A 57671-nucleotide genomic window follows, 5' to 3' on the forward strand; every position below is an offset into this window, starting at 1 on the left:
ACCGGAATGCCGCGTAATTCCTTTGTCTGTTTTATCTCCTTAAGCACTTCCAAGCCATCGACCTTCGGAAGCCGGAGATCCAACAGTATCAAGTTTGGTCGGGGGCTTTTCTCCGGATTGGTGTAATTGCCTCGTCGAAGTAGGTAATCCAGCGCTGTTTCCCCATCTGTCACATGGTGAATGTGATGAGCCGCATGATGGACCTTAAAACTGCGCATCACTATTTCCGCATGATCTTCGTTGTCTTCTACCAGTAAAATCATTGGAGTTTCACCATCTGCAATTCAGTCTCGTTTCATTTCTCGTCATCAGGCGCAGGGCAGGGGAGAGTGAGATAAAAGGTGGAACCACTTCCGATGCCTTCTGATTCTACCCAAATACGGCCACCATGCACTTCGACGATTCGCTTGGCCAAGGCTAATCCTATGCCGGTTCCTTCGGTTTTTTGATCCAATTTGTTAAAAAGTCCGAACACCTTTTCATGGTAAAGGGGATTAATGCCTATGCCATTGTCTCGAACAAAGAGCAAAGTCTCATCGCCATTCTCTTTTATGCCAATCTCGATTCGCGGATGTGGCTGATCTCCCATAAATTTCATTGAATTCTCGATAAGGTTTTGGAAGACTTCCAGTAACCGCGGACGATCGACGAGCAGGATAGGCAGATCCGGAGCCACCTGTACCTCCACGCCATGTTGCGCAATTCTTCCGGACAACAGTTCCAGGGTCTCATCTACCAGTTCTCGCATAGGCACTTTTGTCGGCGGATTGAACAGCCTGCCGACCCGGGAAAGCTCCAGAATCTCTCCCAGAAGTTGTCCCATCTTCTCTGCTGCCTTGTCAATTCGATCCAAGTCAGATTTCAGGTTTTCAGTATTTCCATTGGTTACGTTCTCTGCGACAAATCCTAAGAAGGTCCTGATGGTGATCAAGGGACTCCTCAGGTCATGGGAGACCGAATATGTAAATCTCTCCAGTTCGGCGTTCTTGGCTTCCAGTTCCGTGATCAGTCTTTCACGCTCGATCTCTGCTTGTTTCGCTTCTGTGATATCCCTGTCAAATCCTGCGACTCCACCAACATTTCCGTTGGCATCAAGAACAGGATAGAAACTGGTGTAATAGAATCTGCCATCCTTCTCGTCTTCGAAGCGCACTGCATAACCGGTTTGCAATACCTCGTTAAACTTGGCTCTGCTTTTGGCTTCAATATCCGGTGGCAGAATACTGGAAAGTGACTCCCCGAGCACTTCGTTGCTTTTCCATCCAAACCTTAATGCAGTGGCTTCGTTCAGTGCAACAATGGACCAATCAGCCGATAAGAGGAAGACGGAGTCCGCACTGGCATTCAATATTGCTTCAATGTCTCTGTTTCTTTTCGCGAGGGCTTCTTCTGCCTTTTTGCGAGCACTAATATCGCGAGCCGCTGCAAACAGGCCGATAATCTTTCCTGATTCGTCGCTATATACAGAGGCATTATATGTGACCTGAGTCAGATTTCCGCTCTTATGCCGGATCTCCAGTTCATAATCCCTGACCGATCCATCTCTGAATGCCTGTTGATATCCGGCTCGGGCATTTTCGGGACTGGTGAAATAATCGGCAAAATCCGTCCCGACGAGCTCATTTCGTGAATAACCGGTAACCCGCTCTGTAGCTGTGTTGACGTCATTAATCTTGCCTTCGGCACTAATAGTTACCAGAGGATCCAAACTGGCCTCAATGAGACTTCTGTTATATGCGCTGGCTGTCTGCAATGCCTCTTCTGCCCGCTTACGGTCACTGATGTCACGGGCCGCTGCGAACACACCGACAATATCCCCGGATTCATCCCGGTAAACCGACGCGTTATACATAACCGGTGTCAACATCCCATTCTTGTGCCGAATCTCCAGTTCGTAATCTTTCACCAAACCATCTCTAAAGACCTGCTGGTATCCGGCTCTCGCTCTTGAAGGATCGGTGAAGTAGTCGGCAAAGTCCGTCCCAATGAGTTCATTTCGTGAGAAGCCGGTGACTCGCTCGGTTCCGGTGTTCACATCCGTGATTTTTCCTTCCGCGCTGATGGTCACCAGAGGATCCAAGCTGGCCTCGACAAGGCTTCTGTTATATGCGCTGGCTGTCTGCAACGCCTTTTCTGCCCGCTTACGGTCACTGATGTCACGGGCCGCTGCAAATAGGCCGATAATCTTCCCGGACTCGTCACTATATACTGAAGCATTGTAGGTAACCTGAGTGAGGTCGCCGTTCTTGTGCCTGATCTCCAATTCATAGTCTCTCACCGATCCATCCTTGAATGCCTGTTGGTATCCAGCTCTGGCCTTCGCAGGATCTGTGAAATAATCGGCGAAATCCGTTCCGATCAGTTCGTTTCGTGAATAACCGGTAACCCGCTCTGTAGCCGTGTTGACGTCATTGATCTTTCCTTCCGCGCTGATAGTCACCAGAGGGTCCAGACTGGCTTCGATGAGGCTTCTGTTATATGCACTGGCTGTCTGCAACGCCTTTTCTGCGCGCTTGCGGTCGCTGATGTCGCGGGCTGCTGCAAACAGGCCGATAATCTTCCCGGACTCGTCACTATATACTGAAGCATTATAGGTAACCTGAGTGAGATCGCCGTTTTTGTGCCTGATCTCCAATTCATAGTCTCTCACCGATCCATCTCTGAATGCCTGTTGATATCCAGCCCTCGCATTCTCAGGATCGGTGAAATAGTCGGCAAAATCCTTCCCGATCAACTCGTTTCGTGAAAAGCCGGTGACACGCTCGGTTCCGGTATTGACGTCAGTGATCTTTCCTTCTGCGCTAATAGTGACCAGCGGGTCCAAGCTGGCCTCGATGAGGCTTCTGTTATATGCACTGGCTGTCTTCAATGCCTCTTCAGCGCGCTTTCGGTCACTGATGTCGCGGGCTGCTGCAAAGACGCCCGTGATTCTCCCTGACTCATCCCGATAGACGGAAGCGTTGTACATGACCGGAGTCAATTCTCCGTTTTTGTGCCTGATCTCCAGTTCATAGTCTTTCACTAAACCATCTCTGAAGACCTGCTGGTAACCAGCCCTTGCTCTTGAAGGATCTGTGAAATAATCGGCAAAATCCGTTCCAATCAGTTCATTTCGTGAATAACCTGTAACCCGCTCGGTTCCAGTATTGACGTCAGTGATTTTTCCTTCTGCGCTAATAGTGACCAGGGGGTCCAAACTGGCCTCGATCAGACTGCGGTTATATGCACTGGCTGCCTGCAATGCCTTTTCAGCACGCTTACTTTCGGTGATATCGCGAGCTGCTGCAAAAAGACCGATAATAGTCCCGGATTCATCCCGATAGACGGAAGCGTTGTACATGACCGGAGTCAACTCTCCGTTTTTGTGCCTGATCTCCAGTTCATAGTCCCTCACCGAACCATCTTTGAAAGCCTGTTGATAACCGGCTCTGGCCTTTTCAGGATCTGTGAAATAATCGGCAAAATCCGTTCCAATCAGTTCATTTCGTGAATAACCTGTAACCCGCTCGGTTCCAGTATTGACGTCAGTGATCTTTCCTTCGCCACTGATTGTCACCAATGGATCCAGGCTGGCTTCAATGAGACTTCTGTTATATGCGCTGGCTGTCTGCAACGCTTTTTCAGCACGCTTTCGGTCACTGATGTCGCGAGCCGCTGCAAATAGGCCGATAATCGTTCCGGAATCGTCAGAATACACAGAGGCATTGTACGTCACCTGAGTAAGGCTTCCGCTTCTATGCCTGATCTCCAGTTCATAATCCCTCACCGAACCATCCCTGAAAGCCTGCTGATATCCTTCCCTTGCTCGAGAAGGATCGGTGAAGTAGTCTGCAAAGTCCGTCCCGATGAGTTCATTTCGCGAATAACCGGTGACGCGTTCAGTCGCGGTATTAACGTCGGTAATCTTACCTTCGGCACTGATCGTGACCAGCGGGTCCAAACTCGCTTCGATCAGACTTCGGCTATATGCACTGGCTCTCTGCAATGCTTCTTCCGCTCGCTTCCGGTCACTGATATCGCGTGCAACGGTCGAGGCTCCTACAATTTCCCCGGATGCATTCTTAATTGGCGAGACGGTCACAGAGACGTAGATTTCGTCGCCATATTTGTCCATTCGTTTTGTTTCGTAATGCTCAACGGTCTCGCCCCTTTTAATTCGCTCGAGAATTTTAGGTATTTCGTCCTGACGGTCCGGCGGCACCACGACGAGAATGGACTGGCCGATGGCTTGTTCGGCGGAGAAGCCGTACATTTTCTCTGCAGCGGCATTCCAACTCAGGATTGTGCCATTCAACGTTTTTCCGATAATCGCGTCATCCGAGTATTCGACTATGGATGCTAAAAGGGCCCTCTCCGCGCTCGCCTGGAGAAGGCCCTGGCTATACTCTTTAGCCCTCTGTGATGCCTCTTCAGCTCGTTTTCGGTCGCTGATGTCGCGGGCGATCGTGCAGGCCCCTACGATTTCCCCGGATGGATTCTTAATTGGAGATACAGAGACTGAGACGTGGAATTGCCGGCCAGTGTGACTCATTCGCTTTGTTTCGTAATGGTCGACTGTCTCGCCTTTTTTCACCTTTTCAAGAATTCTGGGCATCTCGTCCTGACGGTCCGGCGGAACTACGATGAGAATGGACCGGCCGATGGCTTCTTGCGCGGAGTAGCCGTACATCTTTTCAGCAGCAGCATTCCAACTGAGAATAGTGCCATCTAACTTCTTTCCGATGATCGCATCGTCTGAGTATTCCACTATCGACGCCAAGAGGGCTCGTTCAGCCAGGTTAATTTCCTCCGGACCTACGCAGTCTTCCGTCCCATTGATCATTAATCGCACCTCCAGAGCCGAAAATTGTAATTTCTTCTGGGCTCCGGGTCCTAAGAGTTGAGGATACCCCGGAGAGTTGATCTTTTTCGCAACAACGATTCCTTGCTGGAGCATATGCAAGGCAAATTATTCATGTCAGATCACAACAAGTACGGCATGTAACATAAGTACGGATAATTTGAGGTATTCTACAAAATGCTGATAATCTCTGTCAAGATTATAGGTTTGCTGTTCCAGACTCCGACTGCCTGATTTTGCTTTTTCATAATCCGCTGCAAGATCGCGGTGGGGGGCATAATTGTCTGTGACTTTGTCAAAAGGCATTCTCGCAATCCGGTCGGAACGCTGCAGGCCTTTTGATTGAGGTCTCTGCGGCCGACGATCCGGTTGAGTGCGACTATCGGCGGGCGCTTATTCAAGTTCGTCGACCATTTTTTTGACCTGATCTATCACTTCAGTGACCTGACTCTGTGTCACGCAGAGACGTTGGGCCAATTCCAAAGGACTTACAAATCCCCCGATAATGAGCTTTCGAAAGAGTCGTTGAAGTTGCCGGTACGTAAGAGAATATTTTTCCATGAGCATCTGGTCGTCGAAACCGGATCTCAGGTCTTCCAGGACTTCTTTCGCACTCAAGGTCCGTTTCTCTTTCGTCATATGCGAATTCCGGAACTCCTAAAACGAAGTGTATGGGTAAAACCGACGAAACATTCTTGCGTGTATTGCTCGGATACTCAACAAAAACTTTGATGTTCGCAGTAAAATAGTGCGATAGATGAGGCCACGAATAAAGTGACATTATGGTATCCAGTGATGCATTATTCATACGGCAATGTCAGTTCTAGGATGCATGGAGCAGCTTTGATGCAGCAGAGACATGGGCTTTAAAGATGGCACGCGAATTGCTCAATTCGCAGTGTGCCATGTGGCTACCTCCTTGAAAGTCACGAGATACTGAAAGCCCTGGAAAAGCCAACTCTCCAGGGCTTTCGTTTTTGATTGCTCTGATGGATAAAATGGGTAGACTATCGGGAATGGAATAAAGGAGCAATCGAATGGAAGTGTGCAAGCTCTACTCTCTCAGTACCTGCAGCCATTGCAAAGCCTGCAAGAGATTCCTGGGTGACTGCGGGATCGAATATGAATTTACGGATGTGGATCTACTGCCGGATGACATGCGTACAGAGGCTCTGGACGAGATCAAACGACTGACCTCCCGATGCGCATTCCCCACTATAATTATCGGACAAAAGGTGATTGTCGGATTCAAGGAAGCCGAGATTAGAGAGGCTCTCGGGCTTTGAAGATGCGTGTTCGAGTGCAAAGCAGATTCTTGCATTGTGGGAGGAGTCTCCGGGCAAGAAGACGCATGCCTTGCGACGTCGTGTTTTCTAAACAAATACAGGACCGTAGACTCTCGATGCCATGCTTATACCATTTGGCAGTTGTGCACATAAGATAGCGAAGGCTGGGGTATCTTGAGCGGAGTGATTAGACGGCTCTGCGTCGTCCGGAGCGAGGGATACCTCCAGCCTCCCAGATTATGAGAAGAAAAGCGAATCCGTGTTACAAGATCGGGACTTCATTTTATGGAGAACCAAACATCTCTCTGCCAGTATGCTGCGCTGGTTTCAATAAGGAATATTGCGAATTTGTCTCCTCGGGGACAATTCCAGTACTTCAAGAATCCGTTTTGGAACTTGCCCTGCCAAGTTGTCCACATGTTCTGTGGATAACTTGGGTGTAACCCTGTGGATAATTTGATGCAACATCCTCTCTGACCACCTGATCGGCAAAACGCTCCAATCCGGAGCAGTTCAGTTCTATCGTAATAACGGGATCATAGTTGGAAGTGCCTGTTTATTTAAGGTGGTATGGAAAGAACAATGAGTTATTCACACCTGTTGATAAGTGGAACGTACGGAGGAAAAGCTTCAGAGCGCATTCGAGTATTCCTATACCCAAAAGCCTACCCGTTTGTACTGAGTAATACGAATGTGCGTTCAAAGAAGTAACGTCTAGCAAATCCGGTCCCGGCATGTCTCCGAAGCGAAGTCAGGCGGTGCCGTTCGTAGCGAGGGAGATTTGCCGGGACCGGCAAATAACAGGTTTCTCAATATTCCTTCTATGAAAGCATTTTGGTATAAGTCATGGTTAGGCTTCAACGGTAATAACCTGCCAGAATAGCGAGTAACACGTGCAGTTCAGAATGTTCTTTCGGCTACCCGAAACTGTTTTTAGAACCTTGTTGGTCATGGAGTTCTTTTATGACGAGGATATGGACTGGTATGAAGTAAAGGTCTTCCGAGGATCCGATTTGATTGGGTATGTGCATGGATATGCGAACCGAGGCTGGTCTCCTCAAGTGAACAACATCTGGGTAATGGATAAATATCGACGGGAGGGGATAGCGTCCGCAATGATGTCCAAGATTGAATCATATTTCGGGCAAATCCCTGTCCCGGGAACCCCGATTGAAGAAAACGAGGGGGCGGCGGCATTTTGGAGAAAGTACTTGTCCGGGAGATCTCCTCAAGGACGCGATCCAACCGACGAGAATGATTCTTTCATAGAGAGATGATATACATTCAGGGGGGATGAATTACATGTTCAAGAGTTCGAGTCCGACTTACTATGCGAAAACTTAAAGTCAAAGTAGACAGAAAAAGTGCAGTGGCCGCATTCAGGGCAGGGGCAACCGATGCAGACATGATGGAGAAGTTTTATCTTTCCGCACAAGGTTTGCACAAATTGTACGAGAAGTTGATTGCACTCGGGGAATTGGACCAGCGAGAAGTCAATCGGAGAATGTTCGCATCTCAGCAGTCCCATGTAGTGGAGTTAATTATGCCCAAACCTGTTCCCCATAAGAAAGCCGTAGTAGATGCGGAACAGGCGGTAAAGGACATCCGGGCGGGTTATAGCGATATTCTTCTGATGCAAAAGTACAATTTGTCCGCGAAAGGGCTCTCGTCGCTCCTGGAGCAACTCGTAGCATCGTCTCTGATAGAACCGTACGAGCTTGAAAAAAGGGAGAATCGCGTGAGGAAGTCCGACGTGGTTTCCGATCGCAACGAGGATACCACTGGGGGAGGGGATTGGAACCCGGAAGAATTTGTCCCTGCGAAAAAATCATGGTTATCGCGTCTCTTTGCGGATCACCAGATTTTCGTTGCCGCGCTTGCGGGTGGGATCGCCGGAATTCTTCTTGTAGGGATCTTTATCATGATTTTAGAAGGCACAGAGCGATTTTCCGCAAACCGTATTTCGCGAGAAAAGGAACGGGCGTTACAAGCAGCGAATAAGGCTTTGTTGACAGAGGCGCAGGACATGATAAAAATTCTGGATGCCATCGCACGGAACGAAGTTTCCGCTACGAACGGTTCAAGAAATCTTGCGTACCAGGAGTGTCTGCGTAATTGCGAAAAGAATCACGAATCTGAAGACGAGATGGATAAAGTCTTTGTCATAAACTGCAAGAAAGAATGCCTGGCTGTTCACAGTGAACGATTCAAGCGGATCCGTGAATTCTATCATTAGTCTGATCTTTCCTCGAGGGGTCCGCATGTCCGCTTCCACAAAAGGTTATCTCTGTGTGCTGATTGCTGCGGTTCTCTGGGCCTCTTCGGGAACTTCAGGAAAGGCCCTATTTGAGTCAGGCGTTGAACCGCTGGATCTCGTTCAGGTCCGTGTAACATTTGCATCCTTATTCCTTGCTTTCTTCCTGAGCATATTTTCCAAATCTTCGCTGAAAATCAGATGGAAAGATCTCGCCTATTTCCTGCTTCTCGGCGGTGTCGTAATGACACTGGTGCAGTTTTCGTATTTCTTTACTATCAGCAAGATTCAGGTTGTCGCTGCCATATTGTTGCAGTACCTTTCGCCGGTTGTTGTTGCTCTGTTCTCCATATTGTTCTGGAGCGAGCGTCTCACTGCTCTAAAATTGATTGCGTTGGTCGGTTCTTTGATCGGATGTTATCTCGTGGTAGGCGGATACAATCTCGAACTATTGCACATGAACCGGGTAGGAATTGCCTCGGGATTAGCTGCGGCCGTCTTTTATGCTTGTTATGCCCTCTTGGGAGAACGAGCGATGCATCGGTACAGTCCCTGGACGACTGTGTTCTATTCTCTCTTTTTTGCGGCTTTTTCCCTGAACCTTTGCTGTGGACCTCTCAAATTCCTTTGGCTCGGGTACACGTACGAGCAGTGGGCTCTCATGACGTATATTGTGTTATTCGGGACAATATTGCCGTTCGGCTTTTACTTTACCGGAATAAACTTCATCAGGTCGACTCGTGCCATGATAACTGCCACCTTCGAACCAATTTCCGCAGGCGTTATGGCCTATTTCTTCTTAGGCGAAAAGCTGGAGTATCTTCAAATCCTGGGAGCGATCCTGGTGCTGGCTGCTATTTTACTGCTGCAATTTCAGCAAGCGTCGGATCCCATGACTCCTGACCGAATCCGACGTGAGCGGAGCCTAATTCAGGATTGAGATTGCAGGAAGTTAACGTCTGTTTCGGGAGCATTCACATAATATCTGTTCGGTCGGACGAGCCAATCTGCAACATTGCATTCAATATAGCCCAAAAGTCTCTTGCCCTCGTTACATTTCTGTGACAGGCTCACAGCAGGGCGCACGGAAAATCACATTTATTTCATAACCTTGGATGCCTCAAGGGAGACGCGGCTTTTTTGCCTTTCCAAAGATCATCATCCGTTTGATGATCGGGTTCGCACGGAGTCCTGGAGTTTTATGAAAACACACGCGAGCTTTGAAGCAAAGACGTATTCCAAGGTTGACAGGCGTCTTATTCCATTCCTCTTCTTGTGCTACATCCTTGCATACCTGGACAGAGTAAACGTAGGGTTTGCAAAGCTGGAAATGCTCAATGAGTTGTCACTGAGCGATGCGGCTTTTGCTATGGGGGCAGGTATTTTCTTCATCGGCTACTTCTTCTTTGAAGTTCCCAGCAACATCCTTTTGAAAAAGTTCGGGGCTCGGATGTGGATTGCTAGGATCATGGTATCCTGGGGTATCATATCGTCGGCGATGATGTTCGTCCAAGGTGAATGGTCCTTTTATGCCATGCGCTTTCTTCTCGGAATAGCAGAGGCGGGCTTCTTCCCGGGAATCATCTACTATTTGACATTGTGGTACCCTTCCAAGATTAGAGCGACCAGAACCGCATGGTTTGTGTCAGCCATTGCCGTTTCCGGAGTAATAGGTAATCCCGTATCTGGTTGGATCATGGATACGACCTCGGGTCATATGGGAATGTCGGGATGGCAATGGTTATTTCTTATTGAAGGGATACCTTCTATTATAGTCGGAATATGGGTTTTCTTCTATCTGGACAGTAGCATTCAGGAAGCAAGATGGTTGAATGACAGAGAGAAGAGACTGTTGATAAAGAATCTGGATGTGGAGGATCTTCATAAGCATGAAGTAAGGGTTATCGACGCTTTCAAGAGTGGCAAAGTCTATGTTTTATCCACAGTCTATTTCACTTTGGTCATTGGTCTCTATGGCGTTACTTTTTGGCTGCCCACGATCATAAAAGCCTTCGGTATTAAGGATTATTCCGAAATTGGCTTGATTACTGCCATACCTTATGGCGTATCGGTAATTGGAATGATTCTTCTCAGTCGTAGTTCCGATCGAACAGGAGAGAGACGCTTTCACTACATATTCAACATCACTGCAGGCGCTGTCGGTCTGATCCTCAGCGGAGTTTTTTCTACCAGTCCCATTCTGTCCGTAATTTTCCTCTCAATGGCAACCGTCGGAATCATAGGGTCAATACCATTGTTTTGGCCCATACCTTCGGCATTCCTGACAGGCACGGCTGCTGCCGCGGGAATAGGAATCGTGAATTCAATTGGTAATCTGGGAGGTTATATAGGACCGAATGTCCCGATATGGGTGAAAACCTTTTCAAGCAATCCTTCCGCCGCTCTGTATGCCATTGCAGGCATACTGCTCATTGGCGCTCTTCTCGTAATGGTGTTCATACCGGAAAGTGTCAATACAAGACCGTCCGTATCTTTCGATGAGGAACAAATAAGTAGAGCCAAAAGCGCATAGTAGCGGTAGATTTCTCAGCACTGCAAAGAATACATTTTACTGGCTCTGTTGGGCAGGGCACATTCCCATGTTTTCGCGCCACTGCCTGTGCCCTTTTCCCATGCCCATCCCCATTCTGGGCATGAGGCACGCTCGATTTTTCAACACCGTGAGGAACACCTGTCGTTTTTCTTCGGGCAAAACAGCCATTGTTCTACTTATTCGGGAAAGAGCCTGACGCTCCATTTGCTCTTTCAGAGCGACGAGTTCTTTGATTTTGGGTTCTGCACTATTCAGGTCCTGAGGATTCTTTGCAATAAGCTCCAGAACCTCCAGGTTCTTCTCCGCGAGCTTGGAACGAATCTCGAGAAGACCGGTTCTGTCCTGCTGAGCCATGATCCGTCTGATTCCGCGTATGTCTTCAGGATTCACTGGGGCTTCGGGCTTATCCGATAATGCGATCATGGTGGCGCCGGTGACAGAACGTTCCTTCCAGATATGCCAACCGAGGGTGGCTGCAACTGCCAGATTGAGGGCAAGTGAAAAGACAAAAATGCCGATGAAGAGAGTCTTTTTCATTGGGAATTGTCCTCTGACCCGAACTCCACCAGCACATCGGAAAGCGAGTTACCCTGATCCGGAACAATAAGGTCCAGCGCTGAAGTATAAGGGTTCTGCATATACAGTTCCGAAATGGATCGACCCGCCAGATTGCCCAGTCCGATGGCCAGCAGCACAACCATTGCAAATACCGGAAGCTTTCTCCAGATGAGTTCCCGCTGCCGGGAGTCCCCTCGGACTAAACGGTCTTTGACTCTGACAGCCAGATCGGGACTCGGATTGGGATGCGGCAGATTCTCCAACGTATTGTTTAACAAAATCAATTGCTCATGAAACTTGCGACAATCAGGACACGAGGCTTCATGAGCAGTTAGCGCGTCATTTGAAGCCAACTCTCCATCGAGCAAAGCAGAGAGTCGTTCCTTGAAGTCTTCGCAGTTCATCTTCCTGTTCCTCCGTACCTACGTACCTATAATACAGTTTCTACAAAAATATCCCGCGGTTATTTTTCCAAATTCTTTAATATTTCCAGGAGTCGTTTCCTCGCACGAAATATGAGGGATTCCACAGAGGAGGCCGATGCGCCCATAACGGCCGCAATTTCTTCATAACTCATGCTTTCTTGAGCTTTCAGGAGAAGTGCTGTTCGTTGACGTTCCGATAATTGTGCCAAAGCTTGTTCGACTCTTTTGTGTTCTTGTTTTACGGTAAGCACCTTTTCAGGATTTCCGCACGCAGAGTGAGGATTTCCGGCAGAATCGAAATCGCGCTCATCATCATCTGTTGACGTGACGAACCGCAGAGTCTTCCGTTTCAGAGCGCTAAATACGTTTATGCTCTGGTTTCTGGTAATAGTAAGCAACCATGTTCTGAAATTGGCTTTCTCAGGGGAGAAACCGTCTAGGTGCTTGAAAGCTTTAAGAAACGTCTCCTGAACGATGTCTTCGGCTTCCTGCGTGCTGCGAGTGATGCCGTACGCCAGACGAAAGACCGCGTTCGTGTGGCGGTCTACCAGTATACTAAAGTCGAGGTCTGACCCTTTCTGAGCTTCTGCAACAAGCTCTTCATCGGTTTTTCGGCTATCCGGAATCATGTTCGTTTTGGAACTCTCACTTGCGTACGCTGAGATACCTGTATGTATACTCAAATTCTACCATCGAGGCTACGTACTCGATATAGTGTATCCATGAATTCGTCAACTATATGAAATGTCTGGATACGCCAGCCGGGAGCTAACCAGGGCTTCCTTTTATTTGACGAACCGGTATCCCTTGTCGTACACTGATCAATCCTATTCCATTACAGATGTGGTGAACAGCGATTGAGAGGAAATCGCAAAAGAGAATTGGGAGTATTTTCGCGTTTATGCGCATGGATTGTGATCGGAGGGCCCATCCTGATCCTTCTCGGTGGTCTGTCGGGAATCCTCGGAGGAGTAATCGGCTCGTTCCTGGCGTTTTCCGCTCATCTTCCCAGCATACCCGATCTCAAAGCATACAGGCCCAAGACCGTTTCCACGTTTTTCGCTGAAGACGGGTCTGTTATCGGCCTTTTCTACAGGGAAAGGCGTTTCCCTGTCCCCCTGAGTGAATTGCCCCCCCAAGTGATCCATGCGTTCCTAGCGGCTGAAGACGCCCGGTTCTTCTCCCATACCGGTATAGACGTATTCGGAATAATGAGGGCTTTTGCCAAGAACCTCTCTACAGGGAATTACACCCAGGGAGGAAGCACCATAACACAGCAGGTCACTCGGAATTTCTTGCTTTCCAAGGAGAAGAAGATTTCCCGTAAGATTCGGGAAGCTATTTTGGCATTCAGGCTGGAAAAGAACCTGAGCAAGAACGAAATACTCGAATTGTATCTGAACGAGATTTACCTCGGTCGAAGTTCGTACGGCATAGAGGCAGCCGCAGGCACCTATTTCGGAAAATCGGCCAAGGAATTGACTGTTCCTGAAGCTGCATTCATTGCCGGGCTCGTATCGAATCCGTCCAAGCATTCCTCCAATGTGGATTCCGCGATGAAGCGCCGCGAATTCGTGTTGGGCCAGATGCTGAAACATGGGTTCATTACTGCGGAGGAACATAGACAAGCATCCGCTGAAGAGCCCAAATTCCGAGAGAATCTGCCCAATCCGTTCGAGAGAGTGCCGTACTTTACCGAGGCCGTACGCAAATACATCATTGAAAAATATGGTGAAAACCGGCTCTACAACGAAGGGCTTCAGGTGTGGACCACCTGTGATCTCAATTTCCAGGACAAAGCCCAGGACGCGTTGATTGCAGGAGTAAAGGCCTGGGAGAAGAGAAGAGGCAGACCCGCAGGACTTGTGCGAAGACTCAAGCCCGCGGAAGCTCGCGCATTCTTGCAGGCTGAAGGTCCTTCGGTCTACAAAATGGGTGACATTGTGCAGGCCGTTGTCATTACAAACCATGCCACAGCGAAGAATCAGAGTAAACGGACAGCGGATAAGATTCAGAGATGTACCATGGGACTGCCCGGGGGCGCTCAATTCAGTGTCGACCTGGAGAGCGATCTCAAATACCGCGTGAACGATGTGTTGGAGTTTCGCGTTGATGAGACGCAAGGTTCGGTCTTGAGTCTCAAACAGGAAATGTTGCCGCCCGTTCAAGGGGCAATGGTTTGCATTGAAAACCACACCGGATATGTGCGTTCACTGGTCGGTGGACTGCAATTTGAGCGTTCGAGCTTCAATCGAGCCCTGCAAGCGGTTCGCCAGCCGGGAAGCGCTTTCAAGCCTTTCATTTACGCTGCGGCCCTGGAATGGGCCGGGTACAGTCCACAGACTCTGATTGTAGACGAACCGATTGCAGTCAATCTGAATCAGAACGGCCCCCCGTGGATGCCAATGAACTCGGATGGTCGTTTCCACGGGCCTATGACGTTCAGGCAAGCCTTGGCTCATTCTCGAAACATTATTGCCGTCAAACTGCTGATGGACGTGGGAATGGATCAGACAATCGAAACCGCGCGCCTCATGGGCATCAGCTCACCTTTGCACAAGAATCTGTCGCTCGCCCTGGGAGCATCGGAAGTGACCCCTTTGGAGCTGACGTCGGCTTACACTGTCTTTCCTAATATGGGCGTACGAATGAACCCTGTTATGGTCAAGAAAGTTGTCGACCGTTTCGGACGCGTTCTCGAAGACAATACTGTTACGCCCCTGGACGTGTCTGCTCGTACCATTCAGGATGGCCTGCGTGAACTGGAAACCGGTCCGGATGAGACAGATGACGTCGAAGTTCTTCAGCATACTGAAAACGAACAAAATCGCGCGTCTGAACAGAGACCAAAGGAGAGAGCCTCGATTGTCGAATCGATCATCGGAGAAAAGATTTCATCTGACGCAAATATGAACATGCAAAGAGTCTTGAGCCCTCAAACAGCTTTTCTGATGATCGGCGCTTTGAGAGAGACCTGCGTATCCGGGACTGCCGCAGCCACCGGCAGATTGCGAAGATCCGATCTTGCTGGCAAGACAGGAACTACGGATGATTGCACGGACGCATGGTTTGTTGGTTTCAACTCTCAGTACACCACTGGGGTTTGGATGGGGTTTGATGCAAAAGTCCCACTGGGCAGAAACGAATACGGCGGAACCGCTGCTCTGCCAGTGTGGATGAACTTCATGAAACAGATTCTGGCCGGAAAGCCTTCTACAGGGTACTTGCCTCCACCCGGTATAGTCTTTTTTGAGAACATCGACCGGGAGAAATCGCTGCAACCGGATCCAGCCTTGCTCATGGCCGCACCTGATTTGATCCCCGGACAAGCTATCAAGCAAGTATGCCCGATTGATACCATGTACGCGCCGGCGTCAGCGCAAAATGAAGCATTTCTCTACGGTGCTTCCACTCCCGATCAAGTTTATAGCCTGTATCCGCACTCAGTCCGGGTGCTCGCTCCGAATGGGCAAACCTTGGGATATGCTGCCTATTCCACGGATCAGAAGGGAAGGCTGACAATCGAACGAGACAGTATGATAGCCGCGCATGCAGATCCATACGATGAGGTGGAACAGACAATCCCCGAATCGACCTTTGAAGGATCGGGAGTGTTCGGGCAAAGACAGGGATCGGGGGCCACGCCTCAGTTTCTTCCACAAGGATGGTACCAATGACCGCTACTCGGAAATGGTCCGTATTCATCACACTCCTGGTGATATTCGGAGGAGGACTGGTCGTCGGTCTTTGGCTGAACAAACCTGTACCTACTCAGATGGTGATACCGCCGCCCAAATACGAAGCTCTCGAGTCCGGTGAAGCGGTGGTGATGCATGTATATCAGACGATCAGTCCTGCAGTGGTCAATATTGTTGCCACAAGTCTCTCGATGAATTTCTGGATGCAGCTTGTTCCTCAACAAGGTCAGGGCACCGGATTTGTCATCGATGCGGACGGGCATATCCTCACGAATAACCATGTGGTAGCAAACGCCAAAGAATTGGATGTGAATTTTCTCGGGGAAAAGAAGGTTCAGGCTCGGTTGGTTGGGCGAGATCCTGTGAGCGACCTGGCGGTCATAAAAATTAAGCCGTTCGCCCAAATGCAGGTCGCTCCTATGGGAGATTCGGATGTCCTTTCCGTTGGACAGCGAGTGGTTGCCATAGGAAACCCGTTCGGATTTCAACATACCGTCACCGCGGGATTCATCAGCGCTTTGAATCGCGATCTTATTATCGGTCAGCGGACCATGATGGGAATGATCCAGACAGATGCGGCCATTAATCCCGGTAACAGCGGTGGCCCACTGATCGACTCCAGAGGCCAGGTCATTGCTATCAATACTGCCATATACACACAATCAGGTGGTTTCGTGGGCATAGGTTTGGCAGTCCCCATTAACAGAGCGAAAAAAATCGCTGCTCAGATTATCAGGTTTGGTCGTGCCATCTACCCGTGGCTCGGGGTCACCTCCTGGATGGATCTCGATCCGAGGACAGCCGAACTCATGGGACTTAAGCCCGTGAAAGGAATACTCATATTCGAAGTGGCGGCAAACAGTCCAGCGGCCCGAAGCGGTCTCCGTGGAGGAAACCAGATAGCATCTTATCAAGGCAGACCGCTCATCGTGCGAGGGAGGCCTCTGGTTCTGGGCGGTGACGTAATTCTGGCGCTCAATGACATAGCTACTCCAACATTTGACGATCTCCAGAATCTTATCTTGGAACGAAATGTGGGGGACAAGGTTCAACTGAAATTGCTTCGCAACGGACAAGAGATGAATGTGGAGGTAACCCTGACCGAGGCCCCGCGCGTATCGCAAGAATAATGGTACTGGCCGGGTGAGGTTCTTTAGAATTTATCACCATTTCTGACACCATTTCGCAATTATGCATATAAGACAGCGCAGGCTGAGGTGTTCTGAGCGGAGTGATTCTCTTTATCTGGAGCAGTGCCCTCCATGGGTATTACTGGATGAAACTGTAATCCGATTTATGTGCGGGTTTGTCAGTATACGTGAGTTGGCAGATCATCCAGGCACTCTGTTGAAGTTCTCTCATGATTTGCCGAGTACAGCCTTGACTTGGAACGGGGATTAAAGTAGCACCTTGACTGTTCAGACTACTTCCGAGCATTCTTTCTGTGAAGAGGAGACAACATGAGACAAAAAAGCTTAATATTTTGTGCCCTGATATCCATCATTGTTGTTATGTCGTTTGCATGGGCAAAAGGGCCGGATCCTCAGATTGAAAAAGAAGTAAAGCAATATCTCACTGATTACATACAGGCGTACGAGAAAAAGGACCTCGCTGGAGTCATGGCGATGGTTGCCCCGGATGATAACGTAGTTTTCATAGATCCGGGCCCGAAAGGTCGTTATGTAGGTCCTGAGCAGATCAAGAAATCGTACGAGCAGGACTTTGCTCAGTTCAAATCGCTTGCCACAAAATACACGTGGATGTCGATTGACGGAAAAGGTGACCTTGCGTGGTTTGTAACAGAACTCACGAGCGAGGTGGATTTAGGTGATGAAAAATTCAGTTTGCCTGCACGCTGGTCCGGTCTTCTGGAGAAACGCCAGGGCAAATGGCTGCTCATCCAGTCACATTATTCGGTAGTGGAGCCGGAACCCGAACTGGAAGCGGAACCGGAAAAGCCGAAACCCAACTAGGACCGATTTGCTACCCCGAGAGGGATTTCCTCTTGACAGGAATGTTTTGTTTGCGATACATTAAAAAGATATCAGCAATGGGCCTTGTCACTGGGCTAGTGACCGAGGGCGGGTAGCTCAGCGGGAGAGCACCGGCCTTACAAGCCGGGGGTCACAGGTTCAAATCCTGTTCCGCCTACCACTACCGCTGATGTTGAACACGGGGGCGTAGTTCAGTTGGTTAGAACGCCGGCCTGTCACGCCGGAGGTCGCGAGTTCGAGTCTCGTCGCTCCCGCCACTAAAAGATAATAATGCCAAGGAGTTACCGAAACAACCCCTTGGCTCGTTTTTCAGTTGACCGCAGATTTGGTCACAATTTGATCACATACTTGCCGATTGAGGCCGTAACCCTCAGTCGGTTTTTTCTTTTTGTGACTATTTATCTGGATCTCTGTTTCTCCGTGGTCAAAACTCATCCCATCAATGGCGCGTATCAACTCCGCATCGCTGATCCTTCCATACCTTTCATTCACGCTGCGCCCCCGATACCAATGACCCATTATGGCTTCTCGTATTTCTAGGTCCATACCGGAACGTCTAGCGTTTGTTTTCCAAGCATGGCGTAAATCATGAAAATGCGGAATAGGTTCAAGACCAATTCTCTTAACAGCCTGAACCCAAGGTTTCCGAAGTGAATGTCTGCAGGGGGGCCTGCCCTCGATCAGAAACAAGCGGTCACTTCCCAGAGAGTGGACCTTCAGGACTTCTGTCAAGACAGGAATTAAGTCTTGATGTATGGGCACACGTTTCCACTGGCCTTCTTTCACATCGTCAGGTCCAAGGAGAATCATGCGGCGGTCAATCTTCAGATGCTTTCTGGTGAGCCCCAAAACTTCGCCTCGACGCATTCCTGTGTAGTAGGCTGTCAGAACAACCGGTCCCATCCATCCAGGCAGTTTCTCCACAATTCGGCAAAAGTGCTGAAAACTAATGTAGACTTGCCTTTCACCGGATTTTTCATTCAGGTTTTTGACGAGTCTTGCCGGATTAACGTCCATCAAGCGAAGGTCCATCAGCACCTGAAACATTCTTGATAGAGCTGACTTCTCCTTGTTGATGGTTGAAGGTGCCGCCTCTTCATTTAGTCGTTCTACCTGATACTGTTTTATTTCTGGAATCCAGATATTCTTAACCGGAAAATCCTTGCCCAGTTTTTCAACCAGACGGACGAAAGAGTGCTCATGCCTTTGCCTGTTTTGGCTATTCTTGATTTCTGGATATTTGATACACAGTTGCATAGCCTTCCACAGCGTAAGTTCTTCTGTTGGTTCAGTGTCTGACAAATCCGGAGGTATTTCCCAAGCCTGATTCTTGAACAACCTGACACATGCTTCGCGGCTCACAGGATCGAGTGCCCGGTAGTCACCCGCTCCAAGAGCTGTCAATACAGCTCGTTCTGTTCTAATTGCTTCAGCTTTGGATTGAGCCATTGTCTTGACATTGATGAGTTTGCCGTCAAAAGGACGAATTCTTAGATAATAAACCTGTCCTCTTTTCTTCACTGCCATGAGCGTATCTCCTTAAGAAGATCCGCCCTGTTGAAAACCCTCGACGATTTCGCACCTCCTTTCCTACCACAGGATTGTACGGGGGTTAGATCTCTCCTGTCAACACTTGCCAGGAAACTACATGATTCAATGTAATGATTTAGTTGCTCGTGAGTAAAACGACGATCTCTTGACGTCACTTGAACAAAACCGAGCTTTCCTTGCCGAGCCAGCTTATGAACAGTTTTGGTCGTTATCCCAAGGAGTGCCGCAACGTTTGCAGCATTTAGAAGTGGTAAAATAGGAACACATTCTAGTTTGCTGTTGAGCATCAACATCCTTTCCTCAGGAAGTATCCCGAAAAGAAGAGCGCTGGTTGATGTGTACGGAGATCAAGCTTCCACCAAAAGCATCTACCCTATATCGCTAACAAACTCCTTTCTTGGCAGGATCACACTGGATTCCCCTAAGCATACCCCGGGGGGAGGGGGCTAATGCGAAATCCCGTAACCGACTAACAGAGGGACCCTAAGTGACCTCTTGCATGTTGGGCGATTTTCGTGAAAATCGGAAACAACCGTAGTCAAGTTTCCATAGCTGGAACTGCAAGATCAAAAATCTTGCCGACAGCTCTTACTCAGGCAACCCTATCGATAGCGCCGTCCAGGAATAAGTCTGCGTACTTTTTTGTCAGGAGGTATGGATATAAAGCGCAAGCTGCTTCAACCCGACAGTACTCAGGGCGGTTGCCATTCAAGCAAAAGTAGCATTCGCTCCTGATTGCTCGAAACATCTGCTTGGGAGATGTGGACGGTTTTACATAGTAAAGGGCGCAAGGTTTTCCAGTGTTCAGGCATTCACCTACACATATTGGTCTGGGATTTTGATCTGTTCGGGGAGGAGAATCTGGGGCACAGTTTTCACACTTCTCAATCAATGCCATCCACATCTTCTCTTGAATCATTCTTTCGCATTCTGCCAAAATTCTTTTTCCTGCCATGCCTTACCCCTTTCATTTTAGTTTGAGTCCGTTATGCGATTGCATGTTTATAATAGACTGAAAATACACAGCAAAATATTGCCAAAAAGTGATATTCGCCATTTCTAGTGGTCATCTCTATGATTTGCCTTCCATGAGACCTCCATTTATGACTTGCCATCTTCGGTGGTGTAGATCTTTAAGTTCGGTATTGGACATTGTTCTGGAGTCTTCACAAACATCCTCCCTGTTGGTTAATGGTTTAAACGTCGCTGTGCCTTCATCCCAATAGAGCTTTACCTCGCCACAAGGACCGCTCCTGTTCTTCAGGATCAAGCACGATGCAGTTGTATCCGTAACCGAGTCGTTGTAATAGCCTTTTCTAAATAGCCCCAATACTACGTTTGCGTCTTGCTCTATTGCACCGGACTCTCGTAAATCGGCAAGGCAGGGGGGCCCACAATGTGATCCGGGATTTGATTGAGACGATTTAGGGACGTGAACCAGCGATACATTTGAGATGAACCTATTCAAGAGGCCAAATGAAGGCTTCATTAGCTTTGTTAATGGTATTCACGTATATTCTGTACGGATATGCCGTCATGTATACCGGCAGAAGAAGAAGTGTTATTGCTGTTGTTCAGAGTGTGCACACACGAAACACGTTTGAAAGGGGGAAAGGTCTGTTTCAGCTGCTCCGCTCATAGAAGCGCATATTTCACGACTGACGGATGTAGAGATTTTTATAACCTGAAACCCGCAAAGTTGTTCTGGGACATGATGTGCTGCGATGATTAACTTCAACGCGTCAGACGTATGGTTTAAGGATGTATTTTTCCATCAAGAAGGTTTTTTGACATGAAGATTGACCCGGATACTTGAAAAAGCTATAGTTGCTCAGCCGATAATCATTAAATTCGCGATAAGATTGTTTGTTTACGCAACCAGACTATATTTATTCAGACAGTCAACAGGCATGGCGAGAGCTGGCCAAACAGGTAGCGATAAAGGAGTATTAAAATGGAAACAATGAAAGATCTGGTTAAGGAAAGGGATAGATTGGTGCGTGAGCATGACTATGTAACAAAGCTGTTACATGAGCGCATAGCCATGCTGGAAGAAGAGGTGAAAATATTACGGAAAAAGCTGTCTAAGTTTGGCAGTCATGAGGGTATGGTTTTTGAGAATGTTTGTGCGTATCCGAAAGACGATAAGGGGGACTAGTATGAATGATACAAAAGAAACATATCTTACATTTGAAACAGTAGACCAGTTGCTGGAGGTAATGGATATAACAGAGGAAGATTTAACAACATTATCTGAGCAGGGGAAAGACTTAATAGCAGAAACGGAAACAAAAGAGAGGGATTAACCCCCCTCTTTTGTTTTATTTAGGCAACCAATCCATAGTTTTAGGATACATATCCCTTGCCCCACCAACAAAACCAGCAAACTCTGGGTTCGTTCTCATTATAAAACCTAGCAATTCATCTACACTTTCTTGTCCAATATTAAGTCTATTAGATAATGCTTTCGGGTTAATGGACTCTGCCATAAACTCTTCCCCTAGTTTGGGGTAGTTCCCCCGCAAGGCCGTCCAAGCGTTAAATGGCGCTTGATGTTCAGGTGACAACATTCTAAACTCAAAACCTAGTGACTCTGGTATGTCTCTTGCTAGTTTGTTTGGACTCACTAACCCTGTTAAACCCTCTGGTATATTGGCAAAAAAACGTTCCCTAGCCATATCAGTTATGTGTTGTGGTCTACCAAGGTATTTCTTGAACAGGTTTCCAAATTCATGTTTTAAAATATCATCTTGATTTATGATTGAAGACAATATCGTGTCTTTGGCAAACTTACCGTCAGGATATTTCCAAGTGGTCTGCATACCACGAGCATTGCTATATTCCTTCGGATCATAAAGACTTGGATGAAGGACTTCTGGAAGCGTTCGTGATGTAGTCTTTTTGGTTAATGGTTGCCCTGCGTCTGGTATATAAGGGATAACAAGATCAGATTTATTTTTTTCTGCTGTAGATGTGGTTTTTATAAGAAAGTTTTTAAACTCTTGAGGTAACTTATCGATATCTCTTGACCAGTTTCCTGTTATATCGACCGGGTTTATTCTCACACCAGCCATAGCCTGTGTCGCAGGATTACCCTCAATGAGATCTGCCAGGATCTTAGACAACGGCTCGTCTGTGTAACCTCCACTGTAAGCCTTGCGTGCAGTCCTAGCCAAATTGGCCATTAGAGCGTGTAAACGCCGGTTGAAAAACGCGACGAAAGCCGGGGCGGTCTAAAATCGCGGCACCCTTAACGAGCCTCACGTGATAAAGGACGTTCGGGAAATCCAGTGGGTTTCTCGATCAGTCCTTCATGAGGAGGCGAGAGGGGTGTACCGAGAGATGAAGAATTGGGCAGACATACGTTTTCAGGTTTTAAGGGAGGAGAAAAGCAGGCGTTCTGTGCTCCGTGAGACGGGTATGCATTGGACGACATTGAAAAAGATTCTGGATCATTCAGAGCCTCCAGGGTATCGCTTGAGCAAGGCGAGGCCCAAGCCGAAGATAGGACCTTTTCTCGATCGGATTGCGGACATCCTGGAGAGTGACAAACAGATACCCAAGAAGCAGCGTCACACGGCTAAGCGAATATACGAACGAATCAAGGGGGAGGGTTACCAGGGAAAATACACTCAGGTCAAAGAAGCGGTCAGCCGGATCTTCGCCGCGTTTTTTTAGCGTGGTAACAACGGAGGTAAGAATACTTCGTGTCCTGGCACCACTATCGGTTATGGAACCAAAGCTGACCTTTCTTGCAATCACTGAAGGTCGGAGATCTCTCTCCGCTAGGTTGTTGTCTGCAGGTATGTCCCGTGCTACAGCCCAATGGTACAAACGGTGTTCATTTTGGCGGAAAATGTCCTGCATTCGGCGAATCCCCTGATGGAGCGCCGGTTCATTCATGGCGGCTTTGATTTCTTCAGTGAGCTTAGCCGCTCGCTTATAGAATTCCTCATCGTCAGTCCGCTGGTTACGAAGCCCCTGAGCCAGGGCAAGCAATGGGGCTACCACTGCCACAAAGGTGGATACTTCCGCTTGATCGGGAAACTCTTTCTCCAAATCCTGTACATCACGCAAAAGATGGGCATAACAGTATTGAATCTCACACGGAGCCTTGTTGTAGGCCGCGTACCTATCTGCGACGAGAGTCCCCGGCAGAGGGTCTTTGCCAAAGACTGCTTGGGGAACCTTAGCCGAACGGTTCTTGCCGAATTGGAAGATGCTCAGATTCGGAGTCGCAAACAGCCATACATAGCCGTTTTCACCATCAGTCCTCCACCCCGTTTCATCTGCATGTTTTACCGGAGCTTGTCAATATTCCTCAATCAACCTTTGAGGCACCGACTCAAAGAGACGAGCACAGCGATGGAATATTTCCGTCAGGCTTCCCGAGCCCACTCCAGTTGATTCACAGATGCGCCCCATAGGAACGCCGTAGAAATAGTGCATGGCAATGGCATTGGCCATGAGCTGATTTCCATACAGACTCTTGGGAAGCACACCAGGAGCCGGAGACGTGAAGGAGCGCCCGCACTTATAACAATGTGTCTTGGGCAAACGAAACAACACCTTTTCAGGTTTGCCCGAAGGCATGTCCAGAACACTTCTTTCTGCCATGCTTTTTTCTCTAGAGGACCGCCGCATTCAGGACACAGATCGATGTCGGATTGCAAGTCCACAATGCGATCAGCCGATTCAGCCTCATGGCTTTTTCAGCCGTTACCCGGATGACCTAGCCTAGCCCCCTTGGGTTTCTTTTCTCTCTCTTCTGTGTTTGGTTTGATAGGTATTTTTGACGAGGGGGTAGAGGAGCCAAAAGCCCCATCTTCCATCTTACGTTGTTCCCGACGCAAGGCTGCTCGAAGGCTACTATTCTCCTCTTTGAGATCGTCGATCTCTCGCTGCTTGTCTAAACAAAGAGGACAAGCATTTATCGCCATCCGAGAACCTCAGAGCTAAGCATTCCGACACCTACTTCATAGTCCAATTCTCTACGAAACGCGATTCTAAAATTAGCCACTCTCCAAATTCAAATCAAATCACCGACAGTGACTGAGGCGTTACAATGACTCATCATTTCTTACTTGACATTTCTCATTTGCAAGGGTACGTAATAAGTATCTTATTTCGTTCCAAGTCTTAAGGCCGTTTTTTTGCGAGGAGAATGCGCCATGAGAGGATTTTTTGCAAAAGGGCTCTTGGTGCTGACAGGTGCTTTGTCACTGCTCGGCATAAACATCTCGTCCACAGATGCTTCTCCACAGCCCGTCAATGATGTAACTTCGATAACCAAGAATTCGCCACTTCATTTGCAACTCGGTTCACAATCGGATTTGAATCATGAATCCAGCTCAAGAGCAATCCTGAGTTGGCATCATTCGCATAGTTCACATGTGTCCCATGCTTCGCATCATTCTCATTATTCGTCACGCTAATAATCGGACTCCGTAATCGTGGTTGGATAAGAGTCAAAGCGCTGAGCAACGGTAGTAGTTTTGCAGAAATCAATGGCCATTCAAGTTGTTGAAAACACTAAGTCGCTCGATATTTTTGTAAGTAAGGCATTCTTCGAAAAGGTTGCTATATTTGCCGCTGCTTATAAATTGACGAGAGATTTCGTAGTAAATATAGAGCCTGCCCCAGACAACTGCGTTAAAATCTCAATTCAGCCAATATCCCCAGCATCAAATGATTTGTCCTATGCAGCGACAAATTTTAGGAACAATCTAATTGATGAGCAGCTTCGTTTAGAATTGGAACATAATTACGGTGGAATCAGGGAATTGATTGTAAAACACGCTTTCGCTCCCCTGGAAAATTTGTCTGGGGAGGTCAAGAAAATTGCAGGGCGAGAATAAGCCCTATTTCATTTTTCCTTTTCATTTTGAGCGTCATCGTGAACAGGGAAAATGCCTGCTGGTCAATCTAGTAGGGGAATTCATTTTTTTGTCTGATGATCATTTTGTGAAAATGGTGGAATATGATTTGGATTCTACCTCACCAGAATTCACCAATTTAAAGGCTAAACACTTCCTGACCGATACTGATATTGCTCCCATCGTGAATCTTCTGGCGATTAAATATCGAACTAAAAAGGCTTACTTAGATGATTATACGGCTTTACACATGGTCGTGGTAACTCTGCGCTGCAATCACCGCTGTAATTATTGTCATGCATCAAGTCAATCCGCAAACCAATATAATTGGGATATGCATCCAGAGACTGCACTGAATGTCGTTCGCACCATAATGGACACGCCTTCGAAATCAGTTAAGATCGAGTTTCAAGGTGGTGAGCCGGTCTTGAATTTCAAAACTATTCAGATCATTGTTGAAGAAGCTGAGAAATTAAATATACGAAAGAAAAAATTGTTATCTTTTGTGCTTTGTACCAATATGTCTTTGTTGACGAAATCACATTTTAGATATCTCAAGAAACACGGCGTCATGATATCTACTTCGTTAGACGGGCCTCAGCACATACATGATCTACACCGAACAATGCGAGACGGAAATAGCAGCTACAATATTTTCAAACAAAAATTGGAAGATGCTCGTTTGGTTATGGGCAACCAAAAAATTTCAGCTCTTATGACTACTACGAAAGACAGCCTACCTAATTTAGAACAAATAATAGATGAATATGTTTCTCAAGGATTTCACGGTATTTTTTTGCGAAGTCTTAATCCGTTCGGATATGCCCGTTCTTCAAAAAACAGATCGAGACTAGACTATCCAATTGATGACTTCATCGAGGCGTACAAGAAAGCTCTATTGTATATAATTGATCTGAATTTGAAGGGAGTCTTTTTCCCAGAATATTTTGCGACACTATTGCTCAAGCGTATATTGACTCCTTTCTCAACCGGTTTTGTGGATTTGCAATCTCCAAGCGGAGCTGGCATCTCGGGAGTGATCTACAATTTTGACGGAGATGTATACCCGACTGATGAGGCACGAATGTTAGCCGCAATGGGGGAGAAAAGATTTTGCATGGGGAATGTTAACCGTTCCTCTTTCGCTCAGATTTTCTCTGGGACTGTAATTGATGAGCTCGTAAATAAGTCTTGTGTTGAAACTCTCCCTGGCTGCCATTCCTGTGCGATTCAAACTTATTGCGGCTGTGATCCAGTAAGGAATTTTGCCGAGCAGGGAGATCCTGTAGGCCATCGCCCGACGAGTGATTTCTGCAAAAAGAATTATTCAATTATTTATTTTTTGCTGGGGCTAATTGAGCAAAATAACGATAAAATAATGGATGTCTTATGGTCGTGGATAACCGATAGGCCACTGAATTCCTGCGGAGGTAACTCTTGTGAAAGAGTTTAAGGGGAACTGTTTGCGCTATGGTGGCCCTGTTATCGGTCGCATCAAGCGGAATCCAAGATTGAGCCCGGGATCAGAAGCAGTTCTAGTCCTTTCTGAGCCATACGATAGTATTAGCCTTCGTTTGTCACTACCATTTTGGCCAATCAAGAATTTAGTTGGAGTTTTAATAGATGCCGAGGGCTTATCCCAGGCGCATTCCAGTATTCCCACCGTGGTATCATTTTCCAGAGATTGTCTTGAACAATTGGATGACGGTGACGTGATCCTTATAGAACCTAATGGAAAGGTAGTGGTTCTTTATCAGATTAACTCTGATCACAACAGTATATGTATAACTAAGAAGTGCAATGCAGCCTGTGTGATGTGCCCCCAGCCACCTGTGAATGTAGACAACGATCTGGACAGTATTCTTAAATTGATTCAGCTAATGGATTCTCGTCACACCAAATGTCTCGCCATTACTGGCGGGGAACCCACATTGAAAGAAACGCATTTAGTGCATGTCATAAAGGCTTGTCGCAAAAGTTTGCCTTCAACACAATTAGTACTGTTAACGAACGGCAAAAAGCTTTCCGACTTGGAGCTTGCAAAACGGATTGTGTCTGCAGCTAACGGACTAATTAGATTTGAGATTCCCTTGTACTCAGATAATGACATAAGCCACGATGCCATTATGGGAGTGAAGGGCTGTTTCTACCAAACAATCGAGGGAATTCATAATCTTGCCTTACTCAAGCAGCCTCTGGGGTTGCGTATAGTCCTTCATAAGATGACGGTCGAGCGCCTCCCAAATTATGCAGAATTCACTTATCGTAATCTGCCGTTTGTTCGTCAAGTGGCTTTCATGGGTATGGAGACAATCGGGCTGGCTCACACGAATTTGGATAAATTGTGGATTGAGCCAGTGGACTACTTGGAGCACCTTTCACGTGCTGTGCGACATTTATCTCGCAGAATGATGGGAGTCTCTATTTATAATCATCAACTCTGTTTGCTGCCGCCCGATCTGTGGCAGTTTGCCAGAAGATCAATTAGCACATGGAAAGAGCACTACCTAGAAATGTGCGATGAATGTGCTGCTAAAAAATTCTGTTGCGGCTTTTTCTCCACAGGAACAAGAAACAGCGACTTTGTACATCCTCTTTCGGATCATGAAATACCCTCATATTTCTCTTGGTAACTAAAGGCTCCATGTGTCGTTATCCAAAATGGCCGGAGAGGCAGCCGTTGACACTCAAGAGGGGATTTTAGTGAAAGGAAAGCTTGAATGGGTCTTGTCAGGAATACTGCTCCAAGAATCACCAGTCGTCTATGGATCATTTTTCTCTGCCTTTTTCCTACCGCCGTTTTCTCATGGTCTGGAAAATGTGTGGCGGTGACCGACGGGGATACCATTAGCGTCATGCATCATGATACAGCCGAGAAGATCAGGCTTTACGGTATAGATTGCCCCGAAGGTCATCAGGCTTTCGGTAATAGGGCGAAGCATTTCACGTCCAATATGGTGTTCGGTAAGCTTGTCGAAATAGAGCCAGTGGCTACAGACCGATATGGGCGTACAGTTGCGTGGGTTATTGTTGATGGAAAGTCAGTAAACAAGGAATTGGTCAGAGCTGGCATGGCTTGGTGGTTCCAGAAGTATGCGCCTGATGATTCTCAAATTAGAGAGCTTGAAAAACAAGCAAGAAATGCCAGAGTCGGATTGTGGGGTGATCCCAATCCGGTGCCTCCATGGGAGTTCAGACGACCACAATCACTTCACAAGAAAATTAAGGAAGCTATTCAAGCGAATAACAGCATCATTTACCACGGAAATATTAAATCGCAGGTGTTCCATGGTCCCTCCTGCAAAGCATACGACTGCAAGAATTGTGTTGTAAACTTCAATTCTAGAGAATCAGCAATTTCTGCGGGGTACAAACCCTGTGGAACATGCCGACCGTAACGTCTGATTATTCTAATATCTCTGACTGTTGACGTCTGAACTTAGCGAACCTCAGTTTGATCTTTGCACTATAAGACTTCAACTCTGGATAGAAGCCGAGAGGGGATGCGAGATAAACTATGGTCATAGTAGTTCCAAATGCTTCTTAAGTGCCGGATTGTTTTTGTGACATCGCTTTTGCTAGAGCTTCTTCAAATTCCCTGCGATCCGCTGATTTTTTTGGCTTTGCGTGATTGCTGAGTCTCCTTAGCCCAAGCTGCTTTGACAGTGTGACCAGAGCCATGTTTTCCAAGCTTTTCGAATTTGTCGTCCTGCTTTTTGCCGATCGGACCTCTCTGGCAACTACTCAGGCTTTTTAACATTCTTTGACACTTGTTATGGCTCGGATGATCTTGCATCTAATACGAGTGACCGCCGCCAGGATCGGGGACTGCCTTAGCACGCTTCTTCCCTTCCTCGGAAACATCTGCATTTTGAAAGCTAAATCCCATTTGTTAACAAATCCCCATTTAATTCGCTTTCTCGGCTCGGTAATAGTAACAGTCACATAACAATTGATTGACAACTTTTCCAAAATGGCGTCTTTTACTGCCTTAATATAGCTACAGAAAAGGAACACGGTTCAATTTAAACCCTTATTGCTTTCAGTGCCCAACCATTGTTATCTTTGTTTCAAGAGGAGATTTATCATGAGCAAGAGCTTGGCGAGTTCATGCTTCACACATCTGGGCTATATCCGGGGCAACACTCGGTTTCTGTTTATACTTAATAATTATGTTATTTAGGTAAGTTCTACCCATCGTTGTGCTGCATCTACCGGCGGCGAATGAAGTCAACCGAATGAACCCAGGCTTGGGGAGCCGGAACTCTTCTCTAATTTCGTACTTCATAATGCCATTTCGTCTGGTGGCGGACACTATTCGTTCCTCCACGGGGTGCACTCGGCTTTGACTTTTTAAATCAGGCAATCTATACGTTTTTCCAAAGGTTAACTATATTTCGGTAGCAATAGCAGTTAATTGGTAGCACGCCGAAACTTGATGTGAGTAAGAATCTGGCTCACTAACGCGCTAAGCTGAATTGGTAGTATTCAATACCTCATCCACTATGCTCTCTGGGATCACTGGACCGCATAATTTCCAAGAATCGATTCTAGCATCCACGTCTTCAACTTTTTGCTCCACCAGCTCTTGTATACGCCCACTGATAAGACCCTCAGTGAATTGTCTATGCGTAGGCTGTCGGCCATGGATTCTACAATTGTCTCGAACCCAGCACCAAAGTCTCTTGACGTCCAAATCTGGAAAGGCGACTTGTAAGTAGTCCATATTTTCACTGAGGCCACCAGTATAATAAATTTTGTTTTTTATCACATTAACAGCATACCCGAAAGGGTTGTCTATATAATATAGTTCCAAATCATTCTTTGTAGTTGCTATGGCGTATTCTACCACTTCAATTCCATGCTCATTGATGTACTTTTCCCATACTGTAGGCTGATAATTTGGCCAAGGCAAGCTGCTTATACGCTCTAGCAAAGCCTGTTGCTCCAATGATAAATCAATAGAAGCTGAAGTCGGCGAAGCTGAAGGCGAAGGCGACGTACATATATTATTATTATATCTTATTCTATTAGTATTATTAGATGGACATTCTTGGGAGGAGGGAATGGACATATTTGGGAGGGGGGACTCCCGGATTTGGGAGGAGGCCAGTTCGCTGTTAATATTTGATGGTGTTGAGTGTAGTACGTATATATTTGATTTATTGAATCGCTGTATTATTTCAACATAACCTTTTTGCTCTAATGACTTGATGATTCTGCGGACCTGTTTTTCCGACAATCCTGACTCACTTGAAAGTGTCGCTAAACTAGGGAAGATATCACCGTGTCCGAAATCAAAGCTCTTCAGTATCGTCCACATCGCTTTTTCACCTAGAGTTAGGTCAGGATTTTTGACTATCTCGTTAGGTACTTGCGTGAAATTTCCGACCATTAACCGTCCTTTCGTTCTATCCCTTGTGCCGTCCTCGTAGAGATGGGAGGTGACAACAGGGCTAGGACGGGAACCCTTAAAGCCACCGATTGCTTCTGTCACGCCCGTAAACTTATCTTCAGATATCAACCTTCAATGGACTTAAGAGGCTGCTTGCTGGAAAATCAAACACCATTTCTAGCGCTTCTTTTAGACGGTTGCTGGCCTTTTCTGGCGAATATTTGCCGGATTCAATTAATCGAAGATGCCTAGCGTTGTAGCCAATTTCTTTTGCCAAAGTTTCTTGGCTCCAGCCTTTTTGTTTGCGTACATACGTGAGCAGCAACATACTAATCCTCCCTGCAGTTTTGACATATGCACATCAGGTCTGGATGATAGGCAAAGAAACCCGCCTCCTTATTGGTTGTGTACGCCATTCTATATGCGGTAGAATGTATAGCCACATAACCACTATTCATGTTTTTCCATATCCAGCTAGCTTTCAGCGCTCGATGCAGCTTGATCCAGCCATTATCCACTTTTGCTTTTCCTTTCCCATTGAGAATTTTTCGAGCAAAATCGCTCGGCAACCTCAATTATGAAGATGGAGTTGATCTCTGTTGCGCAGTTTGTTCTTACTTCCCTAGGGTGTACTCACAATTCTGCGTATTTGAGCCGTTTTGGAAGAAGAAAATACATAGATGGATTCTGGTGAATTGGGAGGATCGAATTAAAATAAGGCGAAGCTTCCTTTTGGATGTTTCACTGATGAGGAGACACCTGTCCTGAACACAATGAACAGAAAAATTATTCTTAGAAAAAATTTCGTACGGTTATAAATGCTTTACAAGTTAACCCAAGAAGTTATCAAAGGCGTTGCATAGTTCATCTGATTACGATGAGTTATCACCACATTCTTTTCAGTTGACTACATCGGACCCAACGTTTTATATTTCGGCAGTGATCTTCATTCCTTTTTATGGAGGTGGCTTGTATGTACGAATATGAGGCTATAGACAGGGGTACAAGCCCCAGAACAATCATCCTGGAACAACTCGAAGAACGAATTGTGTTGGAGGGAGCGGCCACAGATACGAGTGAAGTTCACCACGAAATTTCCGATACAGGTTCGGTAGACAGTCTCGGCTGGGTGTACATTAATAATGGATGGTGGTACGAGGACAACGGAAGCGGATGGTGGTGGGAAGAAGCAACCGGATGGTCCTGGAACGAGAACACCGGCTGGTGGGTGCTCAATTCCGGTGACTTTTCCTACTGGTATCACGGAGAGCATCAGTATTGGGCGCATGAAAATTCCACGGATGCCTGGTTCTGGTGGGACGACATTGCCGATCAAATATGGGAGCCGGCATTCACATGGTTTGCAGACCAGATCAATTCACAATGGATGTGGGTCTACCACGATTGGAATGGAACTCAGTATTACGCTGACGATCTTCATTATCTATACCAGGATCACAATGGCAACGTATGGTGGTGGTTCGATGCCGTGAATGATGCCATTTGGGAGCCTTACCAGACATGGTTTGTGGATAGCTTCGGGACCAAAGTCTTTAATGATTGGGATCACTCTGAGTATATTTGGGGATTATATGGCACTTTTTTTACCCAGCAACATACATCTTCATTCGAAAATGATGCTCCAATCGGATTTGTGCCAATCTCTCAGTCTATGAATGAAGACGTTGATCTACAGATGATCCCGATTCAGGTTTATGATGTCGATTCCGGCAGCAGTCCTCTTCAAGTTACCCTTTCCGCAGCTCATGGCACATTGACCTTATTGAACCCCGGCAGCATTATGTTTGTAACCGGGGACGGCAGTCAGGACCGCGATATGATTTTTCAGGGGACTTGGGCTCAACTCAATGCCGTGCTTCAGGGAATCATGTACCGACCAGAAAACAATTTTCATGGGTTGGATACGTTAAATTTTTGCATAACTGACCTAGGAAACTCGGGTTCAGGGGAAGCTCAGTTTTTTGCAAAAGAGATCATTGTGATGATTAATCAAGTGAATGATGCCCCTGTCTCAAATCCAATATCTGATATTGAGCAAGATGAGGATTTCGGGACCTGTTATTATGATGTGTCCGGCCACTACATTGATGTGGATTCCTCCTCTCTTACTTTTAGTCTTGGCACAGTCGCCTATCATGATGGGTTGATGCTGGATAATTTTTCCATTGATCCCAATACAGGCATAATATCTTTCACCAGTCATGCCGATTCGCATGGCTCTATGTCTTTGGAAGTTGTAGCAAGCGACGGAGAGTTCGCGACATCTCAGACTTTCACATTCACAGTTAATCCGGAGACCGACACACCACGAAGAGTTGACGATTGCAACCAGCTTATTTGGTCGAACATGGTGGAATTTCATGGCAACATTTATTTTGCTCAAGGTGACGGCAATGGAAGTGATCTCTGGGTTTATGAGCCAGGAATCGGAGCACGTTGTGTTGTGCAGGATGAGACTAGTTGGGGAGATGGACGGGGATGTGGAATTGTTACGTCGGAAAACGGTCTTTTCTTATTCGTAAATGACGGTAATGGGACTGACATATGGTTATATAGACCGGAAATTGGTGCAATTTGTGTGGCACAGGATGAAACTAACTGGGGTAATGGGCGGGTAATAAGTAATTTTGTCATTTTGGATGACAATCTCTATTTCTTCGCTGCTGATAGTCAGGGAAAAGATCTCTGGGTTTACAAACCAGGTGTGGGGGCAAGCTGTGTTGCACAGGATGAGGCATACTGGGGAAATAATAGTAGTCTGAGAGAATTAACAGCTGCAGAAGGAAGTCTCTTTTTCATCGCACACGATGACTATGATGATGTTTGGACGTATAAGCCTGGCGTCGGTGCAAGTTGTATTGCTAATGGCTCTTCGCTTTGGATGAGCGGACGTGTTGAGTACTTGGCGTCATTGGGAGATGATCTTTATTTTACTGCTGAATCTTCAGCTACTAACAACCTTTGGACTTACAGACCAGGTGAAGGTCTAATTTGTGTGGCACGCGGTAACATTAGTTGGGGAGGATTCAAAATCGCAGATTTGACAGCCGTGGGAGATAATCTATATTTTTGGCTGGTGGAGTACCAGGGGTATCTTGCTTTTTATCATATTGGAGGATATCAGCCGGGTTTTGGAGCGGCTCTTGTACTTAATTATACGGATTGGGGAGGAGGAGAAGTTTCTGATTTGACCTCATTTGGAGACGTTCTCTGTTTTACGACATCCGAAACTGATCTCTGGGCTTTTCAGCCCGGCATTGGACTAACTTGTATTGGACAGGCCGACTTCGGTCCGGGAGCCACTCAGTTTCTGACGGCTGGAGGGAATCTCTATTTTACAACTGGAGGGAATCTTTGGGTCTGGACAAATTGATAAGTCTGGCTGGTTTATTGCGGATTCAATTTGGATACGAGGACTCCAATTGATCAGAAAGCCGGTAGGTTAAGGCAGGGAAAGATTTATTCACGAGTCACAAATGCTGAATCTAGATCAAAACTTATATCTCATTTCTCTGTTGCGCTTTGTTCAAGCGCTCTGTAAGAAAGAATTTATTTAAAGCGGTGGGGCCGGGAGGCCACGGGATTTCTTATCTATCAATCAAAAGTCTTGTCCCCTACCCATTCGGAGATGCGTAATTCCATTATCCGCTTAACCAGCTTTACGATGTGAGAGCCAGATGTGAATCTTTGTAGATCCGATCCCTAACAATGGTGAGTTCATCCAAATTCTATCATAGTGTTTCAGGCCCGGTTTGACAGAAAATGTGAAGGGTGTTGGTCGAAGGCGAGGGCATTCGACAAGGACCGTGAGAAGGGAGATGAGTGCCTTACACGTTGCGATCAGAATCGACAGAAAGATAGATATGGAATTGTTAAGGGCAAAGCGCCCGATCTCATATTCTCGTATCGATTTGCGAGCAGGTAACAGATTTATTCTTACTACTGACAGACCCTCCATTTATTTTTCTTGCTTATACTATAGGGCCGGGATACGGGTCAAGGCAGAGTCTTATTTGGAAAACTCGCCTTAATGGTTAGTTATTCCAGTATGTTGCAAAGGCTATTTTCGCAATAGGCATTGATTCGCTTACAGGGTAAGGGTAAGTATTCGACACAAGAGATCGTGGCCGAGATGCGAGGAAATTGACGAAAGGTTTTCGATTTTAGGGGCGAGATGTTCCGGAATGACTCCAATTATTCTGAGTTCATGATTTGACAGCGCTGTCCAGCTTGTTCTGATCACATTTTGATCACAAGCTGAGAGATCGAAAGGGATTAAAAGAAACTGTATAGGATGGAGAAGGCTTGAAATCGTGAGGGTATCTCAACAAGACGCTGTTTTTGTTATGGCCTTAACTGGCCTGTCACGCCGGAGGTCGCGAGTTCGAGTCTCGTCGCTCCCGCCACTAAAAGCCAACAATAACAGGAGATTGGAAGTTTTAGCCATTCTCCTGTTTTTCGTGAAGTCGAGACCGTGTTAACAATTTGTTAACATTTTTCCCGAAGGAGGTACCAGCTCTTTCGGGTTTTTCTTTTTTGACTCGGAGACTAATATTTCAGTCTCACCATGTTGAAAGGTCACCTTGTCTATTTCTCGAAGCAAATCCGCGTCGCTGATCCTACCGTAACGCTCGGCAACCGTCTTTCCTCTAAACCAGTGTCCCATGATGCTCTCTCTGATCTCAGGATCCATGCCTGACCGCATGGAATTCGTTTTCCATGTGTGCCTGAGGTCATGGACTCTGGGCTCTGGATCGAACTTGAGTTCTTTCACTGCCTTCTTCCATGGCTTGCGTAAAGAATCCTCATTTGGGGGTTGCCCATTTATCAGGAAAATCTTATCGCTTCCAATGGATCGTACCTTCAGGACTTCCTCCAATACAGGAACCAGATCTCTGTGAATGGAAACGCGTTTCCATCTGCGTTCCTTCACGTCTTCAGGTCTCAACAGAATCATTCGTTCTTTGAGGTTCACCCGATCTCTGGTCAGTCCTAAAGCCTCTCCTCGTCTCATGCCTGTGTAATACAGGGTTTGGACAACGGGACGTTCCCACGGAGGCAGTTGCTGGACAATCCTGTTGAAGTCTCTATGGCTCAGATAGACTTCCCGCTCACCGGATTTTTCATTGAGATTCTTCACCAGCTTTGCCGGGTTCACTTCAATGAGCCGCAACTTGATCAGCACATTGAACATCTTTGAGAGCGCTGCCTTCTCTTTGTTCACCGTAGATGGAGCCGCGCCCTCATCCAATCGGCGCACCTGATACGCTTCAATGTCAGGCACCCAAATGGATTTTATGCTGCGATCTTTGCCTATGAGACGTGCTACATGAAGAAACGCTTGCTCGTGTCGTTCCCTATTGGATGAATCCTTTATGCCAGGGTAGGTGAGGCACTGCTGTATCCCCTCCCATAAGGTCAACTCTCCCGAAGTCGGGACAGTAGCCTCCAGTTGGTTAGGGAGAGTCCAACTCTGGTTTTGGAACATTCGCACACACACCTCACGTGTGGTGGGGTCCAAAGATTCATAGTCTCCAGTGCGGCATGCCTTCAAAAGTGCCATCTCAATCTGCCGAGCTTCAGTTTTGCATCTTGCATCAGTTGTCACCCCCACAAGCTCTTGCTTGAAGGGGCGGAAGTAAATGTAATAGCCCTTCTTCCTCTTCGTTACCGCCATGACTGCATCTCCTGTTTGAGAGCGGTCCTGGCAAACCCCAATGATTTCTCGCCTCCTTTCCGTGGGAAATTTACTGGCCTTAGGTCCTTTCTGTCAATTGGTCTTTCGATTGTTCGGGATCGGACAAATTCTTGCACCTGTTCCTGAGTAAATCTTTTCTCTTTTGAAGTGACCTGCACGCACGCTAGTCTTTGGTCCCTCACCAATTTGTGGACCGTCTTCACACTAATTCCCAAAATGTCGGCAACTTCCTTAGGACTCAAGAGCCTCTGGATACCGATCTGGTCGTTATCATTCTCCCTTCTGCCTTCGCTGTTCATAATTCATGTTTTCCTCCAATGGAATAATTTGCGGGACTACACCCGCCTTGTGCCCCCCTGCCGTTGGAGGTAACGGCAGAAAGGGCCTTCAAAGACATTGTGTCTCAGTCTTCTTTGTAATCTTCGGGATAAAAGTATTCTTCGTCATCCTCTTCAGGAGCGTTGTCATCGACAAATGGGCATTCTTCTTCATCACTGTCAGCATCATCATCGGGGCTTTTCTCGCTTCCCTGTTCGTTTGCCCACCCTTCAGGATAAAACCATTCTTCCTCATCGTCTTCGTCTTTCATGTCACCCTGGTCACTCGCTACGGGATTTCTTTCATCCTGCTCAGTCTGGGATTGAAGATAGAGCTCAATAGCGTTGGCCACGTGCTCCTCGGCAAATCCACCCAACTCGTTCAGCGCCCCGAAGTGCTCCATGCTGATGAACACGGGGGCACGAAATTGAGAGACCTTGCTGTCATCCTCCTCTTCTCCGTCGATGATTTCGCCCTGCAAAACCTCAGCAGAGGATTCAGCTTCAGCCCGCTTCCGGTCCTTCTGCGTCTTTTGATATGCCTTGTTGATCGAAATATCGTTTTTCAAGACGGCCTCTTTAGTCTCAGGGCTCCCGCGATTAATTACAGTAAGAGCCTGTTCAACCTTCCGAGTGCTTATGTTGAGCAATTCAGCGGTTCGTTTGGCGCCAGCAGATCGACCGTTTTCATTACCGCAACTTTGCGGTATTGATTCTTTTGCAGTTTCACTTCTCCGATTTCCGCCTCTGGGCTTTTGTTCATGCAGTCGCTGAATACAATGGATCAGGTCACCATCGGTGAGGATTCGGCGGTGGCTCTGTAGACGTACCGCATATTCAAAAGCGCCTTCTTCCGTCTCGAACTCGTACGAGCAGACGAAAACCTCCTTGATTCCTACATTAGTGGCTGCTTTCAGCCGAGTATGGCCATCAATGCACACGGGGTTGTCCTGTCCCGGCCAGGTCCCCAGGATAATGGGCTGGGAGTCGTCGTAATTCTCTTCGCGCATGTTTTGCTCGATCTTTGCCAATAGATTTTTGTTGATCATGAATAGTCCCTCGAATAGGGGATGGGTCTCAATTTCTTCAATTCTTCTCGTTGTTATCATTGCTTTGCTCCTTTCAGGGCCGTGATTGAATCTATTCGGCCCGAATAGCAGGAACACCATCAATAGCTCTCCTCTGCTGTGCAGTGTCCCGCCTGTTGTAATTGTTGGTGAATCTGGCTATGAATTGATCAAGGGCTGGCCCATTCGTGGGTATCTGGACCAGCCGATCAGGTAAGAATCTGAAGACTATGAATAAAATCTGGTGACTATGAATAAAATCTGGTGACTATGAAATAAATCATTCTAAACTGTTCAACTACTCGCCCCGGCCTTCCTCATCGGCAACCGAGGCTTTCTCATAAATTGTCCTTCTACTTATTAACTAGTACACAGATCCATCTCTCTTGAGATTGTTATTTCAGTAACTTGAAGGTAACGCCCCGAAATAACGACTTCGCTTTTTTTCATTTTTATGTTCGAGATTGAATGTTCATAAAACTGCCGTAATATTAACATATTGAGTGACAGCGGTCTTTCTGAACCGTCCGACGGCCCTGTACGAATAACTCTCCCGACGCGTCGGGAGAGTAAAAGTTGGACTCAAGTCTCCTCTTTTTCAGATCATGAATAGCTCGTCAGACGATTGCCAAGGCCTCCTCCGTAACATAAGGTTTGGACTACCGCGACTAGGAGGGATCTTGACGTGATATAGATTGGTGACCGCATATCTTGATTCAATGTAGATGCAAGCTATGGCTGAGTCTTCATGATAGTTGAAGGGAATTGAACAATGGGGCAGAAATAACTATTTGACAACAATTCCGAGGTTCGTATTGTTTGGTCTCTGGGGGCAGATTCTCGCAATGGAAGGACAGACATAGACTACAGCTTGGATAATTCTGATCTTTGAGCATGAGCCAGAGAGATCTCTTGCTCAACGAGATCGCTGTCCCTGAACATCTGCTCAGGCTCGTACGACTGGCTCCGATGAGGAAAGGCCTTTTCCTTATCCGACTGTCAATGGAACAGCTGGACGAACTCCTGGACTACCTCGAAGACAAGACGGGCGAGACCTCAAACAAGAAGCTTCAGAAACAGATCTATGACCTGTGCGAGGCCATGGAACAGGTTGGCCTTCGCAGGATTTTGGAAACAGACATGAGCAGAGTTGAGTTCGATGATCCCGGTGTGGAAAATAATAATAAGGTGGTAAACCCCCGGCTCTGCTGGGGGACTCACAGAGTTTGACATTTCGGGGAGTCTATCGGAGCCTCCTCCTTCTGAACCGCTCAAAGTTCAAGAAAAAAGGAGACATCCGATGGACGAGTTTCAAAGCCTAAGCCACACGGTGTGGGATTGCATGTATCGTGTGTCGTGTGGATTCCGAAATACCGCAAGAAGGTCCTTTATGGGAACCTGAGAAAGCATCTGGGAAGCGTTCTCAGGGAATTGGCAATGCAGATGGAGAGCAGGGTAGCGGAGGGGCACCTTATGCCCGACCATATTCATATGCTCGTTTCAATTCCACCCATGTACTCGGTGGCACAGGTGGTTGGATTCATTAAGGGCAAGAGCGCAATACAGATTGCAAGAACCTGTGTTGGACGCAAACGTAACTTTGTGGGCCAGCATTTTTGGGCAAGAGGGTATTTCGTTTCAACTGTTGGACGAGACGAGACTCTCATCAGAGAATACATAAAGAAGCAGAAACAAGAAGATCGTAGGCTAGATCAAATGAACATGTTTGAGTAGGTGAGCCACCTTCAGGTGTCCCTCAGACTTCAACCGCTTTGAGCGGTTCCCAACATCATGCCTCCGGCAAAGTCGGAGGTCTATGGCGCCTGGTGTTGCACCAACACGCATTCTGCAATACGCTTCATCCAGCGTCACATTCCTTGTCTGAATTGTGAGTTCGCTTCCGTTCGGCATTGAGCAAAACAACTCTTAAATAAATACCCATAAGTCAAGTCTGACCTCTTTACAAAAACCAGACACTCGTGAAACAGTCCCGTTCGGATTTTACCGCAAAGTTCCCCTTTTGCCCTGAAAGCCTTGATCGAGTTTGGCTTCACTCGCTCTCTCGCCATCCGTACCGGCCATAGGACTGCTTTACAGCACTCAGGCCCAATTCAATCAGTGAGAGCAGGCCCTGCAGCTTGGCGGGCTGAGGTGATCGGGCCGTTCGTTCCATTTCGGCAGCGACATCAGATAAAGAGCGTGCGCTGATGTTGGCAGACGCACCTTTTAGGGTATGTGCTACATGGGCGAGTCTCCCCCAGTCTTCCGCTATTAAGGCGGCGCGCAATTCAGCCAAGGTCACTGGGATTTGCTCACAGAACAATTCCAAAATCTCCTTGCACAGTTCTTCGTCTCCACACAACCGTTCCAGAAGTTCCCGTTCATCAAAACCCTCTATTTCATAACCGTGATCCTCCGATGGTGTCATTCGAAGGCTTGAACCCGACACGACGTTCGGGGACAGCGAGTCTGAGGTCGCCTGGCTCCCAGAAGGCGCCCCAGGCCCATGAGAATTGTAAAAGTGTTCCAGCACTGTCAGCAACTGAGGGATTCTTAGAGGTTTTGGTATATGTTCGTCCATGCCGGCTCTCTTACATCGGTCTCTATCTTCTTTGAAGGCATGAGCCGTCTGAGCTATGATAGGAATTCTACCGGATGTCTCCCTGGATCGAATTATACGCGTTGCTTCAAATCCGTCCATCTCGGGCATTTGCACATCCATCAGGATCACGTCAAAAGGTTGGGAGTCGAAGGCTTGAACCGCCTCTTTTCCGTTGGATGCAAGCGTTACTTCGCACCCCTGCTTCCTCAAGACCTCCATTGCCACTGCTTGATTGAAAACATTGTCCTCAGCCAAGAGCACTTTCATGCCGGAAAGATCAACCTTAATCATTTGCTTTTCGGCAACTTCCGGAGCAATTCCCTCAGTGCATTCGGCCCGTCTGAACCTAACCGTGAAATGAAAGGTACTCCCTTTCCCCACTTGGCTATCTGTCCAAATGTCCCCTCCCATCGCTTCCACTAGCTGAGCACAAATTGCCAATCCCAGCCCCGAGCCCCCGTACTTCCTGGCTGTAGACAAATCGGCTTGCGTGAAGCGATTGAAGATTGAGTCCAACTTGTCCGGAGGGAGGCCGATGCCGGTGTCCGACACTGCAAAATGAAGGAACACTTGATGACTCATCTCTTCCTGTACGTCCACCTGGATTGATATCTCTCCATGATCAGTGAACTTGACGGCGTTGTTACCTAAGTTGAGCAGTATTTGCCGTAGTCGATTGGGATCGCCGCGCAAAGCGATCGGGACATCTTGGGCCACCCGAGCTCTCAAATTCAACATTTTTTCCCTTGCCCGTACTTCTAAGAGAGATTCTACACTATGCAAGAGCGGCCTCACGGCGAAATCAGTTTCTTCCAGTTCCAATTTGCCAGCTTCGATCTTGGAAAAATCTAGGATGTCGTTGAGTAGGGCGAGCAAGGCATGTGCAGCGGAGTGGGCGATCGTAGCGCGCCCATGCTGCTCCGCCGTCAGATCCGAGTCGAGCATAAGATCGATCATACCCAGGACACCGTTGAGGGGGGTTCGGATTTCGTGGCTCATATTGGCAAGGAATACTGCTTTAGTTTGGGCCGCGGATTCAGCTTCTGCTTTGGCCTGGTGGAGGCTTTGGTTGGCTGAGAGAAGCTCTGTGGTGCGTTCCGCGACTCTTTGTTCCAATACATCATACAGGAGGGCATTTTCCAGCGAGATGGCTGCCTGAGAACACAGGAGTTTCACGAGTTCCACCCGTCCCTGCGAAAAAGCCCCTGCGATTGAGTTATTCTCGAAGTAGGCGATTCCCGTGATCTTTCCCTGGTGAATCAACGGAGAACACAGGACGGATTTGATGCTGTTGCTCACAACGTACGGGTCATTGCTAAAGGCGCCTTCCCGTGTCGCGTCGTTCAGAACAACCGTCTCTCCGGTTCGTGCCACAAAGTTTATGATTGCTCGTGAAAGTTCGTTGCTATCTTGCACCGGTGTAGACTGTAGTACTCTAATATCAGTTTCTTCCGCGTATGCTTCACCTTCTATACTCAAGCCATTGGCCGTCTTTAAGATCAACATGCCTTTCTGTGCGCCCGCACTTTCAATTGCGATGAGCAGCACCCTATTCAGGAGATTTCCGAGTACGATCTCACCTGAGATGGCCTGAGCCGACTTGATCACTGCCGCCAAGTCGAGTTCCTCAGCATCACTGGAGGTGGTGGTGTGCCGTGTGAATGCGCTAGAGTCCTGGGCTGAAGTCGATGAGACCGGTAATGGCAGCAGCAAGTCCGGGTACCGTTCGTTCAAATCTTTGACTTTTGCCAGGGCTCCCCACCTTTGGTAGCAGTACCGCGCTTCGGTCAAATATCCCTTGGCGATTTCTCTACGACCCATGGAGAAATGGAACCGTGCTCCTATTTCGTAAGCAAGAGCTGCCTCATGGATGTACCCGTTTTCCCGGGCTAGTGCCGCAGCCCGATCATAGGAGTTTGTTGCCTGATGCTCCTTACCCAGCACCCGGTAAAGTTCGGCCTGCATAAGCCACCATTTGTGCAAGTGGTTTTCCGGGACGTAATCGGCCCACCGCTTCATTCTCTTCAAGTTGACCCTTGTCCGTTTGAGAACCTTCCTTCTGTCCCTCTTGGACAACTCCGAGAATATGGCAAGACCGGCCAATGTGGAATGGAAGACGAAAAGCACCATTCTGGGATTGGAGAAAGCCCCTTCAACTGACTTCTCAGCGATTGCGGCGTGTTCGAAAGCCTTACGATAATTTTGAAAAGAGTAGTTGAGATAGAGCTTCCAGTAATGCACCATATGGATAGCAGTTATATCTTTGGATTCTTCATGAATCGGCAGCATGCGCGTTTCGTCGTATGCCGGTCCTACCAAATTACAGGGGTCCTCATTGTGCCCGAGAAGATTGAGAATGACTTGCCAGCAACATCCGGTAAAGGTCAACGCTGCTTCTTGCCCAAGCTTGCTGAGTCTGTTAATGATTTTGGACGCTTGACGTTCCTGCTCGGTCAGTTCCACACCGGTTATGAACGAGAACATGCAATAGTAGAATGCCGAGAGAGCCGCAGACTGCAAATCCCCCGCCTCTGTAGCAGTACGGCAGTTCTCTTCAAATTCACCGAAATACACCTTGATATGCTCGGTCCAATGTCTGATAAGGGCATTAACTACATACGTTGCCCTGGATTTGGCATGGGGGGCCTTTGACCCTTCAGCCGTCGTCAAGGCCAGTTTTCCGAACCGAGTCCCCGTAGCCAAATCCCCTACCTTGCCGCAGAATATGGCTCCGTAAAGGGCCCACCAAAACGAAGACTCGGGTGCATTGCCGTACTTCAAGGTAAGCTGGACACCTCTGAAAACCAGAAGGGGTAATAAGCGGGGCATTGCATAGTATGTCGCTTGCGCCACACAAAACAGAATACGCATAACAGCCAATGTTGTTTGATCAGTCATTTCGGGAAGGAGCGAGAATTCTTCGATTTCTCTGCCGGATATGGCCAGTCTGGTTTTCAGGAATCCGTAAAGCACGTGGAGCGGCCCGGGTTTACTAGGAAAACCCTGACCCAACAGTTCCAGGACCTCAAGTGCCATCCTAATGGCTTCCAGCCACTTCTTTTCAGCAATGCGCCCTTGGATTTTGACCTCATGGACTCCAACCTTATCGAGTAGGCCCGTGGCATGCTTGAGAGCTTCGGCAGCCAGCGCCTCCATTTCTTCAAGGTCCGCGCATAAATAAGCATTTTCTGCTCCTTCGATATACAGTGACAGCATCAGGTCATAGTCCTCGTTCCAACAGCTCTCTCCGAGCAACCTGATCCCCTCCTGAAGGTACCTAAGTGCAGGCTCATAGGCAGCGGACAACTTGGCCCTCTTCCCGGCCTGAAGGCTGAGACGAGCTAGTTCCAGTCTTTCAGCGTGGCTCTGAATATCGGACATTCCAGCGTGAAGCTGGGTTACTACTTCGAAGACCTTGGGGTTGTACGCCGCATCGGGGTGGATTTGGAGCAAGGTTCGACCGATTTGCCGATGGATCTTCGGAGCTTCCGCCACGGGGATCAAGGAATACACCGATTTCCTGATCTGGTCGTGAGCAAATCTGTAATGTATGCGGACGCTTTCGTTCTCTTCGGTCAAGCCTAGCTCCAGCGTTTTGTGACCCTCCCCCATCGGCAAGAGTATGCCTTTTGAAACGGCTTCCTGAAGTGACTCCATCACGAGCGCCGGTGGATCTTCTGAAACAGTGGTAAGCAAATCCAGCTCGAAATAGTCGCCCATGCACGCGGCTATCTGCAGCGCCCGGAGTGTTGAACGCCTCAATTTGCCGATGTTTCGAGCCAATAGATCTGCGACGTTCTCGCTGATCCCCAGTGCGTAGGCCCTTGTCAGGTCGCACGACCACGTACAGGTCTTGGGGTCGAAGGTAAGGGCTCCCTCGGCATGGAGAGCCTTCAAAAAGGTGCTGACAAAAAAAGGATTACCTCCTGTTTTCTGTTCCAGCAGCTCGGCGAGAGGCGCCATTGCCCTGGGCTCTGCGTGAACGGTGTCGCAAATGATATCCGTGAGGTCATCAAGATTAAGCGGCCCTAAAGAAAGCTCACCCACGACGGCCCCGTGGCCCTTTAATCGATCCAGGGTCAGCACGAGTGGATGGGCCTCGTCGACTTCGTTGTTTCTATACGCTCCTAAGACCAAGATGTAGGCTGTGTCCGAATCACTCATCATGGATTCGAGAAACGTGAGAGAAGCCGAATCCGCCCACTGCAGATCATCAAGAAACACAACCAGCGGATGATCGGCGCTGCAGAAAGCCCCCAGGAAACTTCGAAACGTCAGATCAAAGCGATTCCTGGACGCTAAGGGATCAACTTCCTGCACCGGAGGCTGAGGGCCTATGATGAGCTCCAGTTCAGGAATCACTTCTGTAATTACCCTGCCGTTGGTGCGGACCCTTTCAAGGATCGCCGTGCGCCATTCTCGTAGCAGGGTCTCGTTTTCTGTGAGTAGCTGCCTCACGAGATCGCGAAAAGCGTCAACGAAAGCGCTGTAAGGAATGTTGCGTCCGAACTGATCGAATTTTCCCGAAACAAAATAGCCTCGTCGGAGGGTGATGGGCCTATAGATTTCTTTCACCAACGAGGTCTTCCCTATTCCCGCCTGACCCGAGACAAGGGTGATTTCGCTTGCTCCTCCAGCTACTCGGTCGAACGAGTCCATGAGGGCTTGGATTTGTTTCCCACGACCGTAAAGCTTCTCAGGGATTCTGAATAATTGCGGAACATCCTTGTGCCCGAGGATAAACGTGGGGATCGCTCCGTGTGCATCCAGTTGCCAGAGGCATTCCTCCAGATCCGCCTTGATTCCGATTGCGCTTTCGTACCGGTCTTCAGCGTTTTTCGCCAGGAGTTTCATGACGATTTCGGAGACAGGTTCCGGTATCTCAGGGTGGCAGAGATGTGGAGCGACAGGATGCTTGGCAATGTGACAATGCACCATTTCTGACGCGTCACTGGCGCTATGTGGGAGCATGCCTGTCAGCAATTCGTAGAGGGTCACCCCCAGTGAGTAGAAATCCGTTCGGTAATCCAGAGTTCGATTCATCCTGCTGGTCTGTTCGGGTGAGAGGTAGGGTAGAGTGCCCTCGATCACCTCCGGGTTCATGATGTCCGGGTTCTCCAAAGAAAGCTTTGTCGCGATTCCGAAATCGATAATCTTTAATACGCCCGTCGACTGATTGTATACAATATTCGACGGGTTAATGTCTTTGTGCATCACCTTGGCATCATGGATCTCCGCCAAAGAGCCTGCAATCATGATTGACACGTTCAGAAATTCTCTCAACCCTAGAGCCCTTGCTGTGATGATTCTGTCGAGAGAGCATCCGCCAAAATCCTCAAGGACCATGATCAAGGTATTCTGGTGTTCCCGAAAGTCGTAGAGGTCGATGGTTCCATTAAGGTCCCGAAGGCTCAGGGTAATCTGGTATTCTCGCCTGAATTTGGTGATCTCGTCGTAATTAGGGTGGGATTTGTTGAGTAATTTCAATATGACCGGTTGGCCGTTACCCTCTGTTCGAGCACGATATACCAGGGATTTTGATGCGGCGTGGATGGTTTCCAAAATGCTGTAGCCGGAAATAGTGGTCATGGAGAACGTCCCTGAACAGTGTTGAGATACGTCGACTACTAATAGTGTATCACAGAGCAGCCGCCATGTCACAAGCCTGAATTATGCGGCTGTCTTGCCATTTTGCCTGTGTTGGGACCCTTGAGGGCAGAGAGGTCTTCCCCCTGACCTCAAGAACTGTTCCCCACATGCGTGGGGATGAACCGAAAGATGCTCCTCTTCGCGGAGGACGTTTTCTCTCCTTGGACGTTCTGAGATGACGTAACTTATTGACATCGTGATGACATGCCCGCTCTTTACCCCAAGCACCTGAAATGTGAAGGAAAGGACCACCCCCTACTTACCCCGATTTGAGGCGTTACTCGCAATCGTTCTCTGGCGCATTTTCGAACGATTCTCGCGGACGGATGGAGGTGTGGAAGCGAAAAGGGACGACCAGCCCACCTATCTCGTGTAGGATGAAGAGAAACTCAACGAGGAATCAGTGCCTCAGAAAATCCGTTCTATTCCGACACCGTACCCGCGTAGAAGTCCTTTTGAGCCGTGCTGTGAAATCTCATCAGTGCGCAGAGTCCGTCCAGCCTGTTCAGATTTGGCCCATTTTGTGATGTACTTCGGCCACGTGGCCGAAGTTGAGCGAGTTTTGTCCGATTTCGTGGCTCCCATTTCACGCTCGTGATACACTTCGCCATCTTATCGAAAAGGAACGCGGCCATGCGCCTCTTCGGGACACTCTGCTTGAGCCAATCCAGTGACCCCTCGTTTGCTGCCGAGTCAGGAAAGGACCGCATCGGAGCACAATTGTGGAGAAAAGCCCCTCACGGGAGTCACCATGAACAAAAGCGAGCCTCGGGATAGTGAAGCCGCCGTAGACATCTTCTTCAACCTCAACTCCAGAGTTTCTTTACTGCCAAATATTGGACGACGTATGTCACGCAAGCATTCCAAAAAAATGGCCTGACCTCCGACTTGATCGCCACTGTCCTGATATCCGGGGACATCTTTATCGAGAGAAAAAAGGGAAGAATCGGTCAGCAAAGGATTCGTCTCAATCATTTTCATGCTATCTTTTACTCTCTTGATGCGATTGGCCAGGAGCATTGAATTGAGGTTCCCCAGTGTTTTCATTTGATCATGCACTATTTGTTTTTGAGCATGTCTATCTTGTAAGTAAGTTGCAACGATGAAAAGTGCTTCAATCGAAATACATACGAGAAATAGAGCCAACAAAGCGCTTCGCCCAAAGGTCTTCTTTATAAATATTGTAGAAGCATAACCTGCGATCAATATTAGGGTAAAAATAACGGGAAAAACGAAATTGACAATTGGTATTTTATCTAAATTTTTATGTTCGCAGAAAGGCGAATTTGAACTGATGAGAGCAAAATATTCACGAGTATTCTTTACTGTATTCAGACCGGCGTTGAGCTTTTCTACCAAATCTTTTCTGTCCTTAAGCGCAGCAAAACACACTTTTCGAGTTAAGACCGGATACGGCTTAACTTTAATACTCGATAAACTGTGTTTTTTGACAAATGAGGTTCCTATCTCTCGTGGGCAAAGAGCCGCGTTGAGTTTTTTTTGTGATAGCAGAAGAAATAACGAGTCAACATCCGAAATCATCGCTTTTGATGTTGCAGGCAAGAAAATAAAGCTCTCCATATCGGCTATCATCTCGTATATTCCTACATTCATTCTCTGCATAGTGGGTTCATAAGGAATAGAGGGGAATGAGAGTTGATCGTAAGAAAAATAAGCGAGCTCTATATTGGAGTGCGGATCGGAAACTGCAAATTGCCAATTTCTATCATCTTCCGCGAGGATGCCTAACAGAAAATCAGCCGTTCCTTTTTCTATGGCTTCAATAGCTGAGGACCATTCCATCAGCTTGATTTCCAGCTCCATACCTGTCTTATTTGACACCATCTTAGCGATATCGATATATATGCCTGCCGCATTTCCTTTTTCATCCATGTAGGAATAGGGAAACGCATCGGCCAATCCAACAGCTACAAAATGCTCTTTTTGAGAAGCCCAGATGCTAGTCGAGCATAAAAGAAGGACGCAAGCCAAAGAAATAAACAAAAGCTTTTTTTTTACGAACAAACGATTATCAAGTATGGTGAGATTGTAATCCATCAGGAATGCTCCTTATCTAATAGTATCAAAACCCATGCCACGGCTCAACCAGTAACCTATCGAAAACTCTCTGCCCTTTAAGAGAGAGGGATTTCTCGTTATCTGACATTCTCCTCTTACTTTAAACCGATTCGCCATTGCTTCTCCAGGATCCCCAGATACTTTCACCGGATCGTGGAGGCACACGGGGCGCTGCATCTCCTTCGACGTTGCTCGCCAAGGCTCAGCGGTCGGGTGTTAGCGTCTTCTTTGTCCGGTTGACGCCTTCACCCTCTGTACTCGTATAGACAGAAGGTGTACGTTTCTCAGGGATCGCCGGCGTCCCACACTTTGAGATCGAGACTGTTCAAAAGATGATCAACCGCCTATGGGATTGAAATCAGGCCGAATTGATTACAAGACATAATCTCTTCACACTCTTGATGCCTGTCCTTCTTGGGTCAAATTATGTGACCAGTCATTGAACAGGTCTGGACAGTAACTGGTCAATATTAAACATCGTCACATACTCACAGGTAAACGAAAAACAGCGTTCGATTGGATCTTTCGGTGCAATTCCACGGTCTGAAAAATGCTTATGGCAGGTGGTACAAGCTTTGCTCTTACGCAAATCAAACGATAAGCAAGCCACACGTACTGCCGGTTGAATCGGCAAATGAGAACCAACGAAAGAAGAAGGAGAAACCGATGAAAAAACCGAAACGCCCCGTTATTTCAGAAAAAGTTTTGGTACTTGGCATTGATGGTTTAGATCCGAGGTTGATGAAGAAGTATGTTGATGAAGGAAAGATGCCCAATGCTAAAAAATACATTGACCGCGGCTCTTGTCGTGAAGATCTCGTGCTTTTGGGTGGACATCCCACGGTTACACCGCCTATGTGGGCAACGCTCGCCACAGGTTGCTACGCCAATGTGCATTGCGTCACCGGCTTTGATATTTCTTCTCCCAAAGGTCTGGATTGGATCCGCTACAGTCTCGACTCCACAAGCTGCAAGGCTGAGCATGTCTGGAATTGCTTTGCCGAAGCCGGCAAGAAGACCCTCGTCTGGCACTGGCCTGGATGCTCTTGGCCTCCAACCTCCGACAGCCCCAACCTGCATGTCGTTGATGGCACCAGCCCCGGTTCCGTCGGTATGAGCTTCGCGCAGTTTGAGGGCGAGATGATATTGGGTGCGGACACTAAAATCCAGGAGGCGTCGTTCTTCAAGAACGTCAGCGAAAACGCCGTTACCCCGTGCTCTATTACCGGAATGGATATTCCTGATGCCGATGGATACAACATCCTCGAGTTGACCGGGGCGAGAGAAAATCACAACATCATTGTGGACAAAACCCGCGGTTCCCAGGCCACTCCCGATGCACCCGTCAATATCGCCCAATCTCCCATTAAAGATGCCACAGATTGGGCCAAAGCACCGGCTGGTGCCAAGGAAATCACCATGCTGTTGTCAGGAGGTCTGATCCGCAGGCCTTGCTTGGTCCTTAAGAATGAAAAAGGCGTGTATGACAGCGTTGCCGTCTACAAATCGAAGAAAGAGGTGCAGCCGCTAGCTGTTCTGGATTTAGGCAAATTTGTCGATCGCATTGAGGATGAAGGCATCCGCGATGACAAAAGAGTGGACGTGGTTCGCAATATGAAGCTGCTGGAACTGGCTCCCGATGCCTCGAATCTGAGAATTTATATATCCGCTGCCATGGACAAAGACATCAAAAAATGCGTTCATCCCGCCCAAATGTATGATTGGATCGTCGAAAGTGCTGGATATGCCGCTCCCACCTCTATGCTGGGTCAGCAAAGTAAAGAATTGATCAATGATATCATGCTGAACAGCTGGTATGTCAATGCGGACTGGCAAGCAAAAGCGATTACGGACCTGATCGACAATCACGGCATCGAAGCCGTTTTCTCTCATTTCCATTGCATCGACCTGCAGGAGCACATGTTCATTCGTTACATGAGCGATAAGGGCTACAATAAGCTGCCACCGGAAGATTACCAGAAATTCATGGAAGACCTCTATGTCCTGACTGACTGGTATTTTGGCAAGTTTCTGAAATATCTGGATCAAGGCTGGTCGGTCCTAATTGTTTCCGATCATGCACAGGTTTGTTCAAAACACGACTTCCTCCTAATGGGCGACATACTTGGCATCAGCGTTGGCTTGATGGAAGAACTTGGCCTCACGAGATTGAAAAGGGATGAGAAGGGCAACCGGCTGCCAGAAATCGACTGGGAGAATACATTGGCCATTGCCCAAAGGGAGACCAACATCTATGTCAACCTCAAGGGACGTGATGCCCATGGCATCGTCGATCCCAAAGACAAGTATGAGGTTGAAGAAGAGATCATGACCCGTCTTTACGGATATAGACATCCCAAGACAGGAAAACGGGTCATTGCTTTGGCTGTACGAAATAAGGACGCTGTCCACTTTGGTCTTGGCGGGCCTGAATCGGGTGACATCGTCTACTTCATGGCGGAAGGCTACCAATGGGACCACGCAGACAGCCTCTCCACATCCTGGGGTGAAGCCGATACCTCCGTCTCGCCGGCTTTTATAGCTGCCGGAAAAGGGATCAAAGAGAACTTCAAGACGGATCGTGTCATACGCCAAATCGATGTGGCTGCTACTGTAGCCGCTTTGGGCGGAGTCAGATTCCCTAGAAATTGTGAAGGCGCTCCGGTATATCAGATTTTTGAGGAAGAATTTTAGGATGCCCAACATTCACCGGGTGACCGGGTAGCGCAGTTGCTATGAAAGAATGGTGTGCCTCTTTAAGGGCTAAGTCTTCGCCATCTCTGACGGTGAGGAGGCGCACCATCGAAACAACAATCGTAAATGGGAGAAAGTCATGAAAAAGATGATTCCAAGCACAAAAATGGCGACGGTTATTTTTTGTGTTGTGGCATCGCTACTGTTGTGGCTTGCGCCTGCTGCGCAGTCAGCCGAGGGAACAGCGGTCATCGCCATCAAGGCGGCTTCGCCGCCCCACCCCGTTGTGCACCGGTTGACCAAGGATGCATACCAGTTGTTCGGAGACGAGGTGGAGCGGCGCACCAACGGCAAGGTGAAGTTCACATGGTTCTTTGGCGATAGCCTCGTGAAGATGCCACAGTCGTATGAATCCGTTCAGTCCGGCGTTGTGGATCTCGTAGTAGTCGCCGCCTTCCTCTACCCGCACATCTTCAAGATTACCGAGGGCTTAAGCTTGCCGTTCACTGTACAGGGCGCCGCGCACAGTGCGGACATTGCCTGGAAAATGTACCAAACGATGCCCGAGATGCAACAAGAGATGAAAGATATCAAATTCCTGGGGGTTTTTACCACTGACGTGATAAACCTCTCCACAAAAGACAAGCTTGTCAAGACCCTTGACGACATGAAGAATCTGCGCGTGGCCGTGGGCAGCGGACTGGTTGCGCAAATGGCCCAGCTACTCGGAATGGCGCCGCAGCCGGTGGGGTATTCCGATGTCTACATGGCGATTCATCGGGGAATGGCAGAGGCAACCCTCTTCCCCAACGCTCCCCTCCGTTCGTACAAAATCACCGAAATCACCAACGCCCATACCATCGCAAACTTCAAGGTTGAGCCGATGGTCATCGCCATGCGCAAGGAAACATGGGACAAGTTGCCCCCAGACGTGCAGAAGGTCTTCGATGAGTTGATGCCATCGTTTGCGCGGTTGTGCGGGCATACCCTCACCAACGAAGGGGCCTGGGTGCTTGAAGCTCTGAGCAAGCGAGGCGATAAGTTTTACGCCCCGCCTGGCGACGAGTTCAAGAAGTGGAAAGATGCGGTCAAACCCATGTATGACGTCTGGATCAAGAAGCTGAATGACAGCGGCATGAATGGACAGGCCATTTTCGACCGTATAAACGAAATAGCGGCGGAAACGAAAGTAGCTGACACTCCGGAAGATGAGTGGTGGAAGCAGGGGCGGATCGGTAAGAAGACGGAAAAATAATGCGAGCACGACCTGTCATCAAGGCCTATAAGTACCCCAGCGCGATTAGGCGGCTGGAATTTCAATCCCGCAAGGCCGAAATCTGAAGCGGTGTCACGTTAGGCTCGTTACGCATGAGAATTGCGCATCGTGTCTTCCCTAACGAAACACGAGGTGAACAGGTCATTATGTCACTCAACATCTCTAGTCCAAAGCTCGGCGGCACAACTACCGCCTAACCAAATAACGAATTCCTACAAATTGCATATGGCTGCGTGATCAGGATCTTGAGCACCTGTCGCCGCCAACGGGATAATTGGAGGAAAACCAATGGAAATGGATACCTGTGTAAACATAGTGGACGAGACTGTGGTACCCATAGAAGCGCCCCGCGGCAGTTGCTCGGTCAGTGCAGCACTCGCCGGCGTCGGCCAGGGAATGATGAGGGTTTTGAAGCCGGTCAGTCTATGGAGCGGCCGGCTCGCTGCAGCCATGATCATGATCATGGCCTTTGCAATGGTTCTTGACGTCCTGCTCAGAAAGTATTTTTCAACCACCATCCCGCAGGTCATGGAATTTGAGCAGTGGCTCATGGCATCGGTGGTGTTCTTCAGCATTGCCCACACACAGATACGAGGAGGGCACGTTTCCGTAGATATGCTCAGTTCCAAGTTCTCCGAGCGCACGCGGATTCTGACGGAAAGCTTTGGCCTCTGCATTGGCGCCGCCTTGTTTGCGATCGTCGCCGTGGAGCATGTGACGAAAATTCAACATGCCATTGCCATGCATGAGATCGGAATCGTGTTGCAGTGGCCGTTGTGGCCTTTTTATGCCATTGTCGTGCTGGGCTCTATCCTGATCTGTCTCGTTTTTACAGCGCAATTGCTCACCTATTGGGCCAGGTTGTGGGAAGTGAGCCGAAATCCCATTCTCGCCATGGCAATGCTACTCGCCGCTGTCGGGGCCGTTGTCTTCCTTCCTGCCATCCTCAAAGCGCTCTCCATCCAGATGACTGTCTTGAAGGCAGGGATAGCCGGCATACTGCTGCTGTTTTCCCTCATGGCCATCGGCTCCCCCATCGCCTTTGTCATGGGCTTCATAGGGATACTTGGAAGCTGGTATCTGAGGGATGCCGCGGCATCATTTTCGATCGTGCAGATGGCGGTTTTCCCGACGGTAGGGGATTACATATTTACTGTTATCCCCTTCTTCGTCGGAATGGGCTTTCTGTGCTTTGCGTCGGATTTCAGCAGGAACCTGTTCGACGCAGCCTACAAATGCTTTGGGAATATCAGGGGTGGATTAGCGATTTCCACGATTATGGGTTGTGGAGGTTTTGCGGCGATCTGTGGTGACAGCATGGCCACGGGTGCCACCATGGGCAGCGTAGCGATTCCCGAGATGAAGAAAGCGAAATACGACATGAGCATGGCCTGTGGAGCCGTAGCTGCTGGAGGCACCCTGGGCATTCTCATCCCGCCGAGCATCGGCTTCATCGTCTACGGGATCATCACCGAGCAATCCATTGGAAAGCTTTTCATCGCCGGGATCGCGCCGGGCCTTCTGCTGACTCTAATGTACTGCACCGTCGTCTATGTTCGCTGTCGCATGGATCCTCTGGCCGGTCCTGCTGGAGGACACACCACAGCCAAAGAAAAATTTGAGGCAATCACAGGGATCTGGCCCGTTTTGATCCTCTTTTTCCTTATCATGGGTGGCATCTGGTTTGGCCTCTTTACTGCGAATGAGGGCGGCGCAGTCGGTTTCGTCGCAGCGTTGGCCTTCGGAATGATCTTGCGTCGGTTCACCTTTAAAAAATTCCTGGACGCCATGATGGAGACGATCGAAGTGACCGCCATGATCTTCACCATCCTGCTCGGCGTCACCATTCTCAACTACTTCGTCGGCATGAGCGAATTGCCCCTCGCCATGGCCGACTGGGTGAAAAACCTGGGTATCCATCGCGCCTTTGTCTTCATGATCATCTTGGGAATATATGTCATTCTTGGAATGCTCATGAACATCATTCCCATGGTCATGCTGACGCTTCCCATGATCTTCCCGACCGTTATAGGCTTGGGCTATGACCCCATCTGGTTTGGCGTCATCATGGTCATCATGATGGAAATGGGGCAGATCACGCCTCCCGTCGGCGTCAACGTGTACGTCATAGCCGGCGTGGCCAAGGATGTTCCCATGGCGACGGTTTTTCGAGGGATAGTACCCTTCATCGCCATGCAGTGCGTGTTGATTTTAATCCTTTACATGTTCCCGATCGTCGCAACATATCTTCCAAGCTCAATGGACGTGCTGGAAGCGATAAAGGATCTTTGACGTAAGAACACACGGGAGCCTCCAACTTCATCAATGACTTGCTGAGTGTTCACTGCTTCCTTTTCTGCTTCAGGAGGGGAGCGGTAGCTCTCAGAGAAAGAAGCCGTCATGCTCGACCCTCATAAAATGAAAGCTGCTAAGTCTATGGTATGGCCAGCTTCGAAGGAAAGAAAAGAGCTCGATCGCATCGCGGCCCAGTACGCGGGTCCCCGCCTCGTAATGGTAACAGAGAATGTCTATACTGCGATTGGCTATGGCGTCTCCAACATGATTCTCGTTGAGACGGGAGAGGGCATTGTCGCCATCGACACGACCAATAGCCAACGAGCCGCTAGGGATGCTTTGGACGCCTTTAGAGCTATTTCCAAGGCCCCGGTGACAGCGATCGTCTACACCCATAGCCATCCGGATCACGTATTGGGCGGGAAGGCCTTTTCTAACAATAAAGTGGAGGTCTACGCCCACGAGAGCTTTCTCGATGAGTTGCCGTTACAGGCGCTTCTAGGGAAAAGCGGAGCGGTGCGAGGTGCGAGGATGTTCGGTGCAAGCCTTCTCCAGAGCGAACGGCTAGCTCCTAACATCAGCGAGTATCCCTTGCCGATCGCTGCGGAGTTTATTTTTGAGCCGGTGGCGCCAGATAGCGTTGTGAAGCCAACGGAGACATTTAATGGAAAGAAGACCTCCTTCGACATTGGAGGCGTCACGTTTCATCTCTATCATACGCCGGGAGAAACAGCGGATCATACCATCGTTCATATGCCGCAACTGGGAGTCGTTGCGTGTGGCGATATCTTCTACCCGAGCTTTCCAAATCTCTATACGATTCGAGGGTGCGGCGTAAGGCCGGTCCTGGAGTGGGCTGAAGCGCAGAACCGCATCATTGCGCTGCATCCTCATCATCTTCTGCAGGGACATGGGTTTCCCGTTCAGGGAAGAGAAGAGATTAGAACAGTTCTCTCCAATTATCGGGACGCCATCCTGCATGTACACGATCTTGCCCTTGGAGCAGTACAAAACTTCGAGCCAATTGATGAAGTGGTAAAAGAAGCGGTCTTGCCACACCATTTGGCCCGTCTTCCCTATCTCATCCAATCCTATGGTCACATTCCTTACTGCATTCGGAGCATATACAACAGTTACGTGGGTTGGTTTGACGGGAACCCCGCTAATCTTTCTCCTCTTTCGAGAAAGGAGTTGGGAAAAGAGGTGATTACTCTCGCTGGATCTGTCAAAGACGTGCTGCAACATTTAGAAAAAGCACAAGAAGAGGGTCGTCATCAGGCTGTCTTGGAGTTGTGCGAGATGGTTCTTGGGAACGATCCCGACAACGATACGGCAAGGCGACTGAAGGTGAATTCTTTGATGGCGATGAGCCACTTGAGTGCTAACGCTCCAACGGCCAATTATTACCGCTCTTCTGCTGAGGATAGCAAAATAGAAAGGGAGTAAAAGAAATGATCGACACGACTTTGCAGAGACTGGATACCGATTCCTTTGAACGGATAGTGTACGAAAAAGAAAGCCCTTGTTTGGTAATATTTATGAGAAAAACTTGTCATGTGTGTGAAGAAGTCGTTCCGACTTTGGAGGAGTTGGAACCCGAGTATAAAGAGAAATGCGGTTTTTATGCTGTCGATGTAGAAGAGCAAAAGAAACTGTTTCAACGATTTTCTCTAAAAAGCATTCCACAAATTCTCTTTTTTAATGATGGAGAGTACCAGGGCAAAATGGCGGGCCTGGTCGAAGATGATGCAATAGAAGAAAGAATAGCCGAAATTTTTGGATGAATGCACACTAGGAGTTAACCCATGGATAATCACTATGATTTACTCATAATTGGTGGCGGCCCTAGCGGACTTACCGCTGCTATTTATGGCGGTAGGGCCAAGCTGAAGACTGTGGTGATCAATAAGGGATCCGTTGGCGGATTGGTTAACAATACAAGAGAGATAGCCAATTGGCCTGGCATCGTCAATATATCCGGTCCGGACTTAATGGCGACTTTTGAAAAGCATGCAAAGGCCTTTGGCGTCGATTTCCTAAAAGACACCGCAGTTGAAGTAGACTTTTCCAAAGAAGAAAAATTCGTTAGAACCAGAAAAAAGAAAGATCTTTATGCAAAGGCCGTGATCATAGCATGCGGCAGTGAACCGAGATTTCTTAACATCCCTGGAGAGAAAAAGTTCATGGGTAACGGAGTGGCGTATTGCGCCACCTGTGATGCAGAGTCTTTTGAAGGCGAGGATGTCATTGTGGTTGGCAGCGGCGATCAAGCCATTGAAGAAGGAATGTATATCACCAAGTTTGCGAATAAAGTCAAAGTCATTGTCCTGCATGATGAAGGAATTCTGGATTGCAACAAAATAAGCGCTGAGAAGGCGCTCTGCCATGAAGGAATGGAATTCATTTGGAATTCTACGATACAGGAGATCATGGGTCATGAAAATGTGGAGTGCGTAAAGGTGAAGAATCTGAAAACGGGTACGTGTTCAGACCTGCCATGCCAGGGAGTATTCATGTTCGTAGGCATGGTCCCGTCCACCAGATTCTTGGACGGCAGTGGGGTGGAGATGGACAAGAGGGGATATATTCCCGTGAATGAGCATATGGAGACTAATATTCCGGGCGTTTATGCCGTGGGCGATAACAGGATCAAATATTTACGTCAAATCGTTACCTCCGCCGGAGACGGCGCCACTGCAGCAGTAGCTGCTGAAAGATATATTAGCGAATTGAATGATTTTAGGACATCCGTGATGGGCAGCGAAGGAAAGGTTTTGTTGCTGTTCTTCGATGCCAAAGACAATTCAAGTCTGGAATTTGGCACATTGCTTGAGGCGGTTAATAACGAACAGAGTGGAGCGTATAAAATAGTAAAGATTGATGTTGCCACGAAAACAAACCTGGCCGAGAAATATGGAGTCAAAGAGGTCCCAGCGGTTCTGATTCTGGACCGAGGATTATGCGTAAAACAACTGGAGTGTACCATGGACAAAGAAGATTTGGTCGGCCAGTTGATTTCTTGCAAAACAGTTGTGAATTGTCACCCGACCGACAGTTAGGGTCTTGTCCTTCTTTAATAGCGATAATGTTGCATCGCTTGATCTTAACTTGTGGAGAGTTTTCATTCTCTTTCTTCGTGTCTTGAAATGAGGAATAGGAACTATTAGCAGACACAACATTTTATTAAGAGAAGGGAAAAAAAATGTCAATCATTGTCATAAGCAGAGGATGTTATAGCCGCGGCAGTCAAATCGCTATGAAAGTGGCCCAAACTCTCGGCTATAAATGTATATCGCGCGAAATCTTACTGGAAGCCTCTAGGACTTTTGACATTCCCGAGATCAAGCTTATGAAGGCCATCCACGATGCTCCCACGATTCTGGAGCGATTCGGCCACACCAAGGAAAAATACTTATCTTATATTCGCACCGCTTTGCTGAAGGCCGCTCAGACGGATGACATGGTTTATCATGGAATCGCTGGACACTTCTTTCTACAAGGCGTACCTCATGTCTTGAAGGTAAGGATTATCGCTGATTTTG

At 48.0% G+C, this 57671-nt stretch carries 41 protein-coding genes, 2 tRNA genes and 2 pseudogenes (2 of these 45 running past the window's edge); 26 read left to right on the forward strand and 19 right to left on the reverse strand.

The window, feature by feature from the left end; all coding sequences use genetic code 11:
- From DESTI_RS25260 to DESTI_RS25280, 3 genes are all read right to left on the reverse strand, one after another.
- On the reverse strand, positions 1–263 hold the 5' portion of the coding sequence (locus DESTI_RS25260; protein ID WP_014812804.1) for a response regulator. Its footprint begins 178 nt before the window's first position; 263 of the gene's 441 nt are visible here — the first part of the coding sequence; the start codon lies at positions 261–263; the stop codon falls past the left edge of the window.
- A 32-nt stretch (positions 264–295) separates the two neighbouring features.
- The gene (locus tag DESTI_RS29480; RefSeq protein WP_014812805.1) at positions 296–4822 is read right to left on the reverse strand and encodes a PAS domain S-box protein; all 4527 of its coding nucleotides are present in this window, start codon (positions 4820–4822) and stop codon (positions 296–298) included.
- A gap of 411 nt (positions 4823–5233) precedes the next feature.
- Positions 5234–5479, reverse strand: coding sequence for a hypothetical protein (locus tag DESTI_RS25280; protein ID WP_014812807.1), 246 nt, complete (start codon positions 5477–5479; stop codon positions 5234–5236).
- Positions 5480–5877: 398 nt separating this feature from the next.
- On the opposite strand from DESTI_RS25280, the gene DESTI_RS25285 reads away from it, so the two are divergent.
- The 5 genes from DESTI_RS25285 (at position 5878) to DESTI_RS25305 (ending at position 10913) form a co-directional block, all read left to right on the forward strand.
- Complete coding sequence (locus tag DESTI_RS25285) at positions 5878–6126, forward strand: glutaredoxin family protein (protein WP_014812808.1); 249 nt, start codon at positions 5878–5880, stop codon at positions 6124–6126.
- 893 nt (positions 6127–7019) lie between these two features.
- Complete coding sequence (locus DESTI_RS25290) at positions 7020–7403, forward strand: GNAT family N-acetyltransferase (RefSeq protein ID WP_014812809.1); 384 nt, start codon at positions 7020–7022, stop codon at positions 7401–7403.
- A gap of 53 nt (positions 7404–7456) precedes the next feature.
- Positions 7457–8362: a hypothetical protein gene (locus DESTI_RS25295; protein ID WP_014812810.1), complete on the forward strand. Its 906-nt coding sequence runs from the start codon at positions 7457–7459 to the stop codon at positions 8360–8362.
- Between the two features lie 25 nt (positions 8363–8387).
- Positions 8388–9320, forward strand: a complete 933-nt coding sequence (locus DESTI_RS25300) for a DMT family transporter (RefSeq protein ID WP_014812811.1) — start codon at positions 8388–8390, stop codon at positions 9318–9320.
- 261 nt (positions 9321–9581) lie between these two features.
- The gene (locus tag DESTI_RS25305; protein ID WP_014812812.1) at positions 9582–10913 is read left to right on the forward strand and encodes an MFS transporter; all 1332 of its coding nucleotides are present in this window, start codon (positions 9582–9584) and stop codon (positions 10911–10913) included.
- Between the two features lie 36 nt (positions 10914–10949).
- Here the strand turns inward: DESTI_RS25305 and DESTI_RS25310 are convergent, their stop codons facing one another.
- Genes DESTI_RS25310 through DESTI_RS25320 form a run of 3 tightly spaced genes read right to left on the reverse strand, consistent with a single transcriptional unit; the run spans position 10950 to position 12546 of the window.
- On the reverse strand, positions 10950–11471 hold the full coding sequence (locus DESTI_RS25310; RefSeq protein WP_014812813.1) for a periplasmic heavy metal sensor: 522 nt from the start codon (positions 11469–11471) through the stop codon (positions 10950–10952).
- Positions 11468–11896: an anti-sigma factor family protein gene (locus DESTI_RS25315; RefSeq protein WP_014812814.1), complete on the reverse strand. Its 429-nt coding sequence runs from the start codon at positions 11894–11896 to the stop codon at positions 11468–11470. The genes DESTI_RS25310 and DESTI_RS25315 overlap by 4 nt, the downstream gene beginning before the upstream one ends.
- Positions 11897–11955: 59 nt before the next feature.
- Complete coding sequence (locus tag DESTI_RS25320; RefSeq protein WP_014812815.1) at positions 11956–12546, reverse strand: RNA polymerase sigma factor; 591 nt, start codon at positions 12544–12546, stop codon at positions 11956–11958.
- 228 nt (positions 12547–12774) lie between these two features.
- Between DESTI_RS25320 and DESTI_RS25325 the strand changes: the two genes are divergently transcribed.
- The 5 genes from DESTI_RS25325 (at position 12775) to DESTI_RS25345 (ending at position 17866) form a co-directional block, all read left to right on the forward strand.
- On the forward strand, positions 12775–15594 hold the full coding sequence (locus DESTI_RS25325) for a penicillin-binding protein 1A (protein WP_157212273.1): 2820 nt from the start codon (positions 12775–12777) through the stop codon (positions 15592–15594).
- Positions 15591–16745 carry a S1C family serine protease gene (locus DESTI_RS25330; protein WP_014812817.1) on the forward strand — a complete coding sequence of 385 codons (1155 nt, stop codon included), beginning with the start codon at positions 15591–15593 and terminating at the stop codon, positions 16743–16745. The genes DESTI_RS25325 and DESTI_RS25330 overlap by 4 nt, the downstream gene beginning before the upstream one ends.
- A 330-nt stretch (positions 16746–17075) precedes the next feature.
- Positions 17076–17588, forward strand: a complete 513-nt coding sequence (locus DESTI_RS25335; protein WP_014812818.1) for a nuclear transport factor 2 family protein — start codon at positions 17076–17078, stop codon at positions 17586–17588.
- Between the two features lie 106 nt (positions 17589–17694).
- Positions 17695–17769 (forward strand) — tRNA-Val (locus DESTI_RS25340).
- Between the two features lie 20 nt (positions 17770–17789).
- Positions 17790–17866: transfer RNA gene (locus DESTI_RS25345), tRNA-Asp, on the forward strand.
- A 52-nt stretch (positions 17867–17918) separates the two neighbouring features.
- Here the strand turns inward: DESTI_RS25345 and DESTI_RS25350 are convergent.
- From DESTI_RS25350 to DESTI_RS31845, 3 genes are all read right to left on the reverse strand, one after another.
- Positions 17919–19136, reverse strand: coding sequence for a tyrosine-type recombinase/integrase (locus DESTI_RS25350; protein WP_014812819.1), 1218 nt, complete (start codon positions 19134–19136; stop codon positions 17919–17921).
- Positions 19127–19453 (reverse strand): helix-turn-helix domain-containing protein, encoded by a 327-nt coding sequence (locus DESTI_RS25355; protein WP_014812820.1) that lies wholly within the window; start codon positions 19451–19453, stop codon positions 19127–19129. The genes DESTI_RS25350 and DESTI_RS25355 overlap by 10 nt, the downstream gene beginning before the upstream one ends.
- Positions 19454–20232: 779 nt before the next feature.
- Positions 20233–20649 (reverse strand): DnaB-like helicase C-terminal domain-containing protein, encoded by a 417-nt coding sequence (locus DESTI_RS31845; protein WP_083846888.1) that lies wholly within the window; start codon positions 20647–20649, stop codon positions 20233–20235.
- 465 nt (positions 20650–21114) lie between these two features.
- Here DESTI_RS31845 and DESTI_RS25365 point away from each other — a divergent pair, with 465 nt between their 5' ends.
- Both DESTI_RS25365 and DESTI_RS31010 read left to right on the forward strand, forming a co-directional pair.
- A complete protein-coding gene (locus DESTI_RS25365) occupies positions 21115–21318 on the forward strand; it encodes a hypothetical protein (RefSeq protein ID WP_014812823.1) in 204 nt (67 codons plus the stop codon).
- 1 nt (position 21319) lies between these two features.
- A complete protein-coding gene (locus DESTI_RS31010; RefSeq protein ID WP_014812824.1) occupies positions 21320–21466 on the forward strand; it encodes a hypothetical protein in 147 nt (48 codons plus the stop codon).
- 15 nt (positions 21467–21481) lie between these two features.
- Here the strand turns inward: DESTI_RS31010 and DESTI_RS25370 are convergent, their stop codons facing one another.
- From DESTI_RS25370 to DESTI_RS31485, 3 genes and pseudogenes are all read right to left on the reverse strand, one after another.
- On the reverse strand, positions 21482–22234 hold the full coding sequence (locus DESTI_RS25370) for a hypothetical protein (protein ID WP_157212274.1): 753 nt from the start codon (positions 22232–22234) through the stop codon (positions 21482–21484).
- Positions 22235–22616: 382 nt separating this feature from the next.
- Positions 22617–23411 (reverse strand): annotated as a pseudogene (locus tag DESTI_RS31480) (IS66 family transposase); the annotation flags it as partial.
- A 60-nt stretch (positions 23412–23471) separates the two neighbouring features.
- Positions 23472–23777, reverse strand: a complete 306-nt coding sequence (locus DESTI_RS31485) for a hypothetical protein (protein WP_237671454.1) — start codon at positions 23775–23777, stop codon at positions 23472–23474.
- Positions 23778–24667: 890 nt separating this feature from the next.
- Between DESTI_RS31485 and hxsD the strand changes: the two genes are divergently transcribed.
- The 4 genes from hxsD (at position 24668) to DESTI_RS25410 (ending at position 28434) form a co-directional block, all read left to right on the forward strand.
- The gene (gene hxsD / locus DESTI_RS25395) at positions 24668–25018 is read left to right on the forward strand and encodes a His-Xaa-Ser system protein HxsD (RefSeq protein ID WP_014812827.1); all 351 of its coding nucleotides are present in this window, start codon (positions 24668–24670) and stop codon (positions 25016–25018) included.
- The gene (gene hxsB / locus DESTI_RS25400; RefSeq protein ID WP_014812828.1) at positions 25002–26489 is read left to right on the forward strand and encodes a His-Xaa-Ser system radical SAM maturase HxsB; all 1488 of its coding nucleotides are present in this window, start codon (positions 25002–25004) and stop codon (positions 26487–26489) included. The genes hxsD and hxsB overlap by 17 nt, the downstream gene beginning before the upstream one ends.
- Positions 26476–27669: a His-Xaa-Ser system radical SAM maturase HxsC gene (gene hxsC / locus DESTI_RS25405; RefSeq protein ID WP_014812829.1), complete on the forward strand. Its 1194-nt coding sequence runs from the start codon at positions 26476–26478 to the stop codon at positions 27667–27669. Before hxsB ends, hxsC begins: the two co-directional genes overlap by 14 nt.
- A gap of 87 nt (positions 27670–27756) precedes the next feature.
- Entirely contained in the window at positions 27757–28434 is a 678-nt protein-coding gene (locus DESTI_RS25410) for a thermonuclease family protein (protein WP_014812830.1), read from the forward strand.
- 1070 nt (positions 28435–29504) lie between these two features.
- Here DESTI_RS25410 and DESTI_RS25420 read toward each other — a convergent pair.
- The gene (locus DESTI_RS25420) at positions 29505–30431 is read right to left on the reverse strand and encodes a helix-turn-helix domain-containing protein (RefSeq protein WP_014812832.1); all 927 of its coding nucleotides are present in this window, start codon (positions 30429–30431) and stop codon (positions 29505–29507) included.
- Positions 30432–30549: 118 nt separating this feature from the next.
- Positions 30550–30759 carry a helix-turn-helix transcriptional regulator gene (locus DESTI_RS25425; RefSeq protein ID WP_014812833.1) on the reverse strand — a complete coding sequence of 70 codons (210 nt, stop codon included), beginning with the start codon at positions 30757–30759 and terminating at the stop codon, positions 30550–30552.
- A 645-nt stretch (positions 30760–31404) separates the two neighbouring features.
- On the opposite strand from DESTI_RS25425, the gene DESTI_RS25435 reads away from it, so the two are divergent.
- A complete protein-coding gene (locus DESTI_RS25435; protein ID WP_014812834.1) occupies positions 31405–33825 on the forward strand; it encodes a hypothetical protein in 2421 nt (806 codons plus the stop codon).
- 1104 nt (positions 33826–34929) lie between these two features.
- On the opposite strand, the gene DESTI_RS25440 is transcribed toward DESTI_RS25435, so the two are convergent.
- From DESTI_RS25440 to DESTI_RS25450, 3 genes are all read right to left on the reverse strand, one after another.
- Positions 34930–36129 (reverse strand): tyrosine-type recombinase/integrase, encoded by a 1200-nt coding sequence (locus DESTI_RS25440; protein WP_014812835.1) that lies wholly within the window; start codon positions 36127–36129, stop codon positions 34930–34932.
- Positions 36120–36449: a helix-turn-helix domain-containing protein gene (locus tag DESTI_RS25445; RefSeq protein WP_014812836.1), complete on the reverse strand. Its 330-nt coding sequence runs from the start codon at positions 36447–36449 to the stop codon at positions 36120–36122. Before DESTI_RS25445 ends, DESTI_RS25440 begins: the two co-directional genes overlap by 10 nt.
- A gap of 104 nt (positions 36450–36553) precedes the next feature.
- Entirely contained in the window at positions 36554–37576 is a 1023-nt protein-coding gene (locus tag DESTI_RS25450; RefSeq protein WP_157212275.1) for a ParB N-terminal domain-containing protein, read from the reverse strand.
- A gap of 870 nt (positions 37577–38446) precedes the next feature.
- On the opposite strand from DESTI_RS25450, the gene DESTI_RS25455 reads away from it, so the two are divergent.
- Together DESTI_RS25455 and tnpA are read left to right on the forward strand one after the other, a co-directional pair.
- The gene (locus tag DESTI_RS25455; protein WP_157212276.1) at positions 38447–38764 is read left to right on the forward strand and encodes a hypothetical protein; all 318 of its coding nucleotides are present in this window, start codon (positions 38447–38449) and stop codon (positions 38762–38764) included.
- 70 nt (positions 38765–38834) lie between these two features.
- Positions 38835–39268, forward strand: a pseudogene (tnpA, locus tag DESTI_RS25460) (IS200/IS605 family transposase).
- A gap of 316 nt (positions 39269–39584) precedes the next feature.
- Here the strand turns inward: tnpA and DESTI_RS25465 are convergent.
- Together DESTI_RS25465 and DESTI_RS25475 are read right to left on the reverse strand one after the other, a co-directional pair.
- Positions 39585–45725, reverse strand: a complete 6141-nt coding sequence (locus DESTI_RS25465) for an AAA family ATPase (RefSeq protein ID WP_014812839.1) — start codon at positions 45723–45725, stop codon at positions 39585–39587.
- A gap of 753 nt (positions 45726–46478) precedes the next feature.
- The gene (locus DESTI_RS25475; protein WP_014812840.1) at positions 46479–47843 is read right to left on the reverse strand and encodes a transporter substrate-binding domain-containing protein; all 1365 of its coding nucleotides are present in this window, start codon (positions 47841–47843) and stop codon (positions 46479–46481) included.
- Positions 47844–48530: 687 nt separating this feature from the next.
- On the opposite strand from DESTI_RS25475, the gene DESTI_RS25480 reads away from it, so the two are divergent.
- From DESTI_RS25480 to DESTI_RS25510, 7 genes are all read left to right on the forward strand, one after another.
- Positions 48531–50558 carry an alkaline phosphatase family protein gene (locus DESTI_RS25480; RefSeq protein WP_014812841.1) on the forward strand — a complete coding sequence of 676 codons (2028 nt, stop codon included), beginning with the start codon at positions 48531–48533 and terminating at the stop codon, positions 50556–50558.
- A gap of 139 nt (positions 50559–50697) precedes the next feature.
- Positions 50698–51813, forward strand: a complete 1116-nt coding sequence (gene dctP / locus DESTI_RS25485; RefSeq protein ID WP_014812842.1) for a TRAP transporter substrate-binding protein DctP — start codon at positions 50698–50700, stop codon at positions 51811–51813.
- Positions 51814–52122: 309 nt separating this feature from the next.
- Positions 52123–54126 carry a TRAP transporter large permease subunit gene (locus tag DESTI_RS25490; RefSeq protein WP_014812843.1) on the forward strand — a complete coding sequence of 668 codons (2004 nt, stop codon included), beginning with the start codon at positions 52123–52125 and terminating at the stop codon, positions 54124–54126.
- 108 nt (positions 54127–54234) lie between these two features.
- On the forward strand, positions 54235–55575 hold the full coding sequence (locus DESTI_RS25495; RefSeq protein ID WP_014812844.1) for an alkyl/aryl-sulfatase: 1341 nt from the start codon (positions 54235–54237) through the stop codon (positions 55573–55575).
- A 5-nt stretch (positions 55576–55580) separates the two neighbouring features.
- Positions 55581–55913, forward strand: coding sequence for a thioredoxin family protein (locus tag DESTI_RS25500; protein ID WP_014812845.1), 333 nt, complete (start codon positions 55581–55583; stop codon positions 55911–55913).
- Between the two features lie 21 nt (positions 55914–55934).
- Positions 55935–57188: an FAD-dependent oxidoreductase gene (locus DESTI_RS25505; protein ID WP_014812846.1), complete on the forward strand. Its 1254-nt coding sequence runs from the start codon at positions 55935–55937 to the stop codon at positions 57186–57188.
- A gap of 143 nt (positions 57189–57331) precedes the next feature.
- A protein-coding gene (locus DESTI_RS25510) for a cytidylate kinase-like family protein (protein WP_014812847.1) crosses the window boundary here: on the forward strand, positions 57332–57671 show its 5' portion. 476 nt of this gene lie beyond the right edge of the window; the window shows 340 of its 816 coding nt (coding positions 1–340); its start codon is at positions 57332–57334; its stop codon lies beyond the right edge, outside the window.

It is taken from the genome of Desulfomonile tiedjei DSM 6799 (genome assembly GCF_000266945.1).
In the GTDB taxonomy this organism is placed as follows: domain Bacteria; phylum Desulfobacterota; class Desulfomonilia; order Desulfomonilales; family Desulfomonilaceae; genus Desulfomonile; species Desulfomonile tiedjei.

What these genes read in the sequence shown, in the direction of transcription:
- DESTI_RS31485 (WP_237671454.1), bottom strand. Translation starts at nt 23,777, where the DNA reads ATGGCAGAAAGAAGTGTTCTGGACATGCCTTCGGGCAAACCTGAAAAG.
- DESTI_RS25480 (WP_014812841.1), top strand. Translation starts at nt 48,531, where the DNA reads ATGAAAAAACCGAAACGCCCCGTTATTTCAGAAAAAGTTTTGGTACTT.
- hxsD (WP_014812827.1), top strand. Translation starts at nt 24,668, where the DNA reads ATGGCCATTCAAGTTGTTGAAAACACTAAGTCGCTCGATATTTTTGTA.
- DESTI_RS25410 (WP_014812830.1), top strand. Translation starts at nt 27,757, where the DNA reads ATGGGTCTTGTCAGGAATACTGCTCCAAGAATCACCAGTCGTCTATGG.
- DESTI_RS29480 (WP_014812805.1), bottom strand. Translation starts at nt 4,822, where the DNA reads ATGATCAATGGGACGGAAGACTGCGTAGGTCCGGAGGAAATTAACCTG.
- DESTI_RS25320 (WP_014812815.1), bottom strand. Translation starts at nt 12,546, where the DNA reads ATGATTCCGGATAGCCGAAAAACCGATGAAGAGCTTGTTGCAGAAGCT.
- DESTI_RS25295 (WP_014812810.1), top strand. Translation starts at nt 7,457, where the DNA reads ATGCGAAAACTTAAAGTCAAAGTAGACAGAAAAAGTGCAGTGGCCGCA.
- DESTI_RS25335 (WP_014812818.1), top strand. Translation starts at nt 17,076, where the DNA reads ATGAGACAAAAAAGCTTAATATTTTGTGCCCTGATATCCATCATTGTT.
- DESTI_RS25495 (WP_014812844.1), top strand. Translation starts at nt 54,235, where the DNA reads ATGCTCGACCCTCATAAAATGAAAGCTGCTAAGTCTATGGTATGGCCA.
- DESTI_RS25445 (WP_014812836.1), bottom strand. Translation starts at nt 36,449, where the DNA reads ATGAACAGCGAAGGCAGAAGGGAGAATGATAACGACCAGATCGGTATC.
- DESTI_RS25310 (WP_014812813.1), bottom strand. Translation starts at nt 11,471, where the DNA reads ATGAAAAAGACTCTCTTCATCGGCATTTTTGTCTTTTCACTTGCCCTC.
- DESTI_RS25300 (WP_014812811.1), top strand. Translation starts at nt 8,388, where the DNA reads ATGTCCGCTTCCACAAAAGGTTATCTCTGTGTGCTGATTGCTGCGGTT.
- DESTI_RS31010 (WP_014812824.1), top strand. Translation starts at nt 21,320, where the DNA reads ATGAATGATACAAAAGAAACATATCTTACATTTGAAACAGTAGACCAG.
- DESTI_RS25350 (WP_014812819.1), bottom strand. Translation starts at nt 19,136, where the DNA reads ATGGCAGTGAAGAAAAGAGGACAGGTTTATTATCTAAGAATTCGTCCT.
- DESTI_RS25330 (WP_014812817.1), top strand. Translation starts at nt 15,591, where the DNA reads ATGACCGCTACTCGGAAATGGTCCGTATTCATCACACTCCTGGTGATA.
- DESTI_RS25280 (WP_014812807.1), bottom strand. Translation starts at nt 5,479, where the DNA reads ATGACGAAAGAGAAACGGACCTTGAGTGCGAAAGAAGTCCTGGAAGAC.
- DESTI_RS25465 (WP_014812839.1), bottom strand. Translation starts at nt 45,725, where the DNA reads ATGACCACTATTTCCGGCTACAGCATTTTGGAAACCATCCACGCCGCA.
- DESTI_RS25305 (WP_014812812.1), top strand. Translation starts at nt 9,582, where the DNA reads ATGAAAACACACGCGAGCTTTGAAGCAAAGACGTATTCCAAGGTTGAC.
- DESTI_RS25500 (WP_014812845.1), top strand. Translation starts at nt 55,581, where the DNA reads ATGATCGACACGACTTTGCAGAGACTGGATACCGATTCCTTTGAACGG.
- DESTI_RS25425 (WP_014812833.1), bottom strand. Translation starts at nt 30,759, where the DNA reads ATGTTGCTGCTCACGTATGTACGCAAACAAAAAGGCTGGAGCCAAGAA.
- DESTI_RS25355 (WP_014812820.1), bottom strand. Translation starts at nt 19,453, where the DNA reads ATGTTGATGCTCAACAGCAAACTAGAATGTGTTCCTATTTTACCACTT.
- dctP (WP_014812842.1), top strand. Translation starts at nt 50,698, where the DNA reads ATGAAAAAGATGATTCCAAGCACAAAAATGGCGACGGTTATTTTTTGT.
- DESTI_RS25420 (WP_014812832.1), bottom strand. Translation starts at nt 30,431, where the DNA reads ATGGTCGGAAATTTCACGCAAGTACCTAACGAGATAGTCAAAAATCCT.
- DESTI_RS25490 (WP_014812843.1), top strand. Translation starts at nt 52,123, where the DNA reads ATGGAAATGGATACCTGTGTAAACATAGTGGACGAGACTGTGGTACCC.
- DESTI_RS25475 (WP_014812840.1), bottom strand. Translation starts at nt 47,843, where the DNA reads ATGGATTACAATCTCACCATACTTGATAATCGTTTGTTCGTAAAAAAA.
- DESTI_RS25315 (WP_014812814.1), bottom strand. Translation starts at nt 11,896, where the DNA reads ATGAACTGCGAAGACTTCAAGGAACGACTCTCTGCTTTGCTCGATGGA.
- DESTI_RS25440 (WP_014812835.1), bottom strand. Translation starts at nt 36,129, where the DNA reads ATGGCGGTAACGAAGAGGAAGAAGGGCTATTACATTTACTTCCGCCCC.
- DESTI_RS25450 (WP_157212275.1), bottom strand. Translation starts at nt 37,576, where the DNA reads ATGATAACAACGAGAAGAATTGAAGAAATTGAGACCCATCCCCTATTC.
- DESTI_RS25285 (WP_014812808.1), top strand. Translation starts at nt 5,878, where the DNA reads ATGGAAGTGTGCAAGCTCTACTCTCTCAGTACCTGCAGCCATTGCAAA.
- DESTI_RS25365 (WP_014812823.1), top strand. Translation starts at nt 21,115, where the DNA reads ATGGAAACAATGAAAGATCTGGTTAAGGAAAGGGATAGATTGGTGCGT.
- DESTI_RS25435 (WP_014812834.1), top strand. Translation starts at nt 31,405, where the DNA reads ATGTACGAATATGAGGCTATAGACAGGGGTACAAGCCCCAGAACAATC.
- DESTI_RS25505 (WP_014812846.1), top strand. Translation starts at nt 55,935, where the DNA reads ATGGATAATCACTATGATTTACTCATAATTGGTGGCGGCCCTAGCGGA.
- DESTI_RS25370 (WP_157212274.1), bottom strand. Translation starts at nt 22,234, where the DNA reads ATGGCTGGTGTGAGAATAAACCCGGTCGATATAACAGGAAACTGGTCA.
- DESTI_RS31845 (WP_083846888.1), bottom strand. Translation starts at nt 20,649, where the DNA reads ATGAAGCCTTCATTTGGCCTCTTGAATAGGTTCATCTCAAATGTATCG.